Below are 57,671 nucleotides of genomic sequence, written 5' to 3'. Positions count from 1 at the left end.
AAGTCCAGACCGACCTCATCCGTATATTTCTCCTGTTCCAGTCGACGGCCATATAGAGAGACCGACTTATCCTGCACATCCGAAGGAAACTCCATTCCTCCATTGTAAAACCAGGAGTTTTCCAGCCGGTGGCTCGACAGGCCGAAAACAAGTCCTTTCTTCTCGGTCGCTTTCTTCAACAAACCGATAATATCTTTCTTTGGTCCCATCTTTACGGCATTCCACGGATTCAGATCGCTGTCATACATAGCAAAACCGTCATGATGCTCCGCAACAGGTACCACATATTTTGCACCGGCAGCCTTGAACAACGACACCCATTCATCCGCATTAAACTTCTCCGCCCCGAACATCGGTATAAAGTCTTTATAACCGAACTTTACATGATCGCCGTATTTTTCAATATGGTGCTTATATTCCTTAGAATCTTTCTGATACATATTTCTCGGATACCATTCATTTACATAGGCCGGAACTGCATAAACACCCCAATGGATAAATATACCGAACTTTGCATCCGAAAACCATGTAGGAAACTGGTAATTCTCACCCATATTTTCCCAGTTATCCTGAAACACAGCCGTCCCCTTCGGAGAGGCTACCGAAAGAACATCCTTTGCCGGTGTACCGGCCTGCTTGCATGACATAAGTAAGGATAATGCAATGAATAGAAAAGAAGTGTGCTTGCCCATAAGATTAACAGATTAAATTAGATATACAAAAGAACTATTATTAATATGAAATGAGTGATACAAAAAAGAGAAGGAATAACACGATTTCGACATTTTATCATTCATACCCGGAATAGTATAGTTATTTTCCATAAAAAAACTCTATCTTGCAAACGTTAAACAAAAGAGATAGAACACACTTACATAACAATTTAAATCTAATAAGTAACAATGATGAGTAAAGTACTAAATGCTCTGCCGGTAATATTACTGACCCTTATAACATTACCGATATCGGCACAATCTGAATTTTACGTTGCCGAGACAGGCAAAGACACAGGCGACGGAAGTTTAAGGAATCCGTTGAACAGTATCCCTGCCGCTTTGGAAAAGGCTCGGACGGAAAAAGGAGACGTGGTCATTTATATCCGGGAAGGGAAATATATTCTTGACAAACCGGTCGTATTCACCCCGCAGGATGGAAACGACAGCCGGCAACTCTCCGTAAAAGCCTACCCGGGAGAAAAAGTAATCCTCTCTTCAGGTATCCCTTTAACCCTAAAATGGGAACCTTATAAAAAAGGAATTATGAAAGCCAAAATAGATGGTAACCCCGTAATGGATATGCTGGTTGCAGACGGCCAGCTCCGCCACATGGCCCGTTACCCGAACTTCGATGAAAAAGCAGTCCGTTTCAATGGAACATCAGCTCAGGCTACCGCTCCCGAACGGGTCAAAAAATGGAAAAATCCCACTGGAGGATATCTGCACGCCATGCACAATCATGACTGGGGTGACTTCCATTACTGCATTACTGGGAAAAATAAGAAAGGAGAATTAGAGATGGAAGGAGGCTGGCAAAATAACCGCCAGTCCGGTCTTCACCCGGATAACCGGATGGTGGAAAATATATTTGAAGAACTCGATGCTCCGGGCGAATGGTATTATGCTGCCGGTGAACATACATTATATTACTATCCATTGGAAGGCGAAAATGTATCTAAAGTACTTTTCGAATCTCCTCAACTCAAACACCTGATCGAATTTCGGGGAACAGAAGCCACCCCAGTAAAGAATATCACACTGGAAGGTTTGGAATTGACACAAACACTGCGTACGTTCATGGAACCGTATGAACAACTGCTCCGCTCGGACTGGACGGTCTACCGGGGAGCTGCCGTATTCTTTGAAGGAACCGAGTATTGTGCATTACGCAACTGTTACTTGCATAACCTGGGAGGAAATGCTATTTTCTTTTCCAATTATAACCGTCATTCAGAAGTATCCGGTTCTCATCTCACCCGGATCGGTGCCAGTGCCATTTGTTTTGTCGGTGATCCGGATGCGGTCCGTTCACCGAGTTTTGAATACGGAGAATTTATTCCATACGAACAACTGGATCATACCAAAGGCCCCAAAAGCAATGACTATCCGGCTCAATGCCTGGTATACGATAACCTGATCCACTCGATCGGCCTGTTTGAAAAACAGATCACCGGAGTTGAACTATCCATGTCGCAAGCTATCACCGTCAGCCACAACAGTATCTACGACACCCCCCGCGCCGGAATCAATATCAGCGAGGGGACATGGGGTGGACATATCCTGGAATTTAACGATATTTTCGATACGGTGAAAGAAACCGGCGACCATGGTTCTTTCAATTCCTGGGGACGTGACCGTTACTGGCATCCAAGCTACAAAACAATGGAATCCATCGTAGCCAAAGACCCGGCCCTTATTCTGGCGGATGCTGTCCGGACGACCGTAATCAGAAATAACCGTTTCCGCTGTGACAGGGGTTGGGATATCGATCTAGACGACGGTTCCAGTAATTACCACATATATAACAACCTATGCCTCAACGGAGGAATCAAGCTACGGGAAGGTTTTTACCGTGTAGTAGAAAACAACATCATGGTCAATAACTCTTTCCATCCGCATGTCTGGTTTATAAACAGCGGCGATGTCTTTACACGCAATATCGTCATGACAGAATACAAACCGATCGGTGTACGGGAATGGGGATTGATGGTAGACTATAATATTTTCACTGATAGCCTCTCCTGTACCACCGCCCGAAAAAACAAAACGGATGAACACTCCATTGTGACTTCCGTACAATTCAGTAATCCATCAGAAGGAGATTTTACCGTTGCCGATGATTCCGAAGCCATAACCAAAGGTGGCTTCCGCAATTTTGTTATGGACCAGTTCGGAGTGGTCTCTCCTCGTTTGAAAGCGATCGCACATACTCCCAAAATGCCTACTCCCATCATCATCGCCACTCATGCAGACGACGAAGTAATCAACTGGAGCGGGGCAACGATCAAAAGCCTGCAAACGCTCGGTGAACGGTCGGCAACAGGAATGGACTCAGAACGGGGAGTATATGTAGTATCGGTCAATGCTCTAGGCGGTAAACTACGGGATTATATCCGTCCGAATGACGTGATCCTGAAAATAGGAACTATCACCGTCAACAACCTGAAAGAAATGCAGGATGCTCTTCAGAAGATCGATAAGTCGAAAGATATCGAATTTATTATCTTCCGGACACAAAAAGAAAACAAAATCGTTATCCCCGGCAAGTTACTGGACTAACCGGATTATAGTCAAAGGAAGATGAAGGAAAAAGAGAATACAGACCTGATCCTGCTGAATATCGGATATGCGGTTCACCGTGCCGACTGGAATTACAAAAATGTAAACAGTCCGTTCGCCCGCATTTATCTGGTCAGGCAAGGCATAGCCAAACTGCATTTACAGGATCAGGTCCAGTCTCTTACCCCCGGACATCTTTACCTGATTCCTCCATTCACGCTGCATAGTTATGAATGCGACGATTTCTATACATTATATTATATACATATTTATGAGAACCCGCTATCCAACCAACGTATCCTGGAAGATTATATTTTTCCGGTGGAAGTGGATGCGACCCCGCTGGACAGTCAACTGGTGGAACAACTGGCCGACATCAATCCCGGAAGAAACCTGAAAGAATACGATCCTTCCAACTACGACAATTCTTCCACCCTGATGCAAAACATCCTGCTTCACACTAAAAACCCGACCTATACCATGATGGAAACACAGGGAATTTTGCTTCAACTATTGTCACGTTTTATGAAAGAGGCGACACACAAATATGAGATTACCGATAACCGGATACGAAAAACGATCCGGTATATCCGTAAAAACATCGACAAGAACATAACCATCGATGAACTGACCGAGATTTGTTGCCTCTCTAAAGACCATTTCATCCGGCTTTTCAAAGAGGAAATACACGTCACTCCGGTACAGTACATCAACCAAAAGAAAATAGAAAAAGCCCAGTTGTTGATTATCACCGACAATCGTCCGGTCAAAGACATAGCTTATACACTTTCTTTCGAGAACGTATCTTATTTCAACCGGCTTTTCAAAAGATACACGGGGCTGACTCCTGTCATGTATAAAAGTAAATTATAAGTTATTCGTACAAATGGAAAATACGTTCCATCAACTGCCATTTTTCGGCAGAACTGGCATTCGGATCAGCTTGTTGGAAAACCGACATATATTCTTCCCATTCAGCCTGTCGCGGTAAACCCGCCAAACGAGCGAAAGCTGTATCCCAATCAAAATCAGCCGGAGTCTCCACGATCATGAACAATCGGTTCCCGCACAGATAAATTTCCATTTCCAATATCCCGACGCTCTTGATCCCTTCGCCTATTTCAGGCCAGTGACATGCTTGTCCATGTCTTTTCTTATATTCTTCGATCAATTCCGGATCGTCTTTCAAATCCAGCGTCTGGCAATAACGCTTGGTAGGAAAATCATATCGCTTGCTTTTGTATCCATTCTTTTTATCTTCCATAAACTGTATTATTTAATAAAATCATCCGACAGGAATGATTCGAATACAAATAAAGCAATTATTATGCTACCGGAATAATATTATTCCGGCAAGGGATAAAACGATATCGATACAAGCAACGTGAAATACGGATCAAAATAGCTATCTTTACCCGCTTATAAAAATAAAATAAAATGAAGATAACCTCCCCTCGCATAACTAAAATATTAAAAGAAGACGGTTCACTTGACGAAACACTCCTGCTGGCAGGAGAAGACGTGACAGAATATTCTTTCAGGAATCAAAGGCTATTCGAAGTTAAAACGGAAAATATCAGCATGCAATCCTGCCTGTTCACCAACTGCCTGCTGATCGGTTGCAGCATAAAAAAGTCGCAGTTCAGTGATATTATCTTCAGAAACTGCGACTTATCAAATGTCAATTTCTCCGGCTCAGGTTTTCACCGGATCGAATTTATCGAATGCAAACTGATCGGTACTAATTTTTCCGAATCAGCTTTAAATCATACGGTTTTCACCAACTGTAAAGCCGAATATCTGAATCTTACCATGAGCAAACTGAAATACGTCAGCTTCGATCAGTGTGATCTTCGGAACAGTTCTCTTGAAAATTGCCAGTTTGCCAGTGTAAACTTCAATGCCAGTGATCTCAAAGAAGCGGAATTTTACCGTACGCCCTTAAAAGGTACCGACTTCAGCAACTGCGACATATCCGGCATCCGAATAAGTCCCATAGTCGGTTGTGAGTTACGCGGAGCTACCGTCACATCTTTACAAGCACTCGAACTAGCCCATCTACTGGGGGTGACTATCAAAGGATAATCTTCATTTTCAAACTGATTATCTTGCATATTCCTGATGTCTTTTAAGCCAGGCGACTGCATAAGAGCAGACAGCCCGAGGTTTCAACTGATTTTCTAACGCATAGTCGAAAGCCGCTTTCACCAAAGAGGCGGCTATCCCCTGACCTTCGAGAGGCTCCGGCACTATCGTGTGGATAATATCCAGATTATTGCCAACAAGCCTGTACTGCACAAAGGCAGTTAAACCATCCTGCTTTAATTCAAAGCGCAACTTTTCAGGATAGTGAATAATATCATATTCCATAATTCTATTTTTTATCTTCAATACAACACCCTATATTGTTAAAACAGTTCAGTCCGGGATTAGTTCACTGTCTGGTTCATTTTGTCCGGAAACTTTTACCTCTTGCCGGTTCTTCTTTTTAGGATGGAAAAAGTTCTTCACTTTTGTAAAAAATCCAGTCACTCCCTTGGCCACATCCTGTGCCTTTTTAGAGACACCCACCGATTCTGTCAGTGCCGGACGAAGGATCTGCCATAAATAATTGAATGTAGAATGGTATGGATCACGCTCTATGCTTAATTGGGAATAACGAGGCCGGTGCGTACCCTGCTCAGGATGATCAGGATTATCATGTTTCAGTACCAGATTGGCCAGGCGGGAGAGAAATTTATTATCGATCACTTCACCGTTTTTTTCCTTCATTATCTCTGCTTTCAAATCTCTGTAAAGGAATAACATCTCGACTGTCGCTCCTTTTGTTGAAGCTTCCGTACTGAATGTGAAGTCAGTCAGCCTGCCGCTCTCTACCTTAGCAAAAGCCAGGGGAGTGATCAATTCGTTCAGCGCAGTCAGGTCAAAGTCTGCCAGATGTGCATCCAGAAGGAAACGGTCATTCAGGGAATCGACCGGAAGCATCCAGGTAGCGGTAAAATAGCCTTTGCCCATCAATTTGCCGTTCGCATCCAGACGGATATATTGATCCGACCGGGAGGCTATATTGGTAAAACCTGAAAATTTACCGTTCATTTCCGTGAAAAAGAGTTTACCCGGTTGTATCCCTTTTTTCGATAATTCTTCGTAGACAACGGTTAGGTTATTCACACCAAGACTGTCGATAGCCACTTTCACCGGAGCCTTCTGCAAACCGGAATAGATCATCGGTACAATATGGCGGGGAACAGCAATCTGCTGATTCTTGAAGTTTTGAAGTTCTGCATCGTCGATCTGCACCTCTTTTATCCGGACTATCTGTTCCGAAAAGTAAGCAGGTAAATCAATTCCCGATAATCCCAGTTTACCGACTTTAATATCGAACCAATCCTGATGCTTAGGCTGGCGATAAGCAAATTCCATCTTCGGATAGGTAGAAACCAGATGGATATTTTCCAAGTTCAGATCGGTATTATCCAGATTAACCTTTCCTATCTTCAACGTATAAAAACCATTATCCAACGGGAATGCCAGATCCCGGGTATCGAAGCGGACGGTTTTCAATCCAAATATCCGGTCCTTTGTATTGAGATGCAATCCTTCCAAAAACAGGCTTGCGGTATCATGATCCCATACAGCATTGGAAATATTCAGTTTCCCCAGTGAAAGATCAGGAGTGAAACGGTTGACTGCTTCATAGATATCATTCGATATGATCAGGGGAGATTTCTTTTTTACCTTTATCGTATCAGGTGAGTTTCCGGCCTGATAGCGGATAACTGGTTCAGACAGATCTATCGAACCGACAGAAAAATGCAAGCTATCCCAGGCAATCTTACCAATTTCCAAATCATGGAGTGTGAGATGCAATAAACTACCATCCTTTTTCAACATTCGTATATCAGGCGATTCGACATGTAGGGAGGCTGCATCCAGATGTTGAAGCAACTTTTGAGGCAAATGGCTCAATCCTGTAGCATAGACCATCGGAGTTTCTACACTAATATATGAATCCGCCCCCAACAGCCATAAAGAATCCTGTGGAAGCAGTTTCACGTCCTGCAAACTCAATACACCTTTTGATGTTGAGAAATTTCCTTTCCGCACAGCCAGGCGATAGGCTTTACCCGGTAAATAATTATCGAAATCGCTGAAATTAAAACCGAAATGATCGCAGGCAAAGAATAGGCTGCCGCTCCGGTTTGTACTGTCATTCACCAGAAAACGGGTTGCATAAAAATTAAAATCTTTCAATTTGTAGACAACCGGATCAGGAACACTCCGGTCATTCAACGTAACATAGGCATGATTCAGATCGATCCGCTTGATAGACAAATATTGCAATAAAGGATTCAGGATACTTTCAACATCTGCCCTCGGATCGACCGGCGCTTTCACTTCTTTATTCTTTTTCGCATAAGACGGTGATTTATAATAATAAATTACCGGACGGTCTATCTTGAACAGGTCGGCACTGATCCCTTTGTCATAAAGTAAACCTTTCATAGCCAATGTGTCAATACTGCCGGACATATAATCTTTCCGGGAGTTGACCGATATCGGTTTCAAACGAATTTTCTCGATACTGAAATCTCCGGACTCTGTATCCAACGCCATACGTTCGACATCGAAACGATGATTGCGTGCCGTCATATTTCCACTGATACCGGTTGCTTCAAAAGCAAAGTTTTGAGAATACCACAATCCGTGTTTCTCTTCGGCAAGCGAATCGATCAGAAAACCGGTTGCCTGGAAATTAAAATTATCCAGTTTATAGACTTCCACCGAATCTTTCACTGCTTGCGAATAGGTTACTTTCGCGGCATCGATCCCTATTGTTTTTATTGAAACGCTATGAAGCACCGGTGAAATAATATCATAAAGCGACAAGGCCTGTACCAGGGAATCGGTATCGATCTTCGCTGCACCGTCAACCGGTTTATTAACCTCCGAATCATTGCCAGCCAGGTTAAAGATTTGAATATCCGATGAAGATATTTCAAACGAACGCGCCGTCAGATAATTCAGCGCTTCCTCCCGTTTAAAATGAACACCGTTGACCTCTACGGTTTTGACCTGTGCATCGACATAACTGTCCGGGCGTTGCTTATTTTCCGTCCACAAACTATCCTGTGGGATCAAACGTATCTTCTCTATATAAATAATCGAGTCCTGCGTGCTGAGTTTTATGCTGTCAGTCCGGAGAAGAAAGTCGTTGTTAGCTAGCAGAGTCTGCGGTTGGTTCGTGACAAACTCGAAGTTATCACAGTAAAGTAACTTACCACTCTGTGATGAATTTTTATCCAGTAAAAAACCGTATGCACGGAAACTGACATCGTCCAGCCCGTAAACAATCGGTGTGACAGGATTCTCGACAGTATAAAAAACGCTGGCATCAGACAGGTTCAGTGTCCTTACACTTAAGACATTAATATAAGGGGAGATCACTTCATATAAAGATTTCGTTTCAGCATGCCGTATCTTTTTCTCCATACGCCCCGAGTAATAAGAGTCAAACACTTCTATCCGAGGATCTTTTATCTCGAACGAGTTAAAATGAAGTTCTTTATAGCTCCAACGCCAGGTCAGGTTCACACCTTTGAAGTCTATCACGCCGATCTCTGCCTTCACATATGTACGGGGAAGGCTGTCGATAGCTTTCCATTGTTGAAACACAGTCGAGTCAGGCATCAACCTGACACCTTCAATCTTTAGTTCTCCTTTCACGAAACCGATAGACAGGTCATCGAATATCAGATTGTAAAAACCATCTGTAGCTTCAGCTGTTCGCTGACTCAGTTCTACTTTCAGATATCTCTCCAGGCGATTGCTCAGATAGAGGTTCAGGATCGTAAGAAGCACAGCCAGCAATCCGATTGCCGGGAAAATATATTTTACTATTTTCTTTTTCCGCCCCATATCTTATTAAAACATTATCTGATAAAGTAAAGACTCTATAAATTAAAACAAGATAACAGATATTATGTTTAAGTTTCTTAGGCAACTGTAAGCTTTGCCATCCTATTGACAGAGCCCTGCCATCCTATTGGCAAAAGTTTGCCACGCCTATGGCAAAACATTGCATCTTAAATGACATAACACAGTCAAAGGGGAGATACAATCGCATTTACGATAAGACACTGTAGACCAGCACAAAGGCTGGAAACACTTCATAGTTTAAAGTATAAGACAAGGTTTCCGGCGTCCGGGTTTCGTAAGCACGGATTTGCCCCGAGTTTGCATAAGTAAAAGGTTCGACATGCAGATGTTTAATAAAGTCGACATCCTGCTGGCGGATCATCTTAAATAAGGCTTCTTTGACACACCAGTGAATGAGCAGATGTTCCACCACATGGTCAGGACAAACGGATGCATCTTCTTCCGGAGACATAAAACGGCTACGGATCTTCAACACACGATTGGAATGATATTCAATATCTATGCCGGCAGTCTCCTGATCCTGCAACAGCACTGCCGCATAACCGTTTGTATGGGAAATACTCAGGGAAAGAGACGAACCGGGCAAGTAAGGAGCACCATCGTCATGATAAGCGATCAGCAACTCCTCTCCTATCAACTCTTTCAGAAGAACACGTGACGCCAGCCATTCCTGACGACGTTTTTCCGTTTTTATCCCTTGCAGAAAAGGGAGGTATTCAGATTGTAATCCCAGCATAGCGAGCAATTCATCCGAACTTTCTTCGATCTTCCACACACCCAATAACGGTTCTGTATGTTTGAACAGGAGAGGCATTATTTTTTCCAGCTAAAAGATTGTATCAACTCTATAATATCTTTCCGCAGATAATCTGTTACGGGAGCCAGCGAATCGGCATTCGGCACGCAATCATAATACAAAGCACCACGAAAGAAATTTGAAATACTGTCGGTCAGCATGAACTGAACAGGAGAAGCAGCTTCTCCACCCAACAGAAACAGAGAGCCGTAAACCCGTTCTTCCGAATTACTATATTCCTGCACCTTTACCTCATTCGCCGTTTTTATCTGACGGGAAACCAGCGAACGGGATTCACTCGCGGCGACCGGTAAAGTAGCCGGTGTTACCGGCAAATAACTGCAATAAATCTTTACTCCCAGAGATGGATAAGATAAATTAATCCATCCTTCCGGACTTCCGGCTTCCGGCAACTCGACAGTAGCCAGTTGGGATACATTAAAAGAATAAGGCAAACTGTCCAACGACAAAACCTGATAACGCGCCGCAGGTGGTTCGATACGAAAATAACCACGTGGTTTCGGCGTATAATCCGTACAAGACGAACCAATCAGGAGATACAGGAAAAGCGCAACGGACAGTACTCGCTTCATCAGTCCTCCCCTTTTTTCACTGTATCCGTAATACAGTTAAATTTTACTTTCAGGATTCTTCTGTTGTCCATTTCCAGTACCTGGAAACGATACTTTCCATAATCCAGGATCTCCCTGCGACGTGGAAAGTCACCCTTTATTTCCAGTAAAAGTCCGGCTAATGTTTCTACATCTTCGGTCAGTTTTCCAAATTCCGTCGGATCGACATTGATCACACGAAAGAAATCGGTTAATAATATCTTAGCTTCGAAGATCAGGCTTCCATCCGCCAAACGGACAAACTGCTTTTCATCATCATCGTATTCATCCGATATTTCTCCGACAATTTCCTCCAGAATATCTTCCATCGTCACAATACCGGACGTACCACCAAACTCATCCACAACGATTGCCATATGGATCTTATTCGTACGGAATTCTTCCAGCAGGTCGTCGATCTTTTTGGTTTCAGGAACAAAGTAAGCCGGACGGATCAGGCTTTGCCAACGGAATGTATCCGGTTTATCAATATAAGGAAGCAAGTCTTTTATATAAAGGATACCTTTGATATTATCTTCCGAATCTGCATACACCGGAATTCGTGAGTAACCTGATTTGATAATAAAATCTATGACATTACGAAAGCTGGTCTTTATCTCCAGATCCTCCATATCCAATCTCGGTGTCATGATCTCATCGGCTGTTTTATTATAAAATTTGATGATCTCGGCCAGCATCTCTTTCTCTTCCGGAATCTCTTTAGATGTCAACTCCAACGCTTTGGATAACTCGTCGACCGACAAGTCATATTTCTTCTTTACCAATGCCTTGTTGATAATAGATGTAGAATTTACCAGCACGGTCGAAAGCGGGCGACAGATACGTTCCACCATGTTCAACACGGAAGCCGAACGACGGACAAAGCGAAGTGAATTTTTTTGTGCATAGATCTTAGGCATGATCTCGCCAAAAAGTAAAAGCAAAAAGGTCAGTACGATCGTTTCAAGAACAAAACCCAAAACCGGGACAGCCGAGAAATTGATCAAAGAATTGATGCCGTAAGTACAAAGCATGACCACGGCTACGTTCACAAAGTTATTGGCAATCAAAATAGCCGCCAGTAAATATTCGGAGCGGTCCAGTAATTTCCGGATAAGCGGATCTGAAGGCGAATTCTCCTCCCGGATGTCGTTGATATCACCCGGGGTAAGAGAAAAAAATGCCACTTCTGAAGCCGATACGAAACCGGACACTAACAGCAGTAAACAAGCAAGGCTTAATGCTATAACAGGACCTGCTGTAAGTGCCTGCATAGTTACCTGGTCAAATAAGCCCGATAAATAATAGTCTGAGTCCAAGGGGAACCGTATTAGTTAAACAATATCAGAACGGAAGATCATCCGCACTGTTTGATTCTGATGAAATATCCGGTTGCGCCGGCTGCTGATAAGAAGTCGTCTGTTGTGCCTGTCCTCCCTGCTGGAAACCGGTTCCGGCATTCGTTGTCGTACCATCGGCTGGCCGTGTACCTGTATTATAAAATTCAATACGGTCCGCATGAATTTCGGTAACATAACGCTTCACGCCACTCTGGTCGTCATAACTGCGGGTACGGATCTTACCTTCCACGTAAACACCTGAACCTTTCTTCACCCATTTTTCTACAAAAGCAACCTGGTCGCGGCGGACAACAATATTGTGCCATTCCGTTCTTTCCGGAACAACCGTACCATTAGCCAGTGTATAACCTCTTTCAGATGTTGCTAAAGGGAAGTTTGCAACAGCCGTACCGCTGTCGAAATAACGAACGTCGGGATCTTTACCCACGTTACCGATCAATATGACTTTATTCAATGACATAGTAGTAATTCTTTTAATATCTTACAAAGAAACATAAATTCGATCATTCAGACAAATTTCCGTTTAATTTCTCTAAATAAATATGTATCAGCCGGGGAACGGCATAACGTTCTATATCTTCATACGGAACAGCCAGAAACGAATCCAGTGCCTCCGGTATTTTTTCAACCTCTACCCGGTAAAAAGTAGTGTACAGGACCTGATGGGAAAGGACATGTTTTACTTCTGCCATGTCGGAAGATATATTTAATCTGCCGGCCCCGGTAAACAATTTCCGGAATGCCTCCGTGTCCTGCAATCCGGCAAAATCCATCGGTTTTTCCGTCTCGATCAGAGGAAACTCGTATAATCCTTCCCAGATATCTTTTTTACCCCGGCGGGAAAGCCAGGTTTGTCCTCTATATATAATGTATAAGTAATGAAAATAACGGGCACGCGTCTTTGTCTTATTCTGCTTGACCGGTAAATCCTGTACAGTGCCGGAAGCATACGCCATACACCGTTCTTTCAACGGGCAGACTTCGCAGTCCGGATTCTGCGGAACACATTGCAATGCGCCGAACTCCATGATTGCCTGGTTATGCTGTCCCGCCTGTTTGGGATCCATAACGATCCCCGCCAGTTCTGTAAACTGTTTCTTCCCCTGCGTAGTGTCGATAGGCACATCCATCGCAAACAAACGTGCCAATACACGAAACACATTTCCGTCTACGACCGGATAAGGTTTATTCCATACAAAAGAGACGATTGCCGCTGCCGTATAGTCGCCAATACCTTTCAAGGACAATATATCTTTATGCTTCTCCGGAAAAACGCCACCGAACTTTTCCATGATCTCTTTAGCGGCAGCATGCAGATTCCGTGCCCGGCTGTAATACCCCAATCCCTGCCAGTATTTCAACACCTCATCCTCTTCTGCCGAAGCCAGAGAAGCGACATCAGGGAAACGCCCGGTGAAGCGGAGAAAATAATCCATCCCCTGAACAACACGGGTCTGTTGAAGAATAATTTCTGATATCCAGATAATATACGGATCGGACGATTCCCTCCAGGGCAGCATCCTCTTATTTGTTTTATACCAGGTCTGTAAAATATGACTGACTTCCAATTCGTTTTCCATTTACTATATCGTGTCCTCTTTTTGTACGTTTTCAAACTCTCAACTCGTTGATTAATGCAAACATACACAGATATAATGAATTGTAAGGAATCTTTTTTATTAAAAAATGGCAGGCAATTCTTTTTCCACTTAAATAAAAAGCTATATATTTGCATTCCAAAAAATTAATAGGTCCAAATCATTAATTAATTTATAGACATGACTAAAGCAGATATTGTTAGCGAGATTTCAAAAAGTACCGGTATCGATAAGCAGACGGTATTGAGTAGCGTAGAATCTTTCATGGACATCGTGAAAAGTTCATTATCTCAGGGTGAAAACGTTTACCTGAGAGGATTCGGAAGTTTCGTTATTAAGAAGAGAGCTCAGAAAACTGCTCGTAATATTTCAAAGAATACTACGATCATCATTCCGGAGCATAATATCCCTTCATTCAAACCGGCTAAAACTTTCCTGAACGAAGTTAAGTAATTAGTAATTATAGTTTAATTTAAAATTTAGAAACGATGCCTAGCGGAAAAAAAAGAAAAAGACATAAAATGTCTACGCACAAGCGCAAAAAGAGACTGAAAAAGAATAGACATAAAAAGAAATAAGTCTATCGAGAAACTCTAAAGAACAAACTTAATAAGTGACCTTTTAAGTTTGTTCTTTGCGTATTTAGAAAGGTCTGAATAAAAAAACCCTTTTTTAGTGATAAGTGAATTAGTAGTTGATGTACAACCCAAAGAGGTATCTATTGCCGTATTGGAAGACAAGAACCTTGTGGAACTCCAGAAGGAGGCCCGCAATGTCTCGTTTGCCGTAGGCGATATCTATCTTGGCAAAGTTAAAAAACTGATGCCGGGTCTGAACGCTGCTTTCATTGATGTAGGGTATAAAAAGGACGCATTTCTTCACTACCTGGACTTAGGTCCGAACTTCAACACCCAACAAAAGTTCCTCAAACAAGCACTTGGCGACCAGAAAAAAATGCCCGCCATTTCTAAAATGCAGATACTTCCTGAAATAGAAAAGGACGGAAGCATCAGCAATGTGCTTAAAGTCGGACAGGAGGTGTTGGTACAGATTGCCAAAGAGCCGATCTCAACAAAGGGTCCGCGATTGACTTCCGAGCTGTCTTTTGCCGGAAGATACATCGTTCTGATACCATTTGCCGACAAGGTCTCTGTCTCCACAAAAATCAAGTCGAGCGAGGAACGCGCCCGTTTGCGGCAGTTAATCCAGAGCATCAAGCCGAAAAACTTCAGCGTGATCGTACGTACTTCCTCCGAAGGAAAACGCGTGGCTGAACTCGACCATGAATTAAAGACATTAGTGAAACGATGGGAAGAAAACATCGTCAAGGTCCCTAAATTAAAAGTACCGTCGATCGTATATGAAGAAACGGCACGTACTGTGGCCTTGCTCCGTGATATTTTTAACCCTTCTTTCCAGAATATTTACGTAAACGATGCGGATGTTTACCATAACATACGCGATTATGTCAGCCTGATCGCTCCCGGGAGGGAAGAGATTGTACAGCGATATACCGGCGAACTACCGATCTTCGACAATTTCGGTATCACCAAGCAAGTTAAATCGTTGTTTGGACGGACGGTTACGTATAAAAGTGGAGCTTACCTGATCATCGAGCATACCGAGGCCATGCACGTAATAGATGTGAACAGCGGCAACCGTTCCAAAGGAAGCGATGCCCAGGAAAAAACAGCTATCGATGTAAATACTGCCGCCGCCGACGAAATCGCACGCCAGCTTCGTCTTCGTGATATGGGCGGTATTATTGTAGTCGATTTCATCGATATGGCAGAAGCCGCCAACCGGCAAAAGCTGTTCGAACACATGAGCAAAGCAATGGCAAACGACCGGGCCAAACACAACATCCTGCCTCTAAGCAAGTTTGGCCTGATGCAGATTACCCGTCAGAGGGTACGCCCGGCAATGGATGTGGATACGACAGAATCATGTCCTACCTGTTTTGGCACAGGAACAATCAAACCTTCGATCTTATTCACCGACAATCTGGAAGGAAAGATCGACTGTCTGGTAAACAAACACAATGTGAAGAAATTCGCCCTGCACGTACATCCCTACGTTGCAGCGTTCGTAAACAAGGGGCTTTACCCCCTTAGTATGAAATGGAAACTGAAATACTCTATGAGTATGAAAGTCATTCCTAATCAAAGTCTGGGTTTTCTGGAATATAAATTTATCGATTCCGACAAGAATGAACTCGACATGATGGAAGAAAAGGAAATGAAGTAAGGAAAGAGGCCCCGAAGCGATAAACTCCGGGGCTTTTTTATATTATTTAATAGGTAAACTTCTCTTTCAATCATTTTTCTGGGAAAGGTTTATATGAAATCAACTATCACACTATCAGATCAAGGTATAAATCAATGTAAATCAACATTATAATCAATGATAGTTCCAATTTTAAACAATCATTCATCTATCATAACACCATCATTTAACCATATTTTTAACATAGCATCGTCACTTTTCAGTCTCAAATGTGTCGATCCTTACTCATATATGTCATTATATACTTTGTAGCCATTCAACTTACCCCCTATCTTATTTCAAGGAACCAGTTATCTTTTTTATTGAAAAAGCCTGCTTATTGTGCTCGAGATGCCCATTTGCACCCTTTTTACACCCGGGTCTCGACGATGCTCACACCCGGGTCTCGGTTCTGTCAAGACCTGGGTGTCAAGCAATATAAATCAGTAACTTACTGAAAACAAATACCTTACTTTATATAAAAAGTCAAGCATCTGAGTCTTTTTGAACAAGATTGTGATAGTTGAATGATAGTCATATGATAGTTAAAAAGAGATACTATCATAAGTTATACGACTGATACACAAACAACAAACTACAAAAATGATAGTATGATAGTTAAATACCCAAAAATAAGATGAAAATCAATAAGAAATTTTTCAGCTAATTATGAACAAAAATCGTTTCCATAATTAACCGATTTATTCAGAACGGTAATAAAAAAACAGGCAGAAGTTTTTGTTTATCCTTAAAAAATACGACTCTTGTAGAGTATTAGAAAATAACGTAGAAGCGTTTCGATATTATCTTGTTCTGAAATCTCGACAATTTCAACCACACAAGATAATAAGCAAATGTCTCCTACGCTTGTGTTCGTGTATATAAACTTACCTAGTGACAGGTGAACTATATACCTACATAAAGCGTGGGATCATTGTCTTATTATTGTGTGGTGGGCAGTCGAGAGCCTCAGAACAGTGATAGACGATGGTTCCCATGCTTCTTTTTTTAACGAACCGACCGAAGGGGACAGGGAGGATAAGGAGAGAAAAGAATGAAAAAAATTTTACTTGTTTTATTGGGATTATGTTTGTGTTTGAATATAAAAGCTCAAGTTACCACCCATATAGAACTTCGAGAGAGCGGAACCTTGTTGGACTTACTGACAGATAGTGAGATTGAAAAGACAGAAAAAATAATTATTTATGGTAACTCTTTAATTAAAGAAGATTTTTCTGTATTGAAAACAATGCTTATACAATATAATTTGGAAGTGATAGACATTGAAAATACTGCAACATCCATTATTTCGGAAAGGGCATTTGAGGGATGTTCAAATTTGAAGGAGATAAAACTTCCTAAATATTTAATAGATACAGGATGGTACGCTTTTTATGATTGCTCAAACCTTACGAATATAGATCTTCCTTTTTCTGTTAAAAAAATAAGAAACTCTTTTAGAGGATGTTCTTCATTAACATCTGTTACATTAGGTCGGCGTGTACAATCTGTAGATACACAATCATTTTTATTATGTGGGAATTTACAGGAAATACATTGTATTGGAGCTATCCCTCCTGATTGCAAACAGGAATCTTTTGAAGGACTTTATGAAACTTGTATTCTTTATGTACCGGAAGGGTGTAAGAAGAAGTATGCCTTTTCTGATGGCTGGCTCAATTTCGATAATATCCGTGAAGAATATGTAGAACCGACTTATTCTTTACAAGTTAATTTGGTCGGAGGAACTTTTGCCTGGCAGCTTTATCCTGATTATGAAGGGATAGGTGGAGCTATTGTGTCATATATTGATCCGGGAAATGATTATTTTATAGAAGTGGAAAAAAATGAAACAGTTGTTTTTCATATAGCCGAGGAGAATACTTATTTTGCTAATTGGCAGATTGAATCTATCTTTTTAAATGGTAAAGATATAACTTCACAACTGACAGAAAATAAGTTGCTTTATTTGAATATTAATCGAGACTCTAAACTGGAAATCATAATGAAGGATCAGTTGGCTACATCTAATGAAATAATTGAAGATAAATTCAATATACAAATATCAGCCCTTTCCGATGGTCTATTAATTAATAATATAACACCCGGCGAACAGATAAAGGTCTATAATCTTTTTGGCATTCAGGTCTATTCCCCAAAAACAGAGACTAGTGACTGTAAAATTCGCTTGTCCACAAATCAAATTTATTTGGTACAAATTGGAACCAAAGTTTTTAAAGTAAAGATTTGATAGCAATCTTTCCGGAAAGCAAAAGCTCTTAATCTATTTTAAATCTCATAATTTATCAGGAGTACAGAGTTACTCCTGATAAATTATTTTCCCTTCTTTACTTACTCTTCGCTTTCGCCATCTCCAACGCATGCGTTGTCACAATACATCATCTTTTATTATTTAAGACAGCTACACACCTAAAATATTCCAAGAACGCACTTTTATTATAAACATAATAATTACATTTGCAATAAAAAGAAAATATGGATATAGCAGTGACGAATCCTTTTGTCGTAGGAAGGTATATTTCTGACAAGTATTTCTGTGATCGTGAACAAGAAACGGACTTTTTGATTAAACAGATTGAGAATGGCCGCAATGTAGCTCTGATTTCTCCTCGTCGTCTAGGAAAAACAGGGCTGATAAATCACTGTTTCCGTCAGAAACAAATCAAGGAAAGTTATTATACTTTTTTTATTGATATCTATGCAACGACCTCACTAGCTGAATTTGTCTATTTATTGGGGAAATCTATTTATGATGAGCTAAAACCTTTGAAAACGTCCTGGAGCGAAAAGTTCTTTCAAATAATAAGTTCATTACGTGTTGGATTTAAACTGGATGCATTGACGGGAGAACCCGGCTTCGATATCGGATTGGGAGATATTCAGACGCCACAAATCACACTGGACGAGATTTTCAACTATTTAGAATCAGCAGACAGACCTTGTATTGTGGCGATAGACGAATTTCAGCAAATAGCCGGTTACGAAGAGAAAAATGTCGAGGCTCTGCTACGTACGAAAATTCAGCAATGCAGCCATACTATGTTTATTTTTGCCGGTAGTAAACGACATCTTATGAATAATATGTTCAATTCACCCTCAAAACCCTTCTATCAAAGTTCCATAGGTATGGGATTGAAAGCTATCCCACAAGAAACTTATATCAAATTTGCAAATCGTATGTTTGAGGAACGTGGGAAACATATTGAAAGAACAGTTACTGAGAAAGTTTATTCGATGTTTGCCGGTTATACCTGGTTCGTTCAAATGATGATGAACGAATTATTTGCTCTGACCGCTCATGGGGAATGGTGTAAAACAGATAAGATCGAAACAGCACGAAAAAATGTTATCCAAACACAAGACAGCCTTTACCGGGAAATATTAGCAAACCTGGCAACCAAGCAAAAACAGGTACTGCAAGCCATAGCCAAAGAGCGGGAAGCACAAGGGATAACATCTTCTGTCTTTATCAAAAAATACAATTTGCCTTCTGCCAGTTCCGTACAAGCGGCAGTCAAAGGACTGATAGAGAAAGACCTTATCACGCAAACAGATGGCGTTTATCGGGTATACGACTATTTTTTTGCCGATTGGTTGGCTACAGAATATTAAGGAACGCAGATGATTTCAAACATTCTACGTTCCCTAATAGCCAGCCTTTCCTTACTTCTTTGTCTTCGCCACCTCCAGCGCATGCGTTGTCACATAATATTTGGCGATCATATTCGGCACTTCCCAGTTCGGTAACTTCCCGTCCTGCAAATATTGCAGATAATTTTCCATTACCTGTCCGAAATGAGCTTCATGCCCGACCCTGTATTTTGCCGGAATCTGAACCTGCCATACATTATCTGAAATCTTATTTAAAGCAACTCCCGGATATTTATCAGCAACGGTAGACATGGCATCTGCCAGATCCTTTTCATAAGTAGCCAGGTCAATCCCCTTAACAGCCTCTACAAATAATTCCGGTTTATACCCCTGCTCCTGTCCCTGACGAATCACCAGGTCGGCTTTGCTTCCTTTCATAACAGAAAAATGCGTATCGCCGCCACCTTCCGGAAAGGTATAATTCCAGATAACGGAAACTTTGGCTGTCACCCCTTTGATCTTATAGACGATATCACCATTACAATACACTTTCAGCGTATCGTTTACGACATCTTTTTTCAGGAAATCGGGATAAGCATCTGTGCCCGTCACCTGCTTAAACTCTTCCGGACTGATCGAAGTCGTCCAACGGTTCGCATCGACCAATTCTATATCTTTTTTATAATCGATAATCTGTTCCGGAAAAGCTTCCCACTGAACGAGATCCACCAGATGGGTCGTCACATCCACGATACCTTCCCCCTGCTGAGTTACATCAAAATACCACACCGGACGGGTCAGTGGTTTGTTATCTACCAGTTTAAATAAATGATGTACACTTTCCTTCACAATAGCCGGTTCCTCTGGAGAGCCTTTCAACTGTTCGCCATATATCGCGGGGATTGTTGAAAGTTCACGCTGCAACATCGTTGTGATCTCATTCCTTTCAGTCATAATGTCATACAACAGAATATTCTTCTGCTTTGCAATATCAAAACACTCTTCCAGCAGTTGGAAATTCTGACTGTTGATCGCCATCGGCTTGTCAGAAAGAACATGGATGCCGGCTTCCAGGATTTTCTTTATATATTCGGTCTTTTTGCCATTATTTCCGGCCTGGACCATCACATTCCCTTTCTTTTCGGATAGCATTTTCTCCAGATAATCCGGCCCTGTATAAACAACCTCATTCCACGCTGTCGGATTCTCTGCACGTGTATTAAATCCTTCGATACGCTTTAGATGTTCATTCACATCGAAGCCGGTGGGGGCGTACACAAAAACATCTTTAGAAACCTGCGGATAAGACACCTTCTGTACCAATGCCGCATGAAAATGACCGGGATCGAGCGTTATAAGCTTTACCTCTCCCGGAGCACCGGTAAAACTTTCAGCCTGCTCTTTTTTAGAGGAACAGGAAGTTCCTAATAAAAGTGTAGCCATGGTAAAAACTAGATAGTTTTTCATTTTATAAATGATTTAATTGATAATAGTCTCTTCTTTACATATAAATTAGGACATAATCCCTCCTATGGCACAAAGATAAAAATATATCGTTTTAACAACTGCCGTATTGTCATTATTTCTGACAGCAAAAACAATTCAGAACTGTTCATTGTTACTTTGGCATACGTTTTGTATACTAATTGGTGCAACTCGACAAGAGAAAAAGCAAAGACGAAAAATAATAACAATTAAAATATTATCAAATTATGGGAAAAATTATTGGAATCGACTTAGGAACAACCAACTCATGTGTTGCCGTACTGGAAGGTAACGAACCGGTTGTTATTGCAAACAGCGAAGGTAAAAGAACAACTCCTTCAATCGTTGCATTCGTTGAAGGCGGCGAACGTAAAGTTGGTGATCCCGCAAAACGTCAGGCTATCACCAATCCGGAAAAGACTATATTCTCTATCAAACGTTTCATGGGTGAAACATACGACCAGGTTCAGAAAGAAATCAATCGCGTACCTTATAAAGTTGTACGTGGCGATAACAACACTCCGCGTGTGGATATCGAAGGCCGTCTGTACACCCCGCAGGAAATTTCAGCTATGGTTCTTCAGAAAATGAAGAAAACTGCTGAAGATTATTTAGGTCAGGAAGTAACAGATGCCGTTATCACTGTCCCGGCTTACTTTAGCGATGCTCAGCGTCAGGCAACAAAAGAAGCTGGTGAAATTGCAGGTTTGAATGTTCGCCGTATCGTAAACGAACCGACTGCCGCTTCTTTGGCTTACGGCCTTGACAAGACCAGCAAAGATATGAAGATCGCTGTATTCGACCTTGGTGGTGGTACATTCGATATTTCAATCCTTGAACTGGGCGACGGTGTATTCGAAGTAAAATCAACAAACGGTGATACACACCTGGGTGGTGATGACTTCGACCATGTGATTATCGACTGGTTGGCAGAAGAATTCCTGCGTGAAGAAGGTGTCGACCTGCGTAAAGACCCGATGGCTTTACAACGTTTGAAAGAAGCTGCTGAAAAAGCGAAGATCGAACTGTCAAGCACAACAAGTACAGAGATCAATCTGCCGTATATCATGCCGGTTAACGGTATTCCAAAGCACTTGGTAAAAACATTGACACGTGCTAAATTCGAACAACTGGCAGACAGTCTGATCCAGGCTTGTATCGAACCGTGTCGTCAGTCATTGAAAGATGCAGGTTTGAGTACTTCCGATATCGACGAAGTAATCCTGGTAGGTGGTTCTACACGTATCCCGGCTGTACAGGCTATCGTTGAAAAATTCTTCGGTAAAGCTCCGTCCAAAGGTGTTAACCCGGATGAAGTAGTAGCCGTAGGTGCTGCCATTCAGGGTGGTGTATTAACAGGTGAAGTAAAAGACGTATTGTTGCTGGATGTTACCCCGCTGTCTCTGGGTATCGAAACAATGGGTGGTGTAATGACCAAGTTGATCGAAGCTAACACAACTATCCCGACTAAGAAATCGGAAACATTTACAACAGCTGTCGACAACCAGCCGTCTGTAGAAATCCACATCCTGCAGGGTGAACGTTCTTTGGCAAAAGATAATAAGTCTATCGGCCGTTTCCATCTGGATGGAATCCCTGCTGCACAGCGTGGCGTACCTCAGATCGAAGTAACATTCGATATCGATGCCAACGGTATCCTGAATGTATCTGCAAAAGATAAAGGAACCGGTAAAGTACAGAGTATCCGTATCGAAGCATCCAGTGGTTTGAGCGATGACGAAGTAAAACGGATGAAAGATGAAGCTGCAGCCAACGCTGAAGCTGATAAGAAAGAAAAAGAACGTATCGACAAGCTGAACCAGGCTGACAGTATGATCTTCCAGACTGAAAAACAGCTGAAAGACCTGGGTGACAAACTTCCGGCAGACAAGAAAGCTCCGATCGAAGCTGCATTGAACAAGCTGAAAGAGGCTCACAAAGCTCAGGATATTGCCGGTATCGATGCCGCTATGACAGAACTGAACACCGTATTCCAGGCTGCAAGCCAGGAAATGTATAATGCTCAGAACGCTCAGGGTGGTGCACAGCCGGGGCCTGACTTCGGACAGCAGCAGGCAAATAACAACGCCGGCGGAAACAAAGACGGCGGTGTTACAGATGTTGACTTTGAAGAAGTTAAATAATTAAATTACATTTTCCACATAAGATGAAAGCGATTGTCGGATGCAAATCCGGCAGTCGCTTTTTTTTATTCTGCTTGCGTCCTAAATAAATAGACAAAGAACCATTGAGATTCAAATAGTCTTTCATATATTTGCGGTTATCAAGCAAATGTATGCAGCAACCTTTTTTTCAACATATTATTAAAATTGCGTGGATATTATTACTAATAATTACCACATCATGTAGTAAAGATCGCCAGAAAGAAAAACACAGAATTTTGGTAATTGAATCTTTTGAGCCCGAATATACAGGCTATGAAGGAAGAAAAGAAAAAATACATCAGGAATTTAAGAAACACAACATAGATGCTAACCTGAAAACATTCTACCTGGATTGCGATTCTTATCTGGATGCAGAAGAAAAAAACAGAATGTACGAATTTCTCGATACGATCTCTTTTTGGAACCCCGAACTTATCCTGGTTTACGACGATCAGGCAGCTTATTCGATAATGGCTTGCAAACATCGTCTCGTCAAGGAAATCCCGGTCGTTTTCGACGGCGTCAATTTTCCCAACTGGGAACTATTAAAACAGTACCCCAATATTACAGGTTTTTGGGATAAGCCGGAGTATATGAAAACTGTTCAATTAGGGGAAATAATATTCGGCCCTATGTACTTCAATATATGGACAGACAATACATTTCTCGGAAGGAAAACGACAAAAATTTTTTTAGATGATGCGAAAAATGCGGGCATAGAAAGAGTAAACGAAAAACTCTTTACCATTGACAGAGATGGAGCCTATTCATTTACATTGGATAGTATCACAACAATAAAAGATAAAAGCCGGATACTCAAAAAACCATCGAAAACCAAATTCAGATTAATTGATGCCCGCGAATCCACTTCCAGCGGTTTGTTATGGTCACTTTCAGGGCTAGCCCGCTATACTGTGTTTGTACAAAGCAAAAGAGATTTTGCATCCAAACGACTGGGCCTATTCGCTAATGGTCCCACACTATCTGTTGTCAATGAAGGGTTCGGTCTGAAAGAAGGGATCCTCGGTGGCTATTTAACATCTCCTGAAACACAAATATGCCAATCCGTAAATCTGGCAACAGAAATTCTACAAGGTAAAAAGGTAGAAGATATCCCCATCACCCCCAGTCCCAAAGAATACCTGTTAGACTGGACTGAAATAGAACGCTGGAATATATCCAAAAGCAGTATTCCAGGTTCCTTTCATATCATAAAAATGCCTTTTTACGAACGATATAAGCTACAGATCATAATTATAGGTATCCTGACAGGTATTGCCATTATTCTTATCATATCCTATCTGATATATCTCTATTTACGGGAAAACCGGAATAAACAGATCGCCCAGGAAAATCTGAAGAAAGGAGAACGCTTTTTATCATTGGCACTTACCGGAGGCAAAGTATATGCTTTTCAGTTCAGAGAAAACATGTTCTCTTTCGATAAAGAATTCCATATAGATGCCGGAATAGAAGAAAAAATGCTCCCCACAGACGAATTCAAAGCTTGTGTCCATCCTGCCAATCTGGAAAATTTTAATAACGACGTTATAAACGCACGGCAAGGAAAAATACAAAAGAACATTTCACAGATACGCTGTAACTTTGGCGGGAAGGGTTATCAATGGTGGGAATTCCGCTATACATACAATCTGGAAGAGGATATCTTCAACGGACTTTGCCTGAACATACAACAAAGTAAAGAAGCAGAGCAGGAACTGATCAATGCCCGGCAGAAAGCGGAAGAATCGGATAAGATGAAATCTGCTTTCCTTGCGAATATGAGCCATGAGATACGTACACCTTTAAATGCAATCGTCGGTTTTTCCAACATAATAGCAGAGGAGGAAGAGGTTGAACTGTCTACGGAAGAACGGAAAGAGTTTTTAGGCCTGATCAATTCCAACTCCGAGTTACTGCTGAAATTGATCAATGATATTCTGGATCTGTCACGTATCGAATCGGGTAAAATGGACTTTTCGTTCAAGTCTTGCAATTTAACCGATCTGATGAAAAACATCTATCTTACTCACCAGGTACTAATGCCGGCGGAGGTTAAGTTACAAATAGATATTCCGGAAAAACCGATTGTGATAGAAACAGATGCCCTCCGATTGACGCAGGTCATTACAAACTTTATCAACAATGCATCCAAGTTCACACACGAGGGTTACATCAGAATTGGTTACACATACGACATCACGGAAGAAACAGTTGATATTTACGTAAAAGATACGGGGATAGGAATACCTAAAGAAAAACAACAAGCCGTATTCGAACGCTTTAATAAACTGGATGAATTTGCCCAGGGGACAGGATTGGGACTGGCAATCTGCCAGGTCATCATCAAACGTTTCGGAGGAGAAATAAGGCTTCAGTCTGAAAAAGGAAAAGGCAGTTGCTTTACAATAGCCCTGCCTTTATAAATTTGATTCAGAAAAAACAATAATTATTCTATCGAGAAAGTATCGGCATCTTTCCACGCCGGGAACTTTGCACGCAGCTCCTCCAGGTCTCCCTTGTTCAAGGTACAGGTACGGGTTATCTCTTCCCGTTTACCGGCATCCGCCAATTTCTTTCCTTTCGGAGAAAAGGTCATTGAGTCACCACGGTAAGTAAACCCTTTTCCATCGATCCCCACCCGGTTAACCCCACAAACATAAGCCATATTCTCAATAGCACGGGCAGGAAGTAATGCCTTCCATACCTTCTTACGTGCCTCCGGCCAGTTGGCTACATATATTAGTAAGTCATATTCATTATTCCGGTTACGGCTCCAGACAGGAAAGCGAAGATCATAACATACCTGTAAGCAGATATTCCAATCTTTATAGCTGATGATCGTACGCTTATCCCCGGCAGTAAAATGCTTATCTTCAGCAGCCATACGGAATAAATGACGTTTGTCATAATAATACTCGTCCCCTTCGGGAGTGATAAAAAAGGCACGGTTGAAGTAGCTTCCATTGTCTTTCACAATAAAGCTACCCACAACAGCAAGGTTATATTTACTAGCCCAGCCTTTTATAGCCGGAACAGTTGGCCCGTCCATCGTATCAGCCAACCTTTCCACCTCCATGGAAAAACCGGTCGTAAATGTTTCCGGTAACACGGCAATATCCGTTTTTCCACTCACACGACGGAGTAATTCTCCGTAATAACCAAGATTCTCATCCCTGTCTTCCCAAATGATATGGGACTGGATCATACTGATACGTAAACTGTCTGCCATAATAGTAAATTAAACTTGTACGAAATTTTCCGGGTGACAAGCTGTCACATCTCTGTAATATTCACGGATTGTATGAATATCCTTTTCTGCGTCACCAGTCGGATAGAACAATCCTTTAATACCAGCTTCCTTCTTTGCATAATCGAAATAAGCGATCATGATAGGAACCTGTGCTTTCTGTGCTATATAATAAAAACCTTTTTTCCACTCTTCTGCCCTTTTCCGTGTGCCTTCCGGTGTTATAGCCAGTTGAAATATCTTACGTTTATTAAAAACCTCAACCATCTGGTCGGTCACAGAAGTATGTTTCTGCCGGTCGACCGGTACACCACCCAACCACGAAAAGAATAAATTAAAGGGGAAAAAGAACCAGTCCTTTTTGATCAGGAAACTGGCGTTACGCCCTAATGCCGTATAAAGTAACTTTCCGACAATAAAATCCCAATTGCTGGTATGCGGGGCAACGCATATCACACATTTAGGCACATCTTCGCACATTGGACCCACTTTCCATCCGGCCATGCGAAGAAGTGCCTTACTAATAGCTTTCTTCATTATTTACTTTTCTTTGCTTAGCTCTCCTATTTCGTTTGCGATAGCATTTACTTCCGTCTGCAAATCCACACGCAACTTACGATAATACTCTTTCACCAGCGTTTTGTTGTCTTTGCCATCCGGGCTACCGGCACGGCGGATAAACTCATCCTGCATATCCAATATTCTAGTCAACAGAACATCAGCTTTTTCCTCCTCTACACCAGGAATAAATAGCCTACAAACCAATACTTCAGAAAATAGTTCACCTGCTACATAGCCGATTTCTTTCTTTAAAATTCTTCTCTTAGCCATAATTTTCAAATTAAATTATCTACAAATCTACAAAATCCTTTATTAAATAACTCATACCGCGGGAAAAAAGATAAAAATAATGTATCTTTGCAGCTTCAAATTCTCTGATTATAAACAAAATCGTTTATGGATACAAAGACAACAACGCCAGAATATCTCTTTGAAAGCAGTTGGGAAGTCTGTAATAAAGTGGGAGGAATTTACACTGTGCTGTCTACAAAAGCGCATACTCTGCAACAGATGTTCAATGATAAAGTTATTTTTATCGGACCTGATGTGTGGGGCCCCGCAAATGCTCCGGACTTTATCGAAGATGATACTCTGTTTGCTGATTGGAAAAAACATGCGAGAACCACTGATAAGCTAAAAATGAAAGTCGGACGCTGGAACGTGCCAGGTACACCTCCGGTCGTTTTGGTCGACTTCAAGCCTTTCTTCAGTGAGAGAGACGCTTTTTTCTACTCCATGTGGGAAAATTTCCGGGTAGATTCGATGCACGCTTACGGTGACTATGACGAATCCTGTATTTTTGCCTATGCCGTAGGAAAAGTGATAGAAAGTTTCTACAACTTCTATAATCTCTCCGACAAAAAAGTAACAGCTTTATTCAATGAATGGATGCTGGGTATGGGAGCACTTTACATTCAAAAGCAACTTCCTGCCATTGCTACGCTGTTCACTACACATGCTACTTCCATCGGGCGTTCCATTGCCGGTAATAACAAGGCTTTATATGCTTATATGGACGGATACAACGGCGACCAGATGGCAAAAGAACTGAACATGGAAGCCAAACACTCGCTCGAGAAACAGGCTGCACACCATGTCGACTGCTTCACGACGGTCAGTGATATCACAGCCAGGGAGTGTAAACAATTACTGGATAAAGCACCGGATATTGTTACTCCGAACGGCTTCGAACCGAATTTTGTTCCCGAAGGAAAAGAATATATAAAGAAACGTGCGGAAGCCCGCAAAACATTGATCAATGTAGCTGAAAAACTCCTGGGATGTTCCATCTCTCCGGATGCATTACTGGTATCGACCAGCGGACGTTACGAATACCGCAACAAAGGGATCGATGTTTTCATCGAGGCCATGAACCGCGTGCGCAACTCAGGAGAATTACAGCGCGAAGTCGTTGCGTTCCTGATGGTCCCTGCCTGGGTCCGTGATGCACGTGCCGATCTGAAAGAGGTCATTGAAAAGAATATTCCGACGACCTCTCCCATGCAAATGCCTTTTATTACCCACTGGCTGAACCTGATGGATCAGGACAAGGTATTAAATTATATCTCACATGCAGGATTTACAAACCAGGCTTCCGAGAAGCTCAAAATCATATTTGTTCCCTGCTATCTGGACGGACGCGACGGTATCTTCAATAAACCCTATTACGATCTGCTGATCGGTATGGATGTTACCGTATATCCGTCTTACTACGAACCCTGGGGATACACACCACTGGAAAGTGTTGCTTTTGGCATACCGACAGTAACTACCAACCTGGCCGGATTCGGCTTATGGGCGGAAAAAAGTGTATCCGGCAAAAACATCAGTGAAGGAGTTGCCGTTATCGAACGGACAGACTTCAATTATTTCGATGTTGCCGACGCTATCACGACTTCAATTCTCTCGCTCGTCAAGAAAGATGAAAAGGAAGTTGAAGAAATACGCAAACGCTGTTTCAAACTGGCAAAGCAGGCTGAATGGAGCAAATTTATCGTATTTTACCAAAAGGCTTTCAGCGATGCACTAGCAGCTGCGGCCAAAAGAAATGGTTAAATTTGGCTCATAATTAGCGAGATAATCCTATCTTTGCCACAGTTTTTTACATCTTATTTTAAGTTGAATCATTTTAAATCTCACAATAATGAAAATCAAAGCGAATAACGCAAACAGTCCGATCTGGAAGGACGTTTATTCACATTCGATGCTTCCTGAAGTATTGCAACCCTTACACGAAATGGCGACAAACCTGTGGTGGGTATGGAATCATGAAGGAGCTAAATTATTTGGAAAAATCGACAAAGACCTTTGGGTATCTACAGAAGGTAACCCGGTGCTTTTGCTCCAAAGCTTATCTTACAAACGCATTGAAGAAATCCAGGCTGACAAAGTATTGATGGCCGAAATACAGGAAGTTTACGCTGGCTTCAGGGAATATGTAGATACTAAACCTGATGCAACGAAACCTTCTGTTGCTTATTTCAGTATGGAATACGGACTTACCAACGTACTGAAAATCTACTCCGGTGGTCTGGGCGTACTGGCTGGTGATTATCTGAAAGAAGCCAGTGACAGTAATATCGACCTGACAGCTGTCGGATTCCTGTATCGCTACGGATATTTCACACAATCCCTGTCTATGGACGGACAGCAGATTGCGAACTACGAACCACAGAATTTCAATTCATTACCTCTTTCTCAGGTTACACAGTCTAACGGCGAACCGATGGTTTTGGAAGTTCCTTACCCCGGCAGAACCGTATATGCTCACATCTGGAAAGTAAGCGTAGGCCGTGTGCCTTTGTATCTGATGGATACAGATATTCCTCAGAACAGCGAATGGGACCGCTCGATCACTCACCAGCTATATGGTGGCGACTGGGAAAACCGTATGAAACAGGAATATCTGCTAGGTATCGGTGGTATCCTGATGTTGAATAAATTGGGGATCAAAAAGCAGATCTACCATTGCAATGAAGGTCATGCTGCATTGATCAATGCTCAACGTTTAGTTGACTATATTCAGAACGACAGACTTACTTTCAACCAGGCGTTGGAGGTTGTGCGTGCTTCTGCTCTTTATACAGTACATACGCCGGTTCCTGCCGGACACGACTATTTCGATGAAGGCCTGTTCGGTCGTTATATGGGTGAATTCCCTGGTAAGCTGGGTATCAGCTGGCAGGAATTTATCGATATGGGACGCGAAAATCCGGGTTCCAACGAAAAGTTCTCCATGAGCGTATTTGCTTTGAACACTTGCCAGGAAGCAAACGGTGTAAGCTGGTTGCACGGTAAAGTATCACAGAAGATGTTCGCTCCGGTATGGAAAGGTTATTTCCCTGATGAACTTCACGTTAGCTGGGTTACCAATGGTGTACACATGCCGACATGGGCTTCTACGGAATGGAAACGTTTCTTCTACGAACATTTCGACAAGAAGTTCTTCACCGACCAGTCGAACAAAAAATACTGGGAAGCTATCCAGAATGTCAACGACGATGATATTTGGGATCTTCGCAAGACATTAAAGAAAAAGCTGATCGAATATATCAAAGTTCAGTACAAACAGAACTGGTTGAAAAACCAGGGCGATCCTTCAAAGGTTGTTTCCGTACTTGAAAAGATCAACCCGAACGCACTGTTGATCGGTTTCGGGCGCCGTTTCGCGACTTACAAACGTGCTCACCTGCTGTTTACCGACCTCGACCGTCTGGCTAAGATCGTAAACAATGAAAAATATCCGATCCAGTTCGTATTTACAGGTAAAGCTCACCCGGCTGACGGTGGTGGACAGGGATTAATCAAACACATCGTTGAAATCTCACGCCGTCCGGAATTCCTGGGTAAGATCATCTTCCTCGAAAACTATGACATGCGCCTGGCTCGTCACCTGATTGCCGGTGTCGATGTTTGGTTGAACACTCCGACACGTCCGCTGGAAGCTTCCGGTACATCTGGTGAAAAAGCTGAAATGAATGGTGTACTAAACTTCTCCGTACTCGACGGATGGTGGTACGAAGGTTACAAAGAAGGTGCTGGTTGGGCATTGACCGACAAGCGTACTTATGAAAACCAACAGTACCAAGATCAATTGGACGCTGCAACAATCTACCATATCCTGGAAACAGAACTTATCCCGACTTATTATGCTAAGAACAGCAAGGGATATTCTCCTGAATGGATCCAGTATATCAAAAATTCCATGTCACAGATCGCTCCCGACTATACAATGAAACGTATGTTGGACGATTATATCAATCGTTTCTATAACAAGCTGGCTACTCGTTCCGCTCATTTACGTGAAGATAACTTTGCAGAAGCAAAAGAGATCGCAGCCTGGAAAGAAGAAGTGGCAGAACATTGGGATAGCTTCCAGGTTGAATCATTCACCTGTAGCAAAGACCTGGCTATCGACGGACCGGTTGTTGGTAAAGAATACTCTTTCAACCTTGTGATCGACCGTAAAGATCTTCAGGGAATGTTAGGAGCCGAAGTGGTTGTTACCAAAGAAAATTCTGAAAACCATCAACTCGAATTACTTTACACTAAACCGTTCGAATTGAAGAAAGAAGAAGGTTCTAAACTGTTCTTCGAACTGAAAACGACTTCAAGCGAAGCTGGTGTTCATAAGATGGGCTTCCGTGTTTACCCTGTAAACAAAGAATTGCCTCACCGCATGGACTTCGCATATGTTCGCTGGATTCAGTTATAAAAAGAATTCCATATAAACTAAGTAAAAAAAGGATGCTCTCCCCGGAAAGCATCCTTTTTTTATTCGATTGCTAATATCCGGGATTCTGTGTCAGATTGCCATTCAATAATAAAATATTCTCCGGAATCGGGAAAACGGTCGTATAACCGCTGCTTTCATCCGGCAACTGCGGACGGCTGCTATAGGCACGTGTAAACAGTCCGAAACGAACCAGATCCTGTCTCCTCCACCCTTCCCAGGCAAATTCCATTTGCCGTTCCGCCAGAAGATTCTCCAATGTGGCCTGCCTGTCAGCCATACCGACACGGGAACGTACCTGATTCAGTTCTGCATCCCCGTTCTCTCCGTTCCTAACCTTGGCCTCACTCTTCATCAAGAGGACATCTGCATAACGGAACAACACAATATCATTATCCGACAATTTTCCGTCTTTAGTCGCCGTTTTATCTATCGCATATTTCTTCATGCGGGCACCGGCCACTTTTTCATACGGTTTGCCGGTAATATCCACATCCACCAGCCAGGGCAGATACTCCAGCACCTCTCCGGTATCGAGCCGGACAGTATCTCCATTCAGATCGAGTACGACACCGGCAAAATAACATTTACTGAAACGGGCATCGACCTCTTCCGTATCATAGCCAAAAGTCCGGAGTACTTCCTGAGTGGCAGAAGAGCCGTTTTCTCCGGATAACCCATATGCTTTCGCATGATTATAGTGACGGGAACGAAACAGGTATTGCATCTGATTCGTATAAAAGTTCTTATCCATCGGAACAGTAAAGATATTTTCCACCGATGTTTCGTTGAATACTGAAAAATTCTCTTCATAAGTAGGTGTAAGCCGATAACCCGATGCGGTAATGGAATCACAATAAGCCATTACCGTCTGCCAGGCATTCAAACGCTGCCCGCCCACCTCAAAAAACAGGTTCCTGCCGTCCGGACGACTACCGCTGGTCCAGTTATTATTCGTATAAATCTCAGCATTCAAAGCTAATTTAGCCAACAGGAAATAAGCTACCGGACGAGTCATACGACCATAATAGTCACCGAACTGGTTGCTACGTTCCGGACTCAATAAGGGAGTTGTCTCCTGCAATTCTTTCACAACAAATTCAAAAACCTCCTGACGCGTACTCTGTTTGACCTCTTTCATCGGTGTAGAAGATGACAGCACAAGAGGAACACGTCCGAACATATCCACCAGATAATAATAATACATCGCCCGGAAAGCCCGTACCTCAGCCATATAAGGCGGAATATATTTATTTCCGGTCTGTTTATAAAATTCGTCCAGACGCTCCAGCGACTTATTACTCAATACTATCACCTTATACAAATACTCCCACGTGGCCCGTATCGCATCGCTGCTCACCCCCCATTTATGCAGGAAAAGACCTTGCCAGAAACCACCGTCATACCAGTCACCGCCACGTGTAGGCAGAATAGCCTCATCGGTAGTGAATGTATTCAGATCGTATATTCCCCGGTATGTCCCTTGTAATCCCTGACTATCGCTATAGCCTCCCACATAATTATAAAGCGTAGCAACCGTATTCAGATAAACAGCAGTCGCACTATCATACGCATCTTCTTCCGATATCTGATCCCTCGGATTCTCTTCCAGAAACTTACTGCAGGAAAGCAAAGCAAAGCTATATAATATACAGAAAAGCAAAACAAACTTCTTCATCGCCATAAACTATTAAAATTGAAAACTCAAACCGACCGTATAAGAGCGGTAAACCGGATAGTTCCGTTTATCGTCTATTCCCAGCGTATTATTTACAATATAACTATTGATCATCGGCGTCAAACCGGAATAACCGGTGATCGTCGCCAGGTTGTTGACAGAACAGGACAAACGCAGATTCTGTACATATTTTCTCCATTTACCCAAAGGCACATTCCAACCGACAGTCAGGTAATCGAAATTGATATAATCCCCTTTCTCCAGCCAGTAATCTGTAGCTGTCTGATCCTTGATATTTTGTTTAGGAGCCCCTTGCATAACGTTGTAATCAGGGAAACTCCCCATATTCATATAAGTAAGAGAAGTTCCGTTATAGATCTTATGGCCGAATGCTCCGTTTATCTGTAAAGAGATATCAAACTGTTTGTAACGGAAACTGATATTCGATCCCAGCATTGTCTTTGGTGTTGCCTGTCCGGCGATGTAACGGTCTTCGCCATCTTCCAGGTTCACGCCGTTACCATTCAGGTCAGCAATCTCATACTGGTAACTCCCGTCTTCACGCTGCGTCAACCCGGTACAATGAGGAAGATAAAAGACACCTAACGGTTGTCCGACCACCTGGTAAACAATGTGGTTATATCCGCCATGAAAACCGGCGCCGTTCAGGTCCGAAATACTGGTATATTCAGGAGCCGACATATATTCACCGTTGTACATACCACTCAGCGATAATAGTTTATTCTGCTGGAACGTCACATTCACATTGACACTCAGCTCCATATCTTTCGTCTGCAACGGAGTAACCCCGAAGCCCAACTCTACACCGCTGTTCCGCATAGAACCCAGGTTTGCCAACAACTTATTATAAGCAAAAGGAGGAACACTCACATCATAAAGATAAAGCATATCGCTGGTTTTCGAATTATAATAATCGATCGTCATCAACAGGCGGTTACGGAAAAAACCGACATCTATACCGGCATTCACGGTACGTTTTACCTCCCACTTCAGATCGGGATTGGCATTCCGTATCACACCCATCGTTACCGTCGGGCTTCCTCCCACCGATACAACGCCATTAGGCTTAACCAACTGCAGGGAATTATAGCTGTCTATTGCATCCTGATTACCGGACAAACCATAACCGGCACGTAATTTCAGATTGTTCAGGAAAGTGAACTGTTTCATAAAATCCTCTTCCGTTATCACCCAGGCGGCCGAAACCGAAGGAAAGAACCCCCATTTATTATTCTTACCGACTTTCGAAGAAGCATCCGCACGGGCATTGACCGTTGCGACATATTTGCCGGCATACACATAATTCACACGCCCCAGAAAAGAACTCAAACGGGGATCTTCATAATAAGAGTTCGTTCCTTCCCAAAGCCGTACGGCACCGGCCTGCAAATTATTATACCCAAACTTATCCGTAGAAAAATTGGTGACCGTTGTATAAAATCCGGTCAATATATTCTTCTGTGCCTCTGCCAAACCCAGCGCATCCAGATGATGCTCACCCCAATCGTTGGAATAACTCAGCATCAGATTCCCCAACAGGTCTTCCATCTTCCTCTCCCCTTTATAGGCTTGTCCGTGTGCCCATACCGTTGTCGGCAGATATTGGGAGTTATCTATTATATTATATGTATAAGAACCGAAGGCGGAAAACTTCAATTGCTTGCTCAGCTTCAGTGTAAACTTGAGATGCGTATTAAAATGAGCATTCGAGTCGTCATCTTTTACTTCCAGCCAGGCAAGCGGATTAGTGATCTGGCTGGCATTGGTTACCCCATTCCACGCTCCGGTCTGTTCATCCCGGTGATTCGGGAATGTCGGGTTGAAAGCCGCAGCCGAATAAAAAGTCTTCTGGATATCGTTCAGATAACGATTCTTTTGAAGGGAACCGAAAACACCCAGATCGATCTTCAACCGGTCGTTGAACGCACGCTGGGCAATATCCAGCTTGACTGTAAAATTCTGCAAATCATTGGTCCGCACTACCCCATCCCGGTCCATAACCCCGAGGGAGGCACGATAATTGGACGTTTCAGAACCTCCCCCCAAAGCGATATGGTGGTTCTGCACAATCCCGGTCCGGGTTATTTCTTCCGAAAAATTCGTATTGAAGCCCAGATCCAGTATTTCGATATTACGGTCTGCCGCCACTGCCCGGAAGTCATCTCCCGACAACATCTTCATATTCTTGTAGACCGCCTCGACCCCGAAACTGCCATCGTAACTGATACTGAACGCACCGCCTTTTCCTTTCTTCGTAGCGACTTCGATAACTCCCGAAGCACCACGAGAACCGTATTGAGCCGTCTCGGAAGCATCTTTCAGGATGGTAAAGCTTTCGATATCCGCCGGATAGATAGAACTAAGCGTATTCAGATCGGAAGAAACACCGTCGATAATAACCAACGGATCGTTCCCCCCTGTCAGGGAGGTTGTTCCCCGAACCCGGACAGAACTCAACGCTGCCGCCCTGTTCGCCCCGGTAGAAATACTGACACCCGCCGCCTGCCCGCTCAAGGCATTCAGCGAACTGGATACATATCCCTTGTTCATACGTTTCTCGGAAACTTTATCGACAGAACCGGAAATGGTCTGCTGCCTGCCGGTAGCATATCCGACAGCGATCTCATCATCCAGTCTCACAGTATCAGGAACGACCGTTCTGAATGTATCCGGCAATAACGGTGCTACCTGTGCCTGCCCATCCAGTCCGGAAACAAATAATAAGATGACAGGATATATCATTAAACAAGAATGAAATAACTTAATCATATGCACACAGATTTAAGATTAGTAAACCCCTTTTTAATAAAACTACTGATCAATAGCGATTGTTCATGCTACCGGTAATGTTTTTTAAGAAATCCGTTCTCCCCCTATTTAGCGATAATTAATAATCCGGAGAATTAAATTATTTACGGAAATATTTCTTTATTCAGCAATACATTGTACCTTTGTCCTCGATAAAAACAGGAAGTATTTTTATAAGTAATAACATATAAAACTTATTATTATGTCTAAAGTAACAGTTGTTGGCGCCGGTAATGTAGGTGCTACTTGCGCAAATGTTCTTGCCTTCAATGAAGTGGCAGACGAAGTTGTAATGCTTGATGTAAAGGAAGGTGTTTCCGAAGGTAAAGCAATGGATATGATGCAGACAGCTCAGCTGCTGGGTTTCGATACAACAGTTGTAGGTTGCACTAACGACTATGCTCAAACTGCAAATTCTGATGTTGTAGTTATCACTTCAGGTATTCCCCGTAAACCGGGTATGACTCGTGAAGAGTTGATCGGTGTTAACGCTGGTATCGTTAAAAGTGTAGCTCAGAACATCCTGAAATATTCTCCGAATGCAATTATCGTAGTTATCTCTAACCCGATGGATACAATGACTTACCTGTCATTGAAATCTCTGGGTCTGCCGAAAAACCGTATCATCGGTATGGGTGGTGCATTGGATAGCTCACGCTTCAAATATTTCTTGTCTCAGGCTTTGGGATGCAACGCTAACGAAGTAGAAGGTATGGTAATCGGTGGTCACGGTGATACAACAATGATTCCGTTGGCTCGTCTGGCTACTTACAAAGGTATCCCTGTTAGCAAATTGTTAAGTGCTGACAAACTGCAGGAAGTGGTTGCTTCTACTATGGTAGGTGGTGCTACACTGACTAAACTGCTGGGTACTTCTGCATGGTATGCACCGGGTGCAGCAGGAGCTTATGTAGTTGAATCTATCATCCACAACCAGGGTAAGATGGTTCCTTGTTCAGTTTATCTGGAAGGAGAATACGGCGAATCAGATCTTTGCATCGGTGTTCCTGTTATCCTTGGCAAGAACGGTATCGAAAAGATCGTTGAATTGGAACTGACAGCTGAAGAAAAAGAATTGTTCGCTAAGAGCGCTGCAGCTGTTAAGAAAACAAACGAAGCATTGAAAGAAGTAGGTGCTTTATAATCAGTAAACAAACTCGATTGATTATATCTTAAGAGGATAGCTCCACGGAGTTATCCTCTTTTTATTTTTATCATTAACTTTACACAAAAAAGAATCATGATACGCCCGATGACATTGAACGATGTGAGTGAGATAACCTACATCTATGCCCACTACGTAAACAATACCGTTGTGACTTTCGACACAAAAGTCCCGTCTGAAACAGAGATGCGCGAACGCCTGCTGCCTATTATCGGGAACTGTCCTGCCTGGGTTTGTGTGGAAGAAGGTAAAATAGCAGGCTATTGTTACGCCCATGAATGGAAAACGAAGAAAGCCTACAGCAGCACCGCAGAAACGACCATTTACCTGCATCCGGAGCATCTCAGGAAAGGATACGGAAGAATATTAATGGAACAACTGATCGAAGACTGCCGCAAACGCTCCTACCATGCACTGATCGCCTGTATCACTATCCCCAACGAGCCGAGTGTGAAACTCCATGAGAGACTGGACTTCAAACAGGTATCCCACTTTCATGAGGTTGGACGGAAATTCAACCGATGGCTGGACGTTGCCGATTATGAACTAATTCTTGAATGACCCAGTATAAAATTAAATTCTCCATATCTTGTAAGAAATTACCTGCTTCAACGACTATATAGTACAGTTCAATAAAAAACATTCAGTATGAAACAGTCGCATGAAGATTTCCTCAGGATACTGTCCGACTACCAGGGTATCATCCACAAGGTAAATCTACATCGATAAAAGCATCGCTTACCAAAAGAAATATGATACCTCCATCAGTATCGGACTAACTCTTTTTATCGTAGGAATCTTTATCATACAGAATTATATCCTACACGGAACAATCATTTTGTTCACATTAATTGTGGTACTGATTACGGTATCCATTGCATTATATTTATCCTACGTTCGCAAAAAACGCTTCAAAGAAGTACGTAATTACTTGCAATCGTTATATGAACAGTTGAATGAAAGCAGGTGAAGATAAAAGTAACTCTTTCCTTTCTTAGAGAGGAAAGAGTTATAGCCAGACACTAATGAAGAAGAATGTTCTTTTTCGAATCTCTTCTTGCATCCTATTCAATATCCATTTTCCGGATCGCGTTCAAACTTTGCCTTCTTCAGTTTTCTGTTGATCGCTTTGGAAGTACGAAAGTTAAGCCCTTTTACAGTGATCGACTCGGCACGTATCTCGTTCTTCTTTTCTACAAGGCGACTTTCGGCTGAGACAGAAAAAGTCCCGAAATCATTCAGACAAACGTCAAATCCCTCTTCCAATAGTTCGATTATGGAATCTTCTATCAGCATCCATGAACGGGATAACTCTGCCCGAAGCGGTGCCGAACCATGCGAAATATGGTCGAATAACTTATCTTTATGAATCGTTCCGCGACTGACAACTTGCGGATAATACCCTTTTACTTTCTCCCCTTCCTTATTCAGATTGTCATAAATAGGAGTAAATTTATACCTTATACTCATGGATTTACTTTTTATATCAGATTGTACAGTTATTACTTTATTTTCTTAATCATCCTCCTAAAGATAGACTTTTATTTTCAAACTCTCCATACATATTCATATAAATCTGTCATTCAGAAGTTACGTAACAAGTATTACTCACATTACAGGAAAGTATCTTCAGACAAACGGGAAACTATTTCCCGGTATATTACAAACTATACATACCCTGTACACCTTATCGTATATAAGTAGTACAGTATATCGTATATAAGGTGTACAGCATATCAGGCTTTAGTACTACAGCATATAAATAGTTTGTAATATACCGGGAAATAGTTTATCATATAATAAAAATTAGTTTTTAGTAAGACAACCGATAGTTCATCGGTTAGTGCCCCGGGTAAAGACAAAAAAAACGAGGATACCTATGCAGATATCCCCGTCCCCTTTTATATACAAGCTTGTTATCTTCCGATAATCCCCAGTTTGGAATCATTGATAAAATCAATGATATGCTGTATTTCATCACTCATCGGCACCTGGTCCTTGATCATCAGCAAGGCATCAAAAAGGCTGGTGTTACCCTGATAAATGATGCGGTAGGCATGACTGATATGTTTAATGACCTTATCGCTCACCCCCTGGTGTGACAGGATGAAAGAATTAACGCCATAATAAGTAGTCGGTTCCTGAGCCGCCACGATATAAGGAGGAACGTCTTTACGGAAACGGCAACCGGTCTGTGTCATCGACCAGGTACCGACACGGCTACCCTGGCTTGCCAAGACGTTTCCACCGAAGATCGAATAATCTTCAAAGAAACAATTACCGGAGACCTTGCTACCGTAACCCAATACGCAATGGTTTCCGATATGTGTATCGTGTGAAATATGCACCCCTTCATGTAGGAAATTACCATTACCGATAAAGGTCTGCCCTTCCGGAGTCGTGGCACGATTGATCACTACGTTCTCACGGATCACGTTATCATCGCCTATAACGGCTAATGTCGTGTCGCCTTTATATTTGAAATCCTGGGGTTCTGCCGCAATAACAGCCCCATTGAATACACGGTTACCTTTCCCCAGACGTGCACCACTCATGATACTGGCATGAGGCATGATCTCGCAATTATCGCCGATCTCGACATTCTTATCGATGTATGCAAACGGATGAACAGTAACGTTCGCTCCCAGTTTTGCACCGGCATCTACATAAGCTAACGGACTAATCATAATAATCTAAGTTTTAATGGTTATTACTCTCTTCCTCCACCTACAGCACTATACAGGTTGATAACAGCCTGCATACGCTGAACGTTGTCGGATACTTCTGTCAATTGTGCACTCAAAAGGCTCTGCTGGGCCGACAGGATCTCCAGATAAGTGGACTCAGCCGACTGGAACAACGCTTTCGTATATTCTACAGCTTTCTCCAATTGTTGGATCTGCTCTTTATCCTGAACCAGCATTTTATTGGTTGCATCGTACAGATGCAATGCGTCGCTCACCTCTTTTCCGGCCTGGAGGATAGCTTGCTGATAATTCATCTGGGCGATCTTCTCTTCCGCTTTCGACACTTTCAGGTTAGCCATCAACTTGCCGTTGTTGAAGATTGGTTGTGCAAGAGATGCCAATGCCTGGAACATGAATTGTCCCGGATTGGAAACTGTAATACCCGAGCCATTCGTCCAACCGGCAGTAGCCGTAATATTCAACCCCGGATAGAAAGCAGCACGTGCTTTGTTCGTTGTATAATAAGCGCTTGCAAGCGACATTTCTGCGATCTTCACGTCCGGACGGTTTTCCAGCAATTGCAAAGGAACACCTGCCATCAGTTCATCCGGAATATATTGATCTTCCAATCTGCCACGTTCGATCTGCTGGGGTGCTTTCGCCAACAGTACCGACAATGAGTTTTCTACTTCACGAACCTGACGTTTCAGGTTGATCAGTGAAGAAGAAACCTGGTGGTATACGGCTTTCATCTGTACAACGGCTGCTTCGGTGGTCATACCTGCCTCCTTCATAGCTTCCATCGCGCGTACATTTTCTTTATAGATATCGACCGTTTCTGTTGTAATCTCTACCTGGCGGTCGAGCATCAGCAAAGTAAAATAGGTATTGGCGATACCGCTGATAAGCTGTGAACGTACTGCCTGCTGTGAATACTGGCTTTGCAGATAGATCGTTTTCTGGTCGCGGCTTGCATTCAGCAGCTTACCGAACAGATCGACTTCCCAGCTTGCTGCTGCCGGTAAGGTATATGCTTTGGCAAAACTGGAACTACCGATCGTCGTAGTGGAACCTTGCGGAGCCAGATTCAGAGACGGCAGGAAAGACAAACGGGCGGCTGTCAGCAATGCTTTCGATTCTTCCACACGGAGAACTGCAGCCTGCATATCCACATTGTTTGCCAGTCCTTCTTCAATCAGAGACTGCAACTTCGGATCACGGAAAATATCCGTCCAGGGTATATTCCCCATATTGGTCGTATCGGCAGCCAGGGTGTCCGTAACCGATACCGGATCACGGTAAATACCGGCGGTCTCTATCGTGTCAGGACGGTCGTATGCTTTGTAAATGTGGCAACTGCTCAGTAGAGCGGTTGCACACATCATATATATAACTTGATTTTTCTTCATTGTCTTCTCACTTATTTTTTAGCGTACTGTTCTATTTCCGTATTCAGATCACTGTTGTCCAAATCTTCCCATTCGATCGGTTTAACCTTTTCCTGCAGGTACTGGAATACTACGAACAGAGCCGGAACGATCAGGATCTGGAAGATCATACCGACGAACATACCACCGATAGCAGCAGTACCCAGTGTACGGTTACCATGAGCTCCAACACCGAAAGCGAACATCATCGGCAACAAACCGACTACCATCGCCAGAGAGGTCATCAGGATAGGACGCAGACGGGCGGCAGCACCTAATACGGCAGCCCAGGTAATACTCATACCCATACGGCGACGGTCGAGGGCAAACTCTACGATCAAAATAGCATTCTTAGCCAACAGACCCATCAACATGATCAAGGCGATCTGCATGTAGATGTTATTCGACATCGTTCCCAGTATCATCTTCAAAGCCGGGATACTGCCTAAAGCAGCCCACCCCTGTACGAACAGGAAGCTACCCATCAAACCGAACGGTATTGAAAGCAATACGGCCAACGGCAATACATAACTTTCATACTGTGCACTCAGCAACAGGTAAACGAACACGAAACAGAGCACGAAGATCAGACCGGTCGTACTACCGCTGGTTTCAGCTTCTTCACGTGCCATACCTCCCAGTTCATAACCGAAACCGACAGGAAGTGTCGTGCTGGCAACTTCTTCAAGGGCTTTCAGTGCCTGACCGCTGGTAAATCCTTCAGCTGGGGCAACCATCACTTTCATTGACGTATACATATTGAAACGGCTGATGATATCCGGTCCGTATACTTTCTCGATCGTAATGAACTGAGAGATCGGTGCCATTTCGTTACCGTTACGAACCTTAATATTCTTCAATGATTCCATGTTGGCTCTCAAAGAAGGATCGGCCTGTACCATTACACGGTACATCTTACCGAAACGGTTGAAGTTGGAAGCATATAAACCTCCGTAATAACCTTGCAACGTCATAAGGATATCGCTCGGGCTGATACCGACTTTCTTACAAGCTGCGGCATCGATATCGATCATATACTGCGGGAAGTTCGGGTTGAAAGTAGTCTGTGCAGACTTGATCTCCGGACGGGCGGTCAATGCTGCCATATAATCTTTAGAAACGGAGAAGAATCTTTCCAGGCTACCACCTGTCTTATCCTGCATGTTCAACTCGATATCACTGGATGCCGAATAACCCGGAATCATAGGCGGGGTAAAGAACAATACCTGTGCATCCTTCACGACTTTCTGGGCACGCATGAACAAACTGGCATAAACAACTTCGGCACTTTGAGTCATCGAACGTTCATCCCAGTCTTTCAATTTGATGATAAACGAACCGTAAGACGATCCCTGACCACCGATAAAGCTGAAACCGGTAATAGCAGTACGCGATTTAACAGCAGGGTCGGAAGCGATCAGGCTGTCTACACGCTGCATGATTTCCTGCGTACGCTCCTGTGAAGTTCCCGGAGGCAAAGTCACAGCTCCCATGATCGTACCCATATCTTCATTCGGCACCATACCGGTCGGTGTGACCTGCATGAAAAATAGCAACAGGGCAATTGAAGCGATAACCGTTCCGAAAGTAAGCCATTTCTTTTGAATAAAGAACAGAACACGTTTCTTATAACTCTTCAGCAATGAATCGTAAGCAACATTGAAAGAGGTATGGAAACGGGATACGAATGTTGTTTTCTTTTCAGCATGCTCATCGTGGGGTTTCAGGAAGATGGCACACAACGCCGGACTCAATGTCAACGCATTCAATGCAGACAGACCGATAGCAATAGCCATCGTCACACCGAACTGGCGATAGAATATACCGGCTGTACCCCCCATAAAACTTACGGGGATAAACACGGACATCATCACCAATGTAATAGAAACGATCGCTCCGCCAAGTTCACTCATTGCATCGATAGATGCCTGTTTCGCCGATTTGTATCCCTGGTCCAACTTGGCATGGACCCCCTCGACGACGACTATGGCATCGTCGACCACAATCGCAATGGCAAGTACCATCGCACAAAGCGTCAACAAGTTAATGCTGAACCCGATCAATGACAACAAAAAGAAGGTACCAATCAAGGCTACCGGGATCGCAATCGCAGGGATCAACGTTGAACGCAAATCCTGCAGGAAGATATAAACAACGATAAATACCAGGATAAATGCCTCGATCAAAGTCTTCAATACCTCATGGATAGAAGCATACAAGAAGTCGTTGGCATTCATGGAAACTTCTACTTTCATTCCCGGCGGCATTGTCTTTTCTGAATTTACCAACAGGTCCTGAATGTTAGTGATCGTTTCCGTTGCATTCGTACCTGGCATCTGGTAAACAATACAAGCCACGGCATTATGTCCGTTTACTTTATTTACGAAGTTATAGGTCAGACGTCCTAATTCGATGTCGGCTATATCTTTCAGGCGAAGCACTTCCCCGTCGGGCAATGCTTTCACAACGATATTTTCAAATTCATCCGCACTCTGCAAACGGCCTTTGTAACGGATCGTATATTGGAAAGTCTGATTTCCCTGTTCACCGAAAGAACCCGGAGCCGCTTCCACGTTCTGTTCTGCCAGGACATTGGAAACATCGTTGGGAACCAATTTATATTGTGCCATAACATCCGGTTTCAACCAGATACGCATAGAATAGTCGGTACCCAATACATTCGCATCACCTACACCCGGCACACGCTGTACTTCAGGAATCAGGTTGATCTTTGCATAGTTTTCCAGGAACTTCTGGTCATAACGGTCTTCCGCGTCATAAACGGCAAAAACGATCAACATAGAGTTCTGACGTTTCTGGGTCGTCACACCGATCTTCGTTACTTCGGCGGGCAACAGACCTTGCGCCATAGAGACACGGTTCTGAACGTTTACCGCTGCCATATCGGGATCGGTACCCTGTTTAAAATATATGGAGATATCGGCAGCACCGGTATTTGATGCAGTCGATGTCATATACATCATATTCTCTACCCCGTTGATCTGGTCTTCCAGCGGCGCAATCACACTATTCAATACAGTCTGCGCATTGGCACCTGTATAAGTGGCCCTTACCGAAACAGTAGGAGGCGCGATGTCCGGATACTGGGTAATAGGTAATGTGAGCAAACCTAATATACCCAGGATGACAATCAAGATGGAGATCACCGTTGAAAGCACCGGACGGTTAATAAATCTATCTAATTTCATATTTTACTTTTTTATATACGAAAGCAATCAGGCGGAAACCCGATCCACTCTATACCTTTAATTAATTAAAAGCTGTTTTTAAATTTCCTTCATTCTGATCTTTCATCGCCTGCTGAAACTTAGCATCCTGTTCAGCCTTCGTGATCGGCGTGATTTCCTGACCGTCACGCAAACTCTGAACACCTTCGATAACGATCTTATCGCCACCTTTCAGACCTTTGGTTACAAGATAAGTCTGTCCGTCGCTTAAAGGAGAAATCTGAATTTCCGTATTCTTGATTGTATTATCCGATTGCAGTACATATACAAATTTCTTGTCCTGGATTTCAACCGTAGCTGATTGCGGGATCATAATAATACCGTCCATGGTATATGGGAATATAACATTACCTGTACCACCGCTTCTCAGGATTTTTTTGTCATTAGGGAATATGGCACGCATACTTACCGAACCTGTAGACTGGTCGATCACACCGCTGACTGCGTCGATCTTTCCTTTTTCATCCAACATAGTTCCGTCTGCCAGTTGTAACTGAACAGCCGGCATCTTATCCAATTGTTCTTTCAAAGTGCCGCCAGCCTTTGTCAGCTGCAACAACTCTTTTTCCGTCATGGAGAAATAAACATAAACATCTCCGATCTCGGATACTGTCGTCATCGGACTGGAGATAGACGGACTGACCAAACTTCCGATACGATACGGGAAAGTTCCGACTACACCGTTGGAAGGACTTTTCACAGTACAAAAATCCAGATTTTGTTTTGCACTTACCATAGATGCCTTCGATTGTGCCAAAGTTGCTCTGGCTGATGCCAGCTGGTTGACAGCGGTCTGATACTCAAAAGAGCTGATAATGGCCTTATCATACAAATCTTTCTTATTCTTCTCGGTCAACTCCAACGTACTGACATTCGCCTGTGCCATCTCTACCGCAGCTTTCGCCTGGTTGTAGGCGGCTTTATACTGTGTCGGATCGATTTCAAACAAGGGCTGGTTTTTACGAACTGTCGCCCCTTCATCAACACATAACTTAACAATAAACCCTGATACCTGCGGACGAATTTCGATATCCTGCGTCCCTCTGATGGTAGCCGGATAAGAAGTTGTCTGGTCGGAAGAAGAAGAATTAACGGTCATTACAGCATATTCACTGTCGCCTAACTTCATACCCCCCTGGCTGTTTCCACAGGCGGTTAATAAAGACACTCCCACTGCAAATAACGCAATTTGCCTTAATTGGGTAATAGTAGTTCTCAACATTTGTTTATTCATAATTATAATTTAATATATTTCTGCCTATTAATAGTTTCATACTTTTTATTTGAAGGCTTGTATTATCAGGCTCGACAACAGGGGACTTATATCCTAAAAAACGTACAAATGTAAAATCTTTTTATTGTACTTTTCCCGTTTATACATTCTTTTATACTAAAAAATAGCTTTATTTATATGTAGAGATCAAACAGATAGCCAATATTTTGACGGATCGAAAGTAAATTAGTCCAAATTTGCATATATTCTTAAAACGAGGTTTGCTTATTCAATAATTTAGTTTAAATTTACAGCTATCTATAAACTTAATTAATCAATAAGCTGATGGGACCAAAGTTTTCAATTTCGGAAGTATGTAGCACTTCATGGCAACGGACCAAAGCTCAGATATGGGTTTTGTCCGGATTATTGATCGGTATGACCATAATTTCTTTCACTTTAAGTGCATTTGCTATGCCTATGCAGAAATCCATAGTGGGTACAATCGTTATCAATCTGATTAGTTGTATAATCTCATGTATCTTTGCTCTGGGATACATGAAAAACATATTCCAGACTCTGGATGGAGAAGAGCCGCAGTTTTCGGCCTACGGCCAGCAAGCCCGTAAAATCATCACTTACTTCGTGGCTAATATTTTTATGGGGATCATCGTCCTGTTCGGTATCTGCCTGTTCGTTATCCCTGGTATATACCTGGCCATACGGTTACAGTTCTTTACAGCTTTCATTGTTGAAGAAGATGCCGGGATCATCGAATCGTTAAAACGCAGCTGGGAAATAACCCGCGGACAAGAAATGCCGTTGTTTTTACTTATGCTGGCAATGATCGGTATTTTTATACTGGGACTTATCGTGCTGGGGATAGGAATTTTTGTAGCAATGCCTCTTATCTATGTGATGTATGGCTATGTTTTCCGTAAACTTAATGCACCTTTGCAAATTATTGAAGAATTATAAATTGAATAACACTAAACAGCCCGTAGATTTCTAAAGTCTACGGGTTACTTATGATAACAAAATTGCCCTATGGGGAAGACTTACAGAATTAAAGACATAGCAGAATTATCCGGTGTATCCACCGGAACTGTCGACCGCATATTACATAACCGCGGAAAAGTATCGGAAGAAGCACAGAAGAAGGTTGAAAAAGTTTTAAAAGAGATAGACTATCATCCGAATCTGATAGCCCGTTCACTGGCACTTAAAAAGAAGTATAAGTTCATAACACTGATACCTTCTTTTGCACAAGGCGAATACTGGGCCAAACTGTCCGAAGGGATCAACAAAGCAGAGCAGGAACTATTCAGTTACAATATCGAGGTCGACCGAATGTTCTTTAACCAGTATGATAAAAGCAGTTTCGACAATCTGATACCGAAAATCGAAGAGGCCGATTGCCAGGGAGTGATCATAGCCACTCTTTTCAAAGAGAGTGTCATCCAGCTCACTCAGCAACTAGATAAGCTGGAGATACCCTACGTGCTGATCGATGCCTTTATCGAAAACACAAACTGCATCGCTTATTACGGAACCAATTCCTATGATTCCGGATACATTGCCGGACGACTGCTTTTCGAGCAAATACAACCGGAAGATAACATTGCCATTTTCCGCTTTATCCGTAAAGGAGACATGCATTCGACACAGGTGATGAAACGCGAAGAAGGTTTCCGTGACTACCTGTACGGTCATGATTTCCTGGGGAAAATATATCCGGTACATATCCATGCCGACGAATCGGAGGAAAATAAAGAGATACTCGACTCTTTCTTCGCAACACACGAAGAGATCAAGGCCGGTATTATCTTTAATTCCAGGGCACATGTACTGGGAGACTATTTCCGGAACCAGGATATCGACAGACATTTTAAACTGATCGGTTACGATGTGATCGACTCGAACCTGAATCATCTGAACGACGGATATATCACTCACCTGATCGCACAGCGTCCGGAAGTACAAGGATTCAATTGTGTCCGTGCATTGTTCCGCCATCTGGTGTTGAAGGAAAAAGTCGAACAAATCAACTACATGCCCATTGATATACTTATTAAAGAGAACATTAAGTATTACAACAACTATATTTAAAGGCATAAATTAATTATTTTTCTTCGATATTTTTTTTGTTTGACAAATAAATACCATACATTTGCATTCGATGTGTGCTCGCACACATATTGGCAATAAAATGAAAATATCACAATAAAAATCATATATAAAATGGCTAATTTATTTTGTATTAAAGACAGAGTTGTCATTATTACCGGTGGAGCCGGTATCCTGGGTAGTGGAATCGCAGGCCATCTGGCTGAAGAAGGTGCTAAAGTTGTAATCCTTGACCGTGCCGTAGAAGCCGGCGAAAAGATCGTTGCCGATATTAAAGCAAAAGGAGGTGAAGCCTGTTTCTTCCTGACTGATGTTTTGAACAAAGAAACACTTGAACAGAATAAAAAAGATATCCTTGCCAAATATGGCCGGATCGACGCATTGCTGAATGCTGCAGGTGGTAATATGGCAGGTGCGACCATCGGTCCGGACAGCAACATCTTCGACCTGCAGATCGATGCTTTTAAGAAAGTGGTAGACCTGAACCTGTTTGGAACCGTACTTCCGACAATGGTATTCGCCGAAGTAATGGCACAACAAAAAGAAGGTGCCATCGTGAATTTCTCTTCCGAATCGGCTCTCCGTCCGCTGACACGTGTTGTCGGATATGGTGCTGCCAAAGCTGCTATCTCCAACCTGACCAAATACATGGCTGGTGAATTGGCTATTAAATTCGGTGAAGGTTTGCGTGTAAATGCGATCGCTCCGGGATTTTTCCTGACGGAACAAAACAGAACACTGATGACCAACCCAGACGGTTCTTATACGGAACGTGCTAAATCAGTTATCGCCCATACACCGTTCAGACGTCTGGGTACACCGGATGAATTGTTCGGTACGATCCAGTATTTAATCAGTGACGCATCTAAATTCGTAACCGGAACAATTGCTATTGTGGATGGCGGTTTCGATGCATTCTCTATCTAATAATTCATAAACACGATACACTTATGTATTTATGCGAACAAACGTGGCGTTGGTACGGGCCGAATGATCCCGTCAGCCTCTGGGATATCAAACAGGCCGGAGCTACCGGTATCGTAAATGCCCTGCATCACATCCCCAACGGGGAAGTATGGACAGTGGAAGAGATCATGAAACGGAAAGAAATGATCGAAGAAGTCGGTCTAAGATGGTCCGTTGTAGAGAGTGTCCCTGTACATGAGCATATTAAAACACAAACCGGAGATTTTCAGAAATATATCGATAATTACAAAGAAAGTTTACGTAACCTGGGTAAATGTGGAATCAATGTTGTTACATACAACTTTATGCCTGTACTCGACTGGACACGTACCGACCTGGCTTATACAATGCCGGACGGATCCAAGGCACTTCGTTTCGAACGTGCCGCTTTCATAGCATTCGACCTTTTTATCCTGAAACGTCCGGGAGCTGAAAACGACTATTCGGCAGAAGAAAAAGCGAAAGCAAAAGCCCGCTTCGATATAATGACGGAAGACGATCGCCTGTTGCTTACCCGCAACATGATTGCCGGCCTGCCCGGATCTGAAGAAAGTTTCACCGTAGAACAATTCCAGGAAGCATTAGACCGCTATAAAGATATCGATGCAGAAAAACTGCGTGCCAACCTGATCTATTTCCTGAAAGAAATTGCTCCGGTAGCCGACGAGGCTGGTGTCAAACTGGTTATCCATCCGGATGATCCTCCCTACTCTATTCTCGGTTTACCGCGTATCCTGAGTACGGAAGATGACTTCAAAAAGCTGATAGAAGCAGTTCCCAATAAAAGTAATGGTCTGTGTCTGTGTACCGGTTCATTCGGTGTCCGCAGCGACAACGATCTGGCTGGCATCATGGAACGCTATGGCGACCGTATCGATTTCGTCCACTTCCGCAGTACACAACGTGATGCTGAAGGAAACTTCTACGAAGCAAATCACCTGGAAGGCGATGTAGATATGTATGGCGTAATGAAAGCGCTGCTTGAATTGCAACAAAAACGCGGTTGTTCGATCGCTATGCGTCCGGATCATGGCCACCAGATGATCGATGACCTGAAAAAGAAAACAAATCCTGGTTATTCCTGCATCGGTCGTCTGAGAGGTTTGGCTGAACTTCGCGGCTTGGAGATGGGTATAGCTAAATCTCTTTTTAAGAAATAACAGAGATAAATATTTCATTTCTTATTGATTTATATAGAAAAAGGTGTCCAATTCCGATTGGCGCCTTTTTTCTGTTTTATCACTTGTCAATTCCACTACTCCGACCATTGAAAAGCATAAATAAATGAAAAATAACTATAAAGTATTCCTGATTAGAACTTTAGACTGGATTGTTTTTTCTATTTTTGTCCAGCTAAAAATTATTTTCATAATGCCTAAGATCTATAGTTACATATTATCATTTATTACACTCATAACACTAACAACCTGCTCAACGGTACTATCAGTGCAAACGCCCCCATCAGTATCCGATCAGGAAATCGTTATGTCTCCCCCAGCTACAGAAGTTCCGCTCCCCAAAGTTGATTACATATTTCTTCCCCCGACACCGGAACTAGAAAAAACAGAATATGCACGTAAAGATATTACAGAAAACTTTTCTCCGCGGGAAAAAGCAGATATAGCAGTGCCCGATCCTAAATTACTGGCTGATGAAAATTCACTGGTTATCGATTTAGCTCTCATTACTGGAGACGATTATGCATTTCCTTTACCCGGAGCAAAAGTCATTTCACCTTATGCTGGCCGCAGAAGACATCATTCCGGAGTTGACTTGAAAACATGTGCCAACGATACGATTGTTGCAGCATTCGATGGTATTGTCCGTATGGCTAAACCTTATGCCGCTTATGGAAATGTGGTGGTTATCCGCCATTATAACGGGCTGGAAACGGTTTACAGCCACAATTCAAAGAATCTTGTAAAAGTTGGCGAGCGTGTAAAGGCTGGCGATCCGGTAGGATTAACAGGACGGACCGGAAGAGCAACTACCGAGCATCTTCATTTTGAAGTACGTATCAACGGACAACACTTCAACCCAAACAAAGTGTTCGATATGGAAAAACATAAATTGCACAATTCTTGCCTCGTTGCAACTAAAACAGGAAGAAATATAGCCGTAAAAGCAGTTGATATACTTCCGTATCAGCGGGAAAGCGAATATCGATATTCTTATGCAGGCGTTCCTGTCTCGGACAAGAATAAAAAAATAGACTTATAATTACAGCATAGAAACAAAAAAGCTTGCAATCATTGATTACAAGCTTTTTTTGTGGAGCTGGAGAGATTCGAACTCTCGTCCAAACGAGGAACTAATCTGCTTTCTACATGTTTATCTTCGCCTTCGATTGTCGGGAGCAAGCAAGACCGAAGCCACCCACTTAATCCTTATCCTCTAAATTTTCGTCCGAAACCCGAGGCTCATTTCAGACTATCTCCGATATTGCTGCACCACCTGATCGGAACGCTTCGGAGCAACAGCATCCGGGTGATGTCACGTCCCCGCAACTATTGCAGGGATTAAGCTTGAATCTACTATACTTCGATTAAGCAGCGAGAGCGTAATTGTTTTCGCCAGTTAATTGTTCGTTGTCTGAGATTTAAGTGCAAGCCAACCACGCACTACATGCTTACAAACCACTTCTGCCCGCTGTCTAAACCGGTCAGCCCCATGATTTGAGAGTACAAAGATACGAAGAATCTCCATATCTCCGTACTCTATTTAGTTTTTTTATTCTATTACCCCTATTTCACGGAACCAGTCTTCAGCCCTGTCAGGCCATTCATTGACAGCCGCCCCCGTGTCTCTCAAACCGTAACCATGTCCGCCTTTGCTATACAAATGCATCCAGACAGGAATACCTGCTTCTTTCAAGGCATAATAATAGAAAAGGCTACTGTTAATATAAGATTTATCATCTTCCGTCTGAATCAACATAGTCGGTGGTGTAGCCGATGTCACTTTAATCTCCGGTGCTAACCCGAAGTTTTCACCGTCCAGATAAGCTGGATAGACCAACAGACAGAAGTCCGGACGACAGCTAACCTTATCTGCAGCATCGACTGCCGGATAGGTTCGCTTATCAAAGTTATTACTAACCATAGCAGAAAGATGCCCCCCTGCTGAAAATCCCATTACACCGATACGTTGCGGATCGACATTCATCTCTTCTGCATGCGCTCTAACATAACCGATCGCACGCTGCAGATCCTGCAATGGTGCTTCATGCTTCTCACGACCTTCCCGGCGAGGAACACGATACTTGACCAATACAGCTGTTATTCCCAGATTATTCAACCATTCACAAACTTCATCTCCTTCCAGGTCGTAAGCCAGAATATTGTAGCCGCCACCAGGACACACAACCATTGCCGCGCCTGTTGCCACTTCATCGGGAGCCGGATAAACCGTAATCGTCGGTTCACTCACATTGGTAACCCGCAAGACTGTTTCACCACCGGTTTTACCTCCATCGGTATCAGCCTTTTCTATCAGCTTGGTTGTCTCACCAGGTGCCCCCTTCGGGAACAACAGGATCGGGTTATCTTGTGCCATAGCTGAACCAATTAAACAACTTGCCCCAACAAGCAGGAGCATACATTTTCTGATCATACACTACACTGTTTAAAGAATTTATAAGAACCATTATTTTTGAGGGAAATTCGGACTATACAGCATTGTCTTTTCCAACGTCATTAATTTACCATCTTTCACAAAAGCTTCTCCTCGTTCCGAAAGATGTTTAACCATCTCTTCACGGAGTTCTTTCAGTTGTTTACCATACTTGGGTTTTGAAGAACAATCAACCAGTTCACCCGGATCTTTTACCAGGTCGAACAACTGTTCTTTTCCATTATGGAGATTCCATACATATTTCAGTTTACCATCCGTCAAAGCACACCAATAATTATCTGCACTGTAACAGGTGGCATGTTCCATGTCTATATATTTACGCCATTCATTTCCACGCCCCTGTACCAGCTTCAGCAACGAGCTTCCATCCATATCAGGAGGAACTGCACCGCCTGCCAGATCGATAAAGGTAGGCAGGAAATCACGAAGTTCAACGGGTTGCTCGATCTTCGTTCCGGCCGGAACAGTTTTATCAACATACGACGGCCATTTTACAATATACGGAATATGAGCTGAACCTTCATACGGATAAGTTTTTCTCCAATGATAATGATCCCCCAGCATGTCTCCATGATCGGCAGTAAAGCAAATTACAGCATCATCATACATACCTTTCTCTTTCAAGGCTGCGATAATCTGTCCTATCTGATCGTCGATGAAAGTAATATTTGCATAATAATGCCTTCTTGAATTAACGGCATATTCGTCTCCAAAATTACCAAAAGGAGCATCGGATGCAACCTTCTCCGGATCGAGACGTTCTGCATACCGGCCACACCAGTCACCTATAAACGGCTTGGGTATTTCTGTATTCTTATACATATCCAAATAACGCTTCGGTGGGTCATAAGGACTATGAGGACGGGCAAAAGATACTTTCAGGAATAAAGGCTTATCATTATCATAATTACGGATAAGTTCACAGGCTGTCTGTCCGGTCCAGGTAGTCGGATGCAAACGTTCTTCCAGTTTATAAATACCAGCGCCATGATCATTCCAACCAATGCCTGTCAAGTCCGGATTCTTCCCCGGAGCATTCAACTGGAACCATTCGCGATAATCGCTGATAAAATCTTTTGATTCTACTCTACCGCTTTCGTCGATTAAAGTGGCATGGAAACCATGAAGAGCCTTCTGTGGGAACCAATGCATCTTTCCAACGCCAAATGTAAAATAACCCAGATTACGCAACATCTGAGGCATTTCATATTTATATTGTTCCGCCATTCTGCCATAGCCTAACATACCATGATGCCAGGGAGACAAACCTGTCAACAGGCCGGCACGTCCGGGCGTACTACTGGGAGCTGATGAATAACCGTTTACAAACAAAGTTCCTTCTGCTGCCAATTTATCCAGATTAGGAGAAATCACAGCTTTATTCCCCATACACCCCAATGCATCTCCACGATGCTGGTCGGTCATAATAAAAATGACATGGGGTTTCTTTTTCATTTCCTTTTGTTCTTTGTTTTGTTCATTTAAGGAAGCAGCAGATTGAGCGGAATGATTAAATCCGACTCCTGCACCTGCTAATAGTGACGATTTAAGAAAGGCTCTTCTTTTCATTATATGTTTTTCTATGAATACTGATTCAGATAGCGAAGATAAATATCTTATTTGATTCGTGCAATCAGAAGAAGGTTAATATTATCGGGAAGAATAAAACAAAAAAAGGAGTCCACTCTTTCGAATGAACTCCTTTCTACCTTTCAGCTCTCGCTTACTAAAACGGCGGCTATCTACTCTCCCACTTTTACGCAGTACCATCGACGTGGTTGGGCTTAACTTCTCTGTTCGGAATGGGAAGAGGTGGATCCCCAACGCTATAACCACCTTAATACCTTTTAAGATGTTTGACTTTGGACAACGTTACTCTAACGTAACTCATTTTCTTTGAGCTTATGACAGGCATTTCTACCTACCACCTGCTGATATATCAACCCTTTCCCCGGAAAAAGAAAGTCTCGGGCTATTAGTACTACTCGGCTTCGACATTACTGCCCTTACACCTGTAGCCTATCTACGTCGTAGTCTACAACGACCCTCAGGGAGATCTTATCTTGAGGCTGGCTTCGTACTTAGATGCTTTCAGCACTTATCCAATCCAGACTTAGATACCCGGCGGTGCACCTGGCGGTACAACCGGTAAACCAGAGGTCTGTCCAACACGGTCCTCTCGTACTAGTGTCAGAGCCACTCAAATCTCCTACGCCCACGATAGATAGAGACCGAACTGTCTCACGACGTTCTGAACCCAGCTCGCGTGCCACTTTAATGGGCGAACAGCCCAACCCTTGGGACCTTCTCCAGCCCCAGGATGTGACGAGCCGACATCGAGGTGCCAAACCGCTCCGTCGATATGAGCTCTTGGGAGCGATCAGCCTGTTATCCCCGGAGTACCTTTTATCCTTTGAGCGATGGCCCTTCCATGCGGAACCACCGGATCACTATGCTCTAGTTTCCTACCTGATCGAGTTGTATCTCTCCCAGTCAAGCACCCTTATGCCATTACACTCTACGACCGGTTACCAATCGGTCTGAGGGTACCTTTAGAAGCCTCCGTTACTCTTTTGGAGGCGACCACCCCAGTCAAACTACCCACCATACAGTGTCCTCGCATATCGCGAGTTAGAACTCAAACAACCAAAGGGCCGTATTTCAACGACGGCTCCACAAATACTAGCGTACCTGCTTCAAAGCCTCCGGCCTATCCTACACATTAGTTGCCCAAATTCAATGTAAAGCTATAGTAAAGGTTCACGGGGTCTTTTCGTCCCATCGCGGGTAATCGGCATCTTCACCGATACTACAATTTCACCGAGCTCACGGTTGAGACAGTGTCCAGATCATTACACCATTCGTGCAGGTCGGAACTTACCCGACAAGGAATTTCGCTACCTTAGGACCGTTATAGTTACGGCCGCCGTTTACTGGGGCTTCAATTCAATGCTTCTCTTGCGATGACATCTCCTCTTAACCTTCCAGCACCGGGCAGGGGTCAGGCTGTATACTTCATATTTCTATTTTGCACAGCCATGTGTTTTTGTTAAACAGTTGCCTGGACCTATTCTCTGCGCCCACCTGTTACAGTGGGACCCTTTATCCCGAAGTTACAGGGTCAATTTGCCTAGTTCCTTAACCGTGAATCACTCGAGCGCCTCAGTATTCTCAACCCAACTACGTGTGTCCGTTTACGGTACGGGTACTTTATTGATATGCTTAGCGGATTTTCTAGGGAGCCTGATTACGTCCATATTACCTTGTACAAGTACTCGGTATACTGTCAGGTTCAGCTCTCAAAGCGGATTTGCCTACTTCGATCAACGCCTACACCCTTTAACCATCTATTCCGTCAGATGGCAGGACTGTCACTTCTCCGTCTCCACATCGCTCAATAAAGTAGTATGGGAATATTAAACCATTCTTCCATCGGAATCGCCGTTCGGCTTATCCTTAGGTCCCGACTTACCCTGATCCGATTAACGTTGATCAGGAAACCTTAGTCTTTCGGCGAGGAAGTTTCTCACTTCCTTTATCGTTACTTATACCTACATTTGCTTTTCTATGCACTCCAGCAAGGGTTATCCCTCACCTTCAACGTCCATAGAATGCTCCCCTACCATCTCTTACGAGATCCATAGCTTCGGTAAACAGTTTATGCCCGAGTATTATCCACGCCAAACTCCTCGACTAGTGAGCTGTTACGCACTCTTTAAATGAATGGCTGCTTCCAAGCCAACATCCTAGCTGTCTCTGCAGTCTGACTTCGTTAGTTCAACTTAACTGTTATTTGGGGACCTTAGCTGATGGTCTGGATTCTTCTCCTCTCGGACGCGGACCTTAGCACCCGCGCCCTCACTCCTTATCAATATATAGCACGCATTCGGAGTTTATCTGGACTTGATAGGCGGTGAAGCCCTCGCATCCAATCAGTCGCTCTACCTCATGCTATACTAAATAAAGGCTGCACCTAAATGCATTTCGGGGAGTACGAGCTATCTCCAAGTTTGATTAGCCTTTCACCCCTACCCACAGTTCATCCGAAAGCTTTTCAACGCTTACCGGTTCGGTCCTCCAGTTAGTGTTACCTAACCTTCAACCTGACCATGGGTAGATCACTTGGTTTCGCGTCTACTCCCTCCGACTAATTCGCCCTGTTCAGACTCGCTTTCGCTTCGGCTCCGTATCTGAAATACTTAACCTTGCCGGAGAAAGTAACTCGTAGGTTCATTATGCAAAAGGCACGCCGTCACAGCTTACGCTGCTCCGACCGCTTGTAGGCAGACGGGTTCAGGGTCTATTTCACTCCTCTGTTCGAGGTTCTTTTCACCTTTCCCTCACGGTACTGGTTCGCTATCGGTCTCTCGGGAGTATTTAGCCTTACGGGATGGGCCCCGCTAATTCACACAGAATTCCTCGTGCTCCGCGCTACTCAGGATACCACTAGGCTTCGTTAGAAAGTCGTGTACGGGATTTTCACCCTCTATGATCGCTTTTTCCAAAGCGTTCCACTTTCCTAATTTCTTGCCACGGCGTGGTCCTACAACCCCGGTATTGCCTAAACAATACCGGTTTGGGCTCTTCCGCGTTCGCTCGCCACTACTTGCGGAATCATTATTATTTTCTCCTCCTATGGGTACTTAGATGTTTCAGTTCCCCACGTTCGCCTCCTTTACAGGATGACAGGCCTTCAACCTGCCGGGTTGCCCCATTCGGAAATCCGGGGATCAAAGATTATTTGCATCTACCCCCAGCTTATCGCAGCTTATCACGTCCTTCATCGCCTCCGAGAGCCAAGGCATCCACCGTCTGCCCTTGCTTACTTTCTTTTGTCCGGTCACATTGCTGTGAATCGGATTGATATATCTTCAGCTTGCTCTTATTCGTTACTTTATTTTACGTTGTCCATCATGTCAAAGATCTTTTTCAGTTGACAGTTGACAAGCCACAGTTGACAGTTTATCAACTATTTTGTCTACGTCTTCCGATGTGTGGAGAATAACGGATTCGAACCGTTGACCCTCTGCGTGCAAGGCAGATGCTC

At 43.1% G+C, this 57,671-nt stretch carries 40 protein-coding genes, 1 tRNA gene, 2 rRNA genes and 1 other RNA gene (2 of these 44 cut by a window edge); 18 read left to right on the top strand and 26 right to left on the bottom strand.

The window, feature by feature from the left end:
• Positions 1 to 692, bottom strand: the 5' end (the start) of a protein-coding gene (locus tag DWW23_RS05170; RefSeq protein ID WP_122352203.1) for an alpha-L-fucosidase. Its footprint begins 859 nt before the window's first position; 692 of the gene's 1,551 nt are visible here — the first part of the coding sequence; it begins with the start codon at positions 690 to 692; its stop codon lies beyond the left edge, outside the window.
• A gap of 210 nt (positions 693 to 902) precedes the next feature.
• Between DWW23_RS05170 and DWW23_RS05165 the strand changes: the two genes are divergently transcribed.
• Complete coding sequence (locus DWW23_RS05165; RefSeq protein WP_122352202.1) at positions 903 to 3,275, top strand: right-handed parallel beta-helix repeat-containing protein; 2,373 nt, start codon at positions 903 to 905, stop codon at positions 3,273 to 3,275.
• Between the two features lie 21 nt (positions 3,276 to 3,296).
• Positions 3,297 to 4,148: an AraC family transcriptional regulator gene (locus DWW23_RS05160; protein ID WP_122352201.1), complete on the top strand. Its 852-nt coding sequence runs from the start codon at positions 3,297 to 3,299 to the stop codon at positions 4,146 to 4,148.
• 1 nt (position 4,149) lies between these two features.
• Here DWW23_RS05160 and DWW23_RS05155 read toward each other — a convergent pair whose 3' ends face one another.
• Positions 4,150 to 4,539: an L-rhamnose mutarotase gene (locus DWW23_RS05155; RefSeq protein WP_122352200.1), complete on the bottom strand. Its 390-nt coding sequence runs from the start codon at positions 4,537 to 4,539 to the stop codon at positions 4,150 to 4,152.
• A 173-nt stretch (positions 4,540 to 4,712) separates the two neighbouring features.
• On the opposite strand from DWW23_RS05155, the gene DWW23_RS05150 reads away from it, so the two are divergent.
• Positions 4,713 to 5,360, top strand: a complete 648-nt coding sequence (locus DWW23_RS05150; protein WP_122352199.1) for a pentapeptide repeat-containing protein — start codon at positions 4,713 to 4,715, stop codon at positions 5,358 to 5,360.
• 18 nt (positions 5,361 to 5,378) lie between these two features.
• Here DWW23_RS05150 and DWW23_RS05145 read toward each other — a convergent pair whose 3' ends face one another.
• From DWW23_RS05145 to mutY, 7 genes are all read right to left on the bottom strand, one after another.
• Positions 5,379 to 5,645, bottom strand: a complete 267-nt coding sequence (locus tag DWW23_RS05145) for a GNAT family N-acetyltransferase (RefSeq protein ID WP_122352198.1) — start codon at positions 5,643 to 5,645, stop codon at positions 5,379 to 5,381.
• Positions 5,646 to 5,693: 48 nt separating this feature from the next.
• Positions 5,694 to 9,194: a DUF748 domain-containing protein gene (locus DWW23_RS05140; protein ID WP_122352197.1), complete on the bottom strand. Its 3,501-nt coding sequence runs from the start codon at positions 9,192 to 9,194 to the stop codon at positions 5,694 to 5,696.
• A 208-nt stretch (positions 9,195 to 9,402) separates the two neighbouring features.
• Complete coding sequence (locus DWW23_RS05135) at positions 9,403 to 10,029, bottom strand: 4'-phosphopantetheinyl transferase superfamily protein (protein ID WP_122352196.1); 627 nt, start codon at positions 10,027 to 10,029, stop codon at positions 9,403 to 9,405.
• Complete coding sequence (locus DWW23_RS05130) at positions 10,029 to 10,604, bottom strand: gliding motility protein GldD (protein ID WP_122352195.1); 576 nt, start codon at positions 10,602 to 10,604, stop codon at positions 10,029 to 10,031. Before DWW23_RS05130 ends, DWW23_RS05135 begins: the two co-directional genes overlap by 1 nt.
• Positions 10,604 to 11,941 (bottom strand): gliding motility-associated protein GldE, encoded by a 1,338-nt coding sequence (gldE, locus tag DWW23_RS05125; RefSeq protein ID WP_122352194.1) that lies wholly within the window; start codon positions 11,939 to 11,941, stop codon positions 10,604 to 10,606. Before gldE ends, DWW23_RS05130 begins: the two co-directional genes overlap by 1 nt.
• Before the next feature lie 25 nt (positions 11,942 to 11,966).
• Complete coding sequence (locus DWW23_RS05120) at positions 11,967 to 12,443, bottom strand: single-stranded DNA-binding protein (RefSeq protein WP_122352193.1); 477 nt, start codon at positions 12,441 to 12,443, stop codon at positions 11,967 to 11,969.
• 43 nt (positions 12,444 to 12,486) lie between these two features.
• A complete protein-coding gene (gene mutY / locus DWW23_RS05115; RefSeq protein WP_122352192.1) occupies positions 12,487 to 13,563 on the bottom strand; it encodes an A/G-specific adenine glycosylase in 1,077 nt (358 codons plus the stop codon).
• A gap of 198 nt (positions 13,564 to 13,761) precedes the next feature.
• Here mutY and DWW23_RS05110 point away from each other — a divergent pair, with 198 nt between their 5' ends.
• The 4 genes from DWW23_RS05110 (at position 13,762) to DWW23_RS05095 (ending at position 19,479) form a co-directional block, all read left to right on the top strand.
• On the top strand, positions 13,762 to 14,034 hold the full coding sequence (locus DWW23_RS05110; RefSeq protein ID WP_008148996.1) for an HU family DNA-binding protein: 273 nt from the start codon (positions 13,762 to 13,764) through the stop codon (positions 14,032 to 14,034).
• 222 nt (positions 14,035 to 14,256) lie between these two features.
• Positions 14,257 to 15,828, top strand: a complete 1,572-nt coding sequence (locus tag DWW23_RS05105; protein WP_122352191.1) for an Rne/Rng family ribonuclease — start codon at positions 14,257 to 14,259, stop codon at positions 15,826 to 15,828.
• Between the two features lie 1,072 nt (positions 15,829 to 16,900).
• Positions 16,901 to 18,097, top strand: a complete 1,197-nt coding sequence (locus DWW23_RS05100) for a leucine-rich repeat domain-containing protein (RefSeq protein WP_122352190.1) — start codon at positions 16,901 to 16,903, stop codon at positions 18,095 to 18,097.
• A gap of 245 nt (positions 18,098 to 18,342) precedes the next feature.
• On the top strand, positions 18,343 to 19,479 hold the full coding sequence (locus DWW23_RS05095) for an ATP-binding protein (RefSeq protein WP_122352189.1): 1,137 nt from the start codon (positions 18,343 to 18,345) through the stop codon (positions 19,477 to 19,479).
• A 51-nt stretch (positions 19,480 to 19,530) separates the two neighbouring features.
• Here DWW23_RS05095 and DWW23_RS05090 read toward each other — a convergent pair whose 3' ends face one another.
• Positions 19,531 to 20,925 carry a putative oxidoreductase C-terminal domain-containing protein gene (locus tag DWW23_RS05090; RefSeq protein ID WP_122352188.1) on the bottom strand — a complete coding sequence of 465 codons (1,395 nt, stop codon included), beginning with the start codon at positions 20,923 to 20,925 and terminating at the stop codon, positions 19,531 to 19,533.
• A gap of 245 nt (positions 20,926 to 21,170) precedes the next feature.
• On the opposite strand from DWW23_RS05090, the gene dnaK reads away from it, so the two are divergent.
• Both dnaK and DWW23_RS05080 read left to right on the top strand, forming a co-directional pair.
• Positions 21,171 to 23,087 (top strand): molecular chaperone DnaK, encoded by a 1,917-nt coding sequence (gene dnaK, locus DWW23_RS05085; protein ID WP_122352187.1) that lies wholly within the window; start codon positions 21,171 to 21,173, stop codon positions 23,085 to 23,087.
• Positions 23,088 to 23,344: 257 nt separating this feature from the next.
• Positions 23,345 to 25,534 (top strand): HAMP domain-containing sensor histidine kinase, encoded by a 2,190-nt coding sequence (locus DWW23_RS05080; protein ID WP_158583155.1) that lies wholly within the window; start codon positions 23,345 to 23,347, stop codon positions 25,532 to 25,534.
• Positions 25,535 to 25,557: 23 nt separating this feature from the next.
• Here the strand turns inward: DWW23_RS05080 and DWW23_RS05075 are convergent, their stop codons facing one another.
• Genes DWW23_RS05075 through DWW23_RS05065 form a run of 3 tightly spaced genes read right to left on the bottom strand, consistent with a single transcriptional unit; the run spans position 25,558 to position 27,189 of the window.
• A complete protein-coding gene (locus DWW23_RS05075) occupies positions 25,558 to 26,340 on the bottom strand; it encodes an amidohydrolase (RefSeq protein WP_122352185.1) in 783 nt (260 codons plus the stop codon).
• A gap of 9 nt (positions 26,341 to 26,349) precedes the next feature.
• Positions 26,350 to 26,895, bottom strand: a complete 546-nt coding sequence (locus DWW23_RS05070; protein ID WP_122352184.1) for a 1-acyl-sn-glycerol-3-phosphate acyltransferase — start codon at positions 26,893 to 26,895, stop codon at positions 26,350 to 26,352.
• A 3-nt stretch (positions 26,896 to 26,898) separates the two neighbouring features.
• Positions 26,899 to 27,189: a hypothetical protein gene (locus DWW23_RS05065; RefSeq protein ID WP_122352183.1), complete on the bottom strand. Its 291-nt coding sequence runs from the start codon at positions 27,187 to 27,189 to the stop codon at positions 26,899 to 26,901.
• Between the two features lie 126 nt (positions 27,190 to 27,315).
• Between DWW23_RS05065 and DWW23_RS05060 the strand changes: the two genes are divergently transcribed.
• Both DWW23_RS05060 and glgP read left to right on the top strand, forming a co-directional pair.
• Positions 27,316 to 28,974, top strand: a complete 1,659-nt coding sequence (locus tag DWW23_RS05060; protein ID WP_122352182.1) for a glycosyltransferase — start codon at positions 27,316 to 27,318, stop codon at positions 28,972 to 28,974.
• 88 nt (positions 28,975 to 29,062) lie between these two features.
• Entirely contained in the window at positions 29,063 to 31,633 is a 2,571-nt protein-coding gene (gene glgP / locus DWW23_RS05055) for an alpha-glucan family phosphorylase (RefSeq protein WP_122352181.1), read from the top strand.
• 70 nt (positions 31,634 to 31,703) lie between these two features.
• Here glgP and DWW23_RS05050 read toward each other — a convergent pair whose 3' ends face one another.
• Together DWW23_RS05050 and DWW23_RS05045 are read right to left on the bottom strand one after the other, a co-directional pair.
• Positions 31,704 to 33,329 carry a RagB/SusD family nutrient uptake outer membrane protein gene (locus DWW23_RS05050; RefSeq protein ID WP_122352359.1) on the bottom strand — a complete coding sequence of 542 codons (1,626 nt, stop codon included), beginning with the start codon at positions 33,327 to 33,329 and terminating at the stop codon, positions 31,704 to 31,706.
• Positions 33,330 to 33,341: 12 nt separating this feature from the next.
• Positions 33,342 to 36,119 (bottom strand): SusC/RagA family TonB-linked outer membrane protein, encoded by a 2,778-nt coding sequence (locus tag DWW23_RS05045; protein ID WP_122352180.1) that lies wholly within the window; start codon positions 36,117 to 36,119, stop codon positions 33,342 to 33,344.
• Between the two features lie 241 nt (positions 36,120 to 36,360).
• Between DWW23_RS05045 and mdh the strand changes: the two genes are divergently transcribed.
• On the top strand, positions 36,361 to 37,302 hold the full coding sequence (mdh, locus tag DWW23_RS05040; protein ID WP_122352179.1) for a malate dehydrogenase: 942 nt from the start codon (positions 36,361 to 36,363) through the stop codon (positions 37,300 to 37,302).
• A gap of 96 nt (positions 37,303 to 37,398) precedes the next feature.
• A complete protein-coding gene (locus DWW23_RS05035) occupies positions 37,399 to 37,884 on the top strand; it encodes a GNAT family N-acetyltransferase (RefSeq protein WP_122352178.1) in 486 nt (161 codons plus the stop codon).
• 507 nt (positions 37,885 to 38,391) lie between these two features.
• On the opposite strand, the gene DWW23_RS05030 is transcribed toward DWW23_RS05035, so the two are convergent.
• From DWW23_RS05030 to DWW23_RS05010, 5 genes are all read right to left on the bottom strand, one after another.
• Positions 38,392 to 38,793: a hypothetical protein gene (locus DWW23_RS05030; protein WP_122352177.1), complete on the bottom strand. Its 402-nt coding sequence runs from the start codon at positions 38,791 to 38,793 to the stop codon at positions 38,392 to 38,394.
• A gap of 446 nt (positions 38,794 to 39,239) precedes the next feature.
• Entirely contained in the window at positions 39,240 to 40,010 is a 771-nt protein-coding gene (gene lpxA, locus DWW23_RS05025) for an acyl-ACP--UDP-N-acetylglucosamine O-acyltransferase (protein WP_122352176.1), read from the bottom strand.
• A gap of 23 nt (positions 40,011 to 40,033) precedes the next feature.
• Positions 40,034 to 41,419 (bottom strand): TolC family protein, encoded by a 1,386-nt coding sequence (locus tag DWW23_RS05020; protein WP_187576632.1) that lies wholly within the window; start codon positions 41,417 to 41,419, stop codon positions 40,034 to 40,036.
• 11 nt (positions 41,420 to 41,430) lie between these two features.
• Positions 41,431 to 44,646 (bottom strand): efflux RND transporter permease subunit, encoded by a 3,216-nt coding sequence (locus DWW23_RS05015; protein WP_122352175.1) that lies wholly within the window; start codon positions 44,644 to 44,646, stop codon positions 41,431 to 41,433.
• A gap of 61 nt (positions 44,647 to 44,707) precedes the next feature.
• Positions 44,708 to 45,919, bottom strand: a complete 1,212-nt coding sequence (locus DWW23_RS05010; RefSeq protein ID WP_122352174.1) for an efflux RND transporter periplasmic adaptor subunit — start codon at positions 45,917 to 45,919, stop codon at positions 44,708 to 44,710.
• Between the two features lie 324 nt (positions 45,920 to 46,243).
• Here DWW23_RS05010 and DWW23_RS05005 point away from each other — a divergent pair, with 324 nt between their 5' ends.
• The 5 genes from DWW23_RS05005 (at position 46,244) to DWW23_RS04985 (ending at position 51,211) form a co-directional block, all read left to right on the top strand.
• Entirely contained in the window at positions 46,244 to 46,876 is a 633-nt protein-coding gene (locus DWW23_RS05005; protein ID WP_122352173.1) for a glycerophosphoryl diester phosphodiesterase membrane domain-containing protein, read from the top strand.
• Positions 46,877 to 46,945: 69 nt separating this feature from the next.
• Positions 46,946 to 48,007 carry a LacI family DNA-binding transcriptional regulator gene (locus DWW23_RS05000; protein WP_122352172.1) on the top strand — a complete coding sequence of 354 codons (1,062 nt, stop codon included), beginning with the start codon at positions 46,946 to 46,948 and terminating at the stop codon, positions 48,005 to 48,007.
• A gap of 132 nt (positions 48,008 to 48,139) precedes the next feature.
• Positions 48,140 to 48,952 (top strand): SDR family oxidoreductase, encoded by an 813-nt coding sequence (locus tag DWW23_RS04995; RefSeq protein WP_122352171.1) that lies wholly within the window; start codon positions 48,140 to 48,142, stop codon positions 48,950 to 48,952.
• A 23-nt stretch (positions 48,953 to 48,975) separates the two neighbouring features.
• Positions 48,976 to 50,151, top strand: coding sequence for a mannonate dehydratase (uxuA, locus tag DWW23_RS04990; protein ID WP_122352170.1), 1,176 nt, complete (start codon positions 48,976 to 48,978; stop codon positions 50,149 to 50,151).
• A 208-nt stretch (positions 50,152 to 50,359) separates the two neighbouring features.
• On the top strand, positions 50,360 to 51,211 hold the full coding sequence (locus DWW23_RS04985) for a M23 family metallopeptidase (RefSeq protein ID WP_370449242.1): 852 nt from the start codon (positions 50,360 to 50,362) through the stop codon (positions 51,209 to 51,211).
• Between the two features lie 49 nt (positions 51,212 to 51,260).
• On the opposite strand, the gene ssrA is transcribed toward DWW23_RS04985, so the two are convergent.
• The 6 genes from ssrA to DWW23_RS04955 all read right to left on the bottom strand — a co-directional run.
• Positions 51,261 to 51,661, bottom strand: a transfer-messenger RNA (tmRNA) gene (gene ssrA / locus DWW23_RS04980).
• Between the two features lie 60 nt (positions 51,662 to 51,721).
• On the bottom strand, positions 51,722 to 52,603 hold the full coding sequence (locus tag DWW23_RS04975) for an alpha/beta hydrolase (RefSeq protein WP_122352168.1): 882 nt from the start codon (positions 52,601 to 52,603) through the stop codon (positions 51,722 to 51,724).
• Positions 52,604 to 52,636: 33 nt separating this feature from the next.
• Positions 52,637 to 54,193, bottom strand: a complete 1,557-nt coding sequence (locus DWW23_RS04970) for an arylsulfatase (RefSeq protein WP_122352167.1) — start codon at positions 54,191 to 54,193, stop codon at positions 52,637 to 52,639.
• Between the two features lie 160 nt (positions 54,194 to 54,353).
• Positions 54,354 to 54,464: ribosomal RNA gene (gene rrf, locus DWW23_RS04965) — 5S ribosomal RNA — on the bottom strand.
• A 116-nt stretch (positions 54,465 to 54,580) separates the two neighbouring features.
• A 23S ribosomal RNA gene (locus tag DWW23_RS04960) occupies positions 54,581 to 57,456 on the bottom strand.
• Positions 57,457 to 57,619: 163 nt separating this feature from the next.
• Positions 57,620 to 57,671 (bottom strand) — tRNA-OTHER (locus tag DWW23_RS04955); it runs 50 nt beyond the window's last position.

Source organism: Parabacteroides sp. AF14-59 (assembly GCF_003479515.1).
In the GTDB taxonomy this organism is placed as follows: domain Bacteria; phylum Bacteroidota; class Bacteroidia; order Bacteroidales; family Tannerellaceae; genus Parabacteroides; species Parabacteroides faecis.
The sequence above is the reverse complement of the archived record's forward strand: the minus strand, read 5'-3'. Positions and strand labels throughout refer to the sequence as shown.

Coding starts and splice junctions, on each gene's coding strand:
- DWW23_RS05165 (WP_122352202.1), top strand. CDS start 903: ATGATGAGTAAAGTACTAAATGCTCTGCCGGTAATATTACTGACCCTT.
- DWW23_RS05160 (WP_122352201.1), top strand. CDS start 3,297: ATGAAGGAAAAAGAGAATACAGACCTGATCCTGCTGAATATCGGATAT.
- DWW23_RS05155 (WP_122352200.1), bottom strand. CDS start 4,539: ATGGAAGATAAAAAGAATGGATACAAAAGCAAGCGATATGATTTTCCT.
- DWW23_RS05150 (WP_122352199.1), top strand. CDS start 4,713: ATGAAGATAACCTCCCCTCGCATAACTAAAATATTAAAAGAAGACGGT.
- DWW23_RS05145 (WP_122352198.1), bottom strand. CDS start 5,645: ATGGAATATGATATTATTCACTATCCTGAAAAGTTGCGCTTTGAATTA.
- DWW23_RS05140 (WP_122352197.1), bottom strand. CDS start 9,194: ATGGGGCGGAAAAAGAAAATAGTAAAATATATTTTCCCGGCAATCGGA.
- DWW23_RS05135 (WP_122352196.1), bottom strand. CDS start 10,029: ATGCCTCTCCTGTTCAAACATACAGAACCGTTATTGGGTGTGTGGAAG.
- DWW23_RS05130 (WP_122352195.1), bottom strand. CDS start 10,604: ATGAAGCGAGTACTGTCCGTTGCGCTTTTCCTGTATCTCCTGATTGGT.
- DWW23_RS05120 (WP_122352193.1), bottom strand. CDS start 12,443: ATGTCATTGAATAAAGTCATATTGATCGGTAACGTGGGTAAAGATCCC.
- mutY (WP_122352192.1), bottom strand. CDS start 13,563: ATGGAAAACGAATTGGAAGTCAGTCATATTTTACAGACCTGGTATAAA.
- DWW23_RS05110 (WP_008148996.1), top strand. CDS start 13,762: ATGACTAAAGCAGATATTGTTAGCGAGATTTCAAAAAGTACCGGTATC.
- DWW23_RS05100 (WP_122352190.1), top strand. CDS start 16,901: ATGAAAAAAATTTTACTTGTTTTATTGGGATTATGTTTGTGTTTGAAT.
- DWW23_RS05095 (WP_122352189.1), top strand. CDS start 18,343: ATGGATATAGCAGTGACGAATCCTTTTGTCGTAGGAAGGTATATTTCT.
- DWW23_RS05090 (WP_122352188.1), bottom strand. CDS start 20,925: ATGAAAAACTATCTAGTTTTTACCATGGCTACACTTTTATTAGGAACT.
- dnaK (WP_122352187.1), top strand. CDS start 21,171: ATGGGAAAAATTATTGGAATCGACTTAGGAACAACCAACTCATGTGTT.
- DWW23_RS05075 (WP_122352185.1), bottom strand. CDS start 26,340: ATGGCAGACAGTTTACGTATCAGTATGATCCAGTCCCATATCATTTGG.
- DWW23_RS05070 (WP_122352184.1), bottom strand. CDS start 26,895: ATGAAGAAAGCTATTAGTAAGGCACTTCTTCGCATGGCCGGATGGAAA.
- DWW23_RS05065 (WP_122352183.1), bottom strand. CDS start 27,189: ATGGCTAAGAGAAGAATTTTAAAGAAAGAAATCGGCTATGTAGCAGGT.
- DWW23_RS05060 (WP_122352182.1), top strand. CDS start 27,316: ATGGATACAAAGACAACAACGCCAGAATATCTCTTTGAAAGCAGTTGG.
- glgP (WP_122352181.1), top strand. CDS start 29,063: ATGAAAATCAAAGCGAATAACGCAAACAGTCCGATCTGGAAGGACGTT.
- DWW23_RS05050 (WP_122352359.1), bottom strand. CDS start 33,329: ATGAAGAAGTTTGTTTTGCTTTTCTGTATATTATATAGCTTTGCTTTG.
- DWW23_RS05045 (WP_122352180.1), bottom strand. CDS start 36,119: ATGATTAAGTTATTTCATTCTTGTTTAATGATATATCCTGTCATCTTA.
- mdh (WP_122352179.1), top strand. CDS start 36,361: ATGTCTAAAGTAACAGTTGTTGGCGCCGGTAATGTAGGTGCTACTTGC.
- DWW23_RS05035 (WP_122352178.1), top strand. CDS start 37,399: ATGATACGCCCGATGACATTGAACGATGTGAGTGAGATAACCTACATC.
- DWW23_RS05030 (WP_122352177.1), bottom strand. CDS start 38,793: ATGAGTATAAGGTATAAATTTACTCCTATTTATGACAATCTGAATAAG.
- lpxA (WP_122352176.1), bottom strand. CDS start 40,010: ATGATTAGTCCGTTAGCTTATGTAGATGCCGGTGCAAAACTGGGAGCG.
- DWW23_RS05020 (WP_187576632.1), bottom strand. CDS start 41,419: ATGAAGAAAAATCAAGTTATATATATGATGTGTGCAACCGCTCTACTG.
- DWW23_RS05015 (WP_122352175.1), bottom strand. CDS start 44,646: ATGAAATTAGATAGATTTATTAACCGTCCGGTGCTTTCAACGGTGATC.
- DWW23_RS05010 (WP_122352174.1), bottom strand. CDS start 45,919: ATGAATAAACAAATGTTGAGAACTACTATTACCCAATTAAGGCAAATT.
- DWW23_RS05005 (WP_122352173.1), top strand. CDS start 46,244: ATGGGACCAAAGTTTTCAATTTCGGAAGTATGTAGCACTTCATGGCAA.
- DWW23_RS05000 (WP_122352172.1), top strand. CDS start 46,946: ATGGGGAAGACTTACAGAATTAAAGACATAGCAGAATTATCCGGTGTA.
- DWW23_RS04995 (WP_122352171.1), top strand. CDS start 48,140: ATGGCTAATTTATTTTGTATTAAAGACAGAGTTGTCATTATTACCGGT.
- uxuA (WP_122352170.1), top strand. CDS start 48,976: ATGTATTTATGCGAACAAACGTGGCGTTGGTACGGGCCGAATGATCCC.
- DWW23_RS04975 (WP_122352168.1), bottom strand. CDS start 52,603: ATGATCAGAAAATGTATGCTCCTGCTTGTTGGGGCAAGTTGTTTAATT.
- DWW23_RS04970 (WP_122352167.1), bottom strand. CDS start 54,193: ATGAAAAGAAGAGCCTTTCTTAAATCGTCACTATTAGCAGGTGCAGGA.